This is a genomic window from Streptomyces phaeochromogenes (assembly GCF_001418655.1).
In the GTDB taxonomy this organism is placed as follows: Bacteria; Actinomycetota; Actinomycetes; order Streptomycetales; family Streptomycetaceae; genus Streptomyces; species Streptomyces phaeochromogenes.
Map to the genome: position 1 here is coordinate 1 of NZ_LIQZ01000064.1, position 46,605 is coordinate 46,605.

Genomic DNA, 46,605 nt, shown 5'->3' on the forward strand with positions numbered 1-46,605 from the left:
CTGGCGCCCGCCGAGGGCCTCGGCGTCCGCGACGAGGAGAAGCGCGCCCAACACGTCGACGCCATCAACCGCTTCCGCTTGAGCGGCAGGCCCACGGAGTGATCGTCGAGTCCGGCACGGATTTCTCTGGAAAGACATCCGCCGGGCCATCAGCCGCGGCATGTTCGCAAGCGTGAACATCCTGGTCAAAGGGATTCGCGATCACATCAACTCCTGGAACGAGTACGCGAAAACATTCACCCGGACCGGTATTGCCGACGAGATCCCCACCAAGGCCTGAGTGGTCCAGACCAGTGTGAAGAAAATCGTCGATAACAACTCGAAGCAACGTAATCAGGATCGCGAGACACCGGCGTATCTCCGTCCCGATCTATACCGGATACGCCCGCTTCGCTCGGTCGTGACTGGCTGGAATGCGCTGGCGTGATCGTGACCTGTTTTGCCTTGAGGTCGGCCTGTCTCCAGTGAGGTGTCCCACGCCTCCTTGACGGGCGAAGCATGGTGATCATCTAATCGTTCCTAGAGAAGGTCATGGGCATGTCTTTACCTACGGGGTTGTTCCGGTTGCTTGTTTTGGGACAAATGGTGTGACGCTTGATGCGGAGCATCCGTTAGTTCCTTTCGTGGGCTATCCACTTGAGTTGTGGAGTGGCAATTCCGGGATTGCAGGTCCAGGGCATCGGTCATCTCACCTAAGCGGGGGCTGGATGGGAGCGGAGAATTCACACGGCACGGCGGTAGCGCTTCGCTTTCTGGAACTCCTCAGTGCGGGCGCTCCGGCCTGGCGGTTCGAGGAGTTCGTACTGGAAGCACGTGCCAAGGGTGCCGACAGAGAGACCGTCGAATACCTGGGACGCGCCAAACGCCTCGCGCTTGAGGTCGGGGACCGTGTCAGCCGTGGCCGGCAGAGGGAAGCGGAACTCACCGGACTGGTCGATGTCGTCCGGGAGCTCAGCCGCTCACCACATCCGGGCGCCTCGCTGGACCAGATCGTCCGGCGGGCCAGGCTGTTGATGAATTCCGACGTGGTCTATGTCGCTCTGCTGGACGAGTCGGGTGAACAAGCCGTGATCAGTGCTGTCGACGGCGCCGTCACACCAGAACTCATCGGTCTCGAAGTGCCGCTCGGGAAAAGGCCCGGAGGAAGCGTCGCCAAGCATCAGGGGCCCTTTTCGGCGGCCGACTACCTCACCGAGTACGACCTCGACCATGACCCGGTCGTCTATGCCGCGGCGCGGGCCGAGGGAGTGCACGCCATTCTGTCGGTGCCGGTGTGGGCCGAGAACGAGCAACTGGGCGTGCTCGGTGTGGGCCACCGCCGCGTGCACGAGTTCCTGCCGGACGAGGTCACCCTGCTGCGGTCCCTCGCCGACATCGCCGCTGTCGCGGTCAAGTCGGGCAGGCTGCTCGCGAAGATGAGGGCAGGGGAGCCCCGGGGGGACCAGCGGCCGCCAGGGAGGTTTGTCGGGTCCGCCGAACCCCGTGCGGCCCGGATCCAGCGGCGCCTGCTGCAACTGGCCCTGGACGGTGCCGAGATGAACGATCTGCTGGACCACTGCGCACGTGAGCTGGGAGGCCCGCTGGCGGTGTACGACCGGTCCGGAGAGGTCGTCGCCTCGTCCGGGCCCGGGCAGCCGTCACACCCCGGAGACCTGGAGCGGTCCGTTGCGAACGGCAACGCCGGCGGACGGCCTGTCGCGTTGGCCGACGGCACATGGCTGATGACGCTGACGGCCCGCTCCGATCCGGGATGGCTGCTGCACCGCCCGGACGAGCCGATGAACCCCGGGCAGCTGGAACTGCTCCCTACGGTGGCCAACGTTGTCAGCATGCTCTTGGCGCTCTGGCAGGACGATTCCGCCGGTCAGCCGTGGCGGGACGACCTGTTGGAGGACCTGATAGGCATCGATGACCCGGCGGAAGCGGCGGTGGCCCGCGCCCGCAGGCTCAGCGTGCGGCTGGATCGGACCCACGTCGTGGTCGTGGCCCGACCGGACGGCCCGGTCGACGAGAAGGCCAAGGCATGGGCCGCTTCCTGGGTACAGCGTCACCAGGGACTGAAGATGGCACGTGACAACTGTCTCGTGCTGCTCCTGCCCGGAGACGATCCGGCGGCCATGGCGGACGAGGTGTCGGCCGGACTCAGTGCCGTGCTGGAGAAGACCGTGACGGTGGGTGCCGCGGGTCCCACGGAGGGGCCCGAGAGCGTTCAGCGCTTCCATCAGGAGGCGATGCGGTGCGTGGAGGCCCTCATCGCCATGGGAGGTGTCGGCCGGACGGCGTGCGCGCGGGACCTCGGCTTCCTCGGCCTGCTGTTCGCCGAGGACTACGACGTCACCGAATTCGTCAACAAAATCATCGGACCGGTGATCGAGTACGACACCCAGCGGTTCACCGTGCTCGTCGAGACGCTCGAGGCGTACTTCCAGGCGGCGTGCAGCCAGACCCGCGCGGCCGAGCTGCTGTACGTCCACCCGAACACCGTCTCGCGCCGCCTGGAACGCATCACTCAACTGCTGGGCCGCGACTGGCAGGAGCCCGACCACGCCCTGGAACTACAGCTTGCGCTGCGTTTGCACCGGACGCGATACGCCTCACAGACCCAAGCCCAAGAACAGGCCCCGGACGTCGGCCACCTCCCGTCCCGGGGCCGGTGATCCGTCATCCGGACTGCTCGGCCTCACCACGGTCCTGGCTCTCACGCCTCAGCACCCGCACGGCGTGCGCCAGGGACACCATCGTCATGTGCCGCTGCCAGCCCTCGTAGGACCTGCCCTCGAAGTCCTGGGCTCCGACGTCGAGACAGATACGCGCGAAGTCGGTGTCGGCCCGGCGGGTCAGCTTGCTCAGACGCAGAAGGGTGCCGCGGCTCGCCCGGGTCATGTTGGTGACCCACAGTTCCGCCACCCGGCGCCTGTTCGGCTGCCACTCGCCCATCAGCAGCAGGTCCGCTCCGCCGGACCGCATCGACTCGACCGGTGACACCCTGTCCGGGCGAGGCCGCCGCGGAACGCTGATCCCGGGCCACAGCACGGGCAGCAGCGCGACCATACCGGTGCGCAGGACCCGGGGCACGGCCGGATCGACCCATTCGACGGGCCGCTGCTGGGACCTGGCGAGCATGGTGAGGTGCTCCGCGGACGCTGACAGTACGCGGCGCTGTCCACCGGACAACTCCGGGGCCAGCAGGGGTGTGTGGCTGCCGACGCGCAGCAGGAACGGCAGATCGGCGGCGGTGAACGCCTCGATGAGAGGCGCCGGCGGCAGGTCGCGCGCGTCGATCACCACCGGCCGTGGCGCGAGCCCCCAGGAGGCGGCCTGCAGGACCACGGAGATCGCCGTGTCGTCGTACGTCCGGCTGCCGCTCGACACCTCGGGCACCGCGCCGCGCGCGCCGGGCGCCATGCCACTCGGCCTGTCCTCGTCCACGGAGAGCTGCCAGTTGACGGGAGCCGCGGAGTTCTGCCCCGCGAGCCACAGTCCGTGGCTGTGCTGACTGGTGACGGCCTGGCCCAGGTGGCGTATGAAACGCCGCTGGACCCCCACCGAATGGACACCCGTCTTCGGGGTCACCATGGGCTGCACCACCCAGGCATGCGGTGTCATGACTCGCTCCATCTGGCGGGCGAGCGAGGTGCGCACCTGGGACCAGTCCCAGGTGGAGACGCTGATGAAGTGATGGAGACTCTGCGCGGCGGCGGGCTCCTGCGTGCTGGTGGCGAGGTTCCGCATGGTCTTGCGGCCCTGTGCGGTCAGCAGGCCGTGCACGTACAGCCGTCCCTTGTGCCGCTGGTCGCGGCGGCGCAGTGAAGCCAGTACCGAGGCGCACACCTCCTGGGCGATGTGCCATTCCGCGGAGTTGGCCGGTTCGTGGTGCGTCTTCGGGGCAGTGGTCAGCGTCCCCATGCAGCTCCTCAGAGTTGGGTTCCCGCAGCGCTCGACGGCCGGGCTCGTCGTGCTCTCAGCCTCGTCGGCCACGTCCTCGCTCCCCAGGTCCGCAGGGGACCCACTTCGCGGAGGACTGCGGTGACGGGTTCACAACGGTGGGGCGAAGCGCCCCCATACAGGTACCGAGGTGGTTGCCCGGTCACCATCTCCGCCTCCACTCGTGCCTTTTGACACGGTGCGAGTGGTGGTTCCGGCACACCTGGGTCGTGGTAGGCGATGCGTTCGGGCCTCTCGCGAGCCTCGGCGAACGCGAGGGGGGCGACCTGACACACCTTCGTCAATTCGCCCTCGCAGAGCATGAATTGGCAGGTCAAACCTCGTGCGGGCGATCACCCCTCTGGTAGGTTCGGCGTACGAGGGATGGGCGAATGAGGAGGCATGTGAAGCTCGCTGCCGAGTTGCTCAACCAGTCGAAGGACACACGAAGGCCGCTGATCGTGGTGCTCGGTGCGTCCGGGTTCATGGGGTCCGCCGTCGTCGACCGACTCGCCGGCCTGCCGGTGACGGTGCGTGCGGTGGCGCGAGGCCTCAGCCCGGTACCGGCGGAGGCGGTGGCCGATGTCGAGACGCATCAGGTGGACCTCGCCCGGCCCGGCGCGCTCGCCGACGCGGTCGAGGGAGCCGACGCCGTCGTCCACCTCGTCGCTCAGGTGGGCGGCGACCGGTCCTGGCGCGCGGCCGACGAACGGACCGAGCGGGTGAACGTCGGCGTGATGCGCGACCTGGTCACGGCGTTCGAGGGCCGGGACGCCCCCGCGCCGGCCGTCGTCTTCGCCAGCACCGCACAGGCCGGGACGTCCGGAGAGCACCCCAGGGCCGCGTACGCCCAGCAGAAGATCGCCGCCGAGGAGGTGCTGCGCGAGGGCACCTCACGGGGTACGGTCCGAGGCGTCGTGCTGCGGCTGTCGACCGTGTACGGCCGTTCCCCGCTGTCCGGTTCGGCGGGACGCGGAGTACTCGCGGCCATGACCCGCCGAGCCCTCGACGGTGACCCGCTCACCATGTGGCACGACGGATCCGTCGAACGTGACTTCCTCCATGTGCGCGACGCGGCACACGCCTTCGTCACGGCGCTGGACCACGTACCGCGACTGGAGGGCGGCAACTGGGCCGTGGGCAGCGGCAGTCGGGTCCGCCTGGGCGAGGTGTTCACCTTCCTCGCGGACGCCGTCGCCGAGCAGACAGGGCGTCCACCCGTCCCGGTCCAGTCCGTGCAGCCGCCCGACTTCGCCGAAGCGGGCGATTTCCACACTCCGGAATCCGACCCCGCCGCCTTCAGCGCGGTGACGGGCTGGTCTCCCGCCCTGCCACTGCGCGAGGGACTGAAAGACCTGGTGGCCGCACTGACGGTCGCGGCAGCGAGCACGTCGCGCGAGCGGTGACCGGACACCGGCTCTGCGAGCCTTGATGGTCGAGTTGAAGGGATGAATCCGAGCGTGAGCGAGGATCGGAAGCGGACACCGTACACACGGCTCGGACGCAGCGCGACTCTGGTGAGCCGGCTCTGGCTGGGAACGGTGAACTTCAGCGGACGGGTCGAGGACGCCGACGCGTCGAGACTGATGAGCGAAGCGCTCGACCGCGGCATCAACTGCGTCGACATGGCGAACATCTATGGCTGGCGCGTCCACAAGGGACACACCGAGGAACTCGTCGGCCGCTGGCTGTCCAAGAGCGGTGTCCGCCGGGAGGACGTCATCCTCGCCACCAAGGTCGGCGAGGGCATGAGCGACCGCGTCAACGACGGAGGCCTGTCCGCCCGGCACATCGTCGCGGCCTGCGAGCAGTCGCTGCGGCGCCTCGACGTGGACCACATCGACCTCTACCAGATGCACCGGCTGGACCGCGCCGCGCCCTGGGACGAGATCTGGCAGGCCATGGACCGCCTCGTCACCAGCGGAAAGGTCTGTTACATCGGATCGTCCAACTTCGCGGGCTGGAACATCGCCGCCGCCCAGGAGACCGCCATGCGGCGGAACTCCATGGGGCTGGTGTCCGAGCAGAGCATCTACAACCTGGCCGTTCGCACGGCCGACGCGGAACTGATCCCCGCCGCCCAGGCCTACGGAGTCGGTGTGTTCGCCTGGTCGCCGCTGCACGGCGGACTGCTGAGCGGAGCCCTGCGCAAGCTGGCGCAGGGCACGGCCGTCAAGTCGGCCCAGGGCAGGGCACAGGAGCTGCTGCCCGAACTGCGCTCCAACATCGAGGCGTACGAGCGGTTCTGCGATCGCATCGGTGAGAACCCCGCGGAGGTCGGCCTGTCCTGGGTGCTGTCCCGGCCCGGGATCAGCGGCGCTGTGATCGGGCCGCGGACCATCGAGCAACTGGACTCCGCGCTACGCGCCCTCGACCTGGACCTCGGTGAGGCCGAACTGACCGAGCTGGACGCCCTCTTCCCCCTGCCCCGTCCCGGCCACGCCGCGCCGCCCCAGTGACCGGGGTCGAGGCCGGGGCCGAAGCCGGGTGACACGGCCGGGGCGGTGCATCGGCCGGCTCGCGCCGACCGATGCCGCCGTCATACGACGCTGAGTGCCGGCAGCGGAAAGACCAACTTGCCGCCGTCGGCCAGGAACCGCTGCTCCCTCTCGACGAAGCCCTCCCGGTAGATCCACGGCAGAACCAGCAGCTGGTCCGGCTTCCACGCCTTGGCGTCCTCCTCGGACACGATCGGGATGTTCGTCCCGGGCGTGAAACGACCGGCCTTCTCCGAGCTCACCTCACCGATGCACGACAGGTCCGACTCGGTCAGTCCGCAGTACTGCAGGATCACGTTCCCCTTGGTGGAGGCGCCGTACCCGACGGTCACCCTGCCGGATTCGCGGGACCGGGCGAGGAATTCGAGCAGGATCTGCCGCTGCCTCTCGACCCGTCGTGCGAACGCCTCGAACGGAGCGGTCGTGTCGAGCCCTGCCTCCGCCTCCCGCGCACGGATCCGCGCCAGACCGGCTTCGTCCCGGGGATACCGGTCGGGGCTCCTGGCCAGGGTGACGCACAGGCTGCCGCCGTAGACATCGGTCAACTCGGCCTTGATCACGGTCAGTCCGACCCGCTCCGCCATCCACTCGATCTGCCGCAGGGCGTAGTACTCCAGATGCTCGTGGCACACGACGTCGTACGCGTCGGCGTGCAGCATCGAGGGCATGTAGCTCTGTTCCATGACCCAGATGCCGTCGTCCGCGAGGACGTCGTGGACGTCTTGCATGAAGCGCATCGGATCCGGCAGGTCGTAGAACATGGCGATGGAGGTGACGACTTTCGCGCGCTCGGAGCCGAAGTGGCTCTCGTACGTCTCACGGGAGAAGTAGTCGACGACGAGTTCGGCGTTCGGCGGGTACTTGTCGCGGAACTTCCCGCCGGTCGGGTCGATGCCGACCAGCCGGGGGCCGTCCTCGGGATAGGCGCTCAGCAGGGTGGCGTCGTTGCTGCCGATGTCCACGACCAGGTCCTTCGGGCCCAGTTCGACCAGGTCCCGGATGGCCGCCACTTTGCCGTGGAGATGATTGACCATGAAGGGCCGGATGCCCGAGCGGTAGCCGTAGTCGTCGCCGTACATGAGGTCGGCGTCCGGGGTGTGGCGCAGCTGCACCAGCCCGCACCCCGCGGGGGAACAGACGAGCAGTTCCAGCGGGACCGAGGGGACTACCTGGTCACGGCTCGTCGGGAACACACCGGTCAGCGCCTGCTCCCCGAGGTCCAGCACCGGGAGCAGTTCGCGGTTTCCGCAAATGCGGCACGCAGTGATGATCATTACCGGATCTTCTCGTCGTCGCGGTCGAGCGATCGACGAATCGGTCGGCACTTTGTCACCTGGCACGGGCCGGGCGGATACCTTCGAGCCCGGCATGGCCGGAATGATTCCCCGGTGGCCGCAGGCCGGTCTTCTTCCCGGCAGAAAACGCGAACACCACTATGTCAGCTCGGTGTTGCCTCGGCCGGACCGCTCTCTTACCGTGTGGTGCCGTACTCCCGGAGATGCCTCTCTGCCGCTGATCCACGGTCAGGATTGCGTAACCAAAGACACCTAGTGAAGGGTTCCGCGTGGCTCACATCGCATTCTTCATCCTCCCTGTTCCCGGGCATGTGAATCCGACACTGGGAGTGGCCGAGGAACTTGTGGCCCGCGGTCACCGGGTGACCTACGCACTTCCCGAGGACATCGCCGAACGCGCGGTCCGTGTCGGCGCCAAAGTGGTCGAGTACCCCATGGACAAGGAGCGGTTCCGCACCCATATGGTGCCGCAGCAGAATTCCGACGAGTACACCGACAAGGATGAAATACTCCGAGTGCTGGAATGGCTGCTGGACATGACCCGCCGGACCGTGGCGCCACTGGAGAGGCATTTCACCGGCGACCGTCCCGATGTGATCGTGCACGACCCGTCCTCGTTCTGGGTGGGACGTATCCTCGCCGACCGGTGGGGGATACCAGCCATCCGGAGTACACCCACGTACGCCGCCAACGAGCACTGGTCGATGCAGCCCGACGCCGAGGCGGCCGGACCGCCCGACGAACCGGCCCTCCGGGAGCTGGTCGCCGGAATCGACCGGCTGCTGCGCGAGCAGGGGATCGAGGACGACGCGACCACCTTCACCGGGCACGTCCACAGCGGTCCGGCCCTGCTCTACATGCCGCGGTACTTCCAGTACGCCGGGGACACCTTCGACGACCAGCACCACTTCGTCGGACCCTGCGCACCCCGTGCCTCCATTCACGGCACATGGGAGCCACCTCGCGACGGCAGGCCGCTCGTCATGGTGAGCATGGGGACCCTCTACAACAAGCGGCCGGAGTTCTTCCACGCGTGCGTCGAGGCGTTCCGCGACGAACCCTGGAACATCCTCCTGGTCCTCGGCGGCGGGCTGGCTGCCGAGGACCTCGGCCCGCTGCCGGACAACGTCCTGGTGCGGGACTTCGTGCCGCTCGCGGACGTGTTCCCGCACACGGACCTGGTGGTGAACCACGGCGGGATGAGCACGGCCATGGAGGCCTTCTCCTACGGCGTCCCCGTACTGGCCGTACCGGTCATGACGGAGCCGAGGGCCACCGCGCGGCGGATCGCCGAACTCGGGCTGGGCGCCCAGCTGACCGGCACGCAGGTCACGGCGGCGAACCTGCGAGACACCGCACTGCGGGTCCTCGCGGACGACGGAACACGGGAGCGGCTGCGCCAGATGCGCACGCGGATCCAGACGGCCGGCGGCGCCACCGCGGCGGCCACCGTCATCGAGGAACTGCTGCCGACGAACCGCTGAACGTATCCGTCTGCGCGAAGAGCGCCCATCCTCCGACCAGTGGGAAACGGCACCATGCTCATCACCGAAACAGCCGTCCGCGACGCCTACCGCATCCAGCCGGAGCCCCACCGCGACCAACGTGGCCGGCTCTACGAGGCGCTGCGCCACGAGTCACTGCGAGCGGCCACCGGACACGCCTTCGAGGTCCGGCAGGTCAACTTCACGGTCTCCCACCGCAACGTCCTGCGCGGCATCCACGGCACCACGCTGCCGCCCGGGCAGGGCAAGATCGTGACCTGCGTGAGAGGCGCCGCACTCACCATGGTCGTCGACCTCAGGGTCGGCTCACCGACCTTCGGCCGCCACGACGTCCTCCGACAGGACCCGGACAGCGCCACCGCCGTGTACCTGCCCGACGGGCTGGGCCTGGCCTATGTCGCGCTGAGCGACGACACCTGTATGAACTACCTGTGCACGCGTGAGTACGTCCACGGCACCATCATCGATGTCGACGCCCTCGACCCCGCCCTGGGGCTTCCGTGGAATCTGGCCGAGCCCCCGATCAGATCCGCCCGGGACGCAGCGGCCAGGTCCCTCGCCGAGGCAGCCTCAGACGGATCGCTGCCGACGTACGAGGAATGCGTGCGTACGTATCAGGCCCTGCCCGTCCACAGCGAGTGAACGCGCGGTCAGGGGACATGACGGAGAGATCCCGGCAGGCGGTCGAGCTGGCGGCGGAAGGCGTCTGCCTGTGTGTGGAGGGGACGACCCGCGAACTCCAGCGCACCGGCCGTTTCGCGGAGTTGCTCCGTGAGCTGGGCGCGTGCGCCGTCGCCGCCCAGCCCGCCGCGGTGGCCGAGGCGGTACGCAACGGCGACGCCTACCAGGCCCACTTGTCCGACCTCGCGTCACGGCGGGTGTCGACCGGCGAAGCGGTGCACAGCCTGCTGTACGAGGACGCACGTGCCGCCTGCGACAAGCTGCTGCCGCACTACCGCAAGAGCGCCGGACTGTGTGCCTGTGTCTTCGTACCACTGGACCCGTACGCAGACGGCCGCAGGGCGGTCGCGGAGGCCTCGGCGTTGTGGTGGACGGTGGACCGGCCCAACGCGGTGGTGTCCGTGCACGTGGCGCACGGCGAGGGGCCGCTGGTCGGCGATCTGCTGGCGCGGGGCATCAGCGTCGATGTCCGGTCGCTGTTCACGCTCGAACAGTTCGATCGGCTCTTCGAGGAGTTCCTCAGCGGTCTGGAGCGGGCCCGCGACGCCGGGTGCGAGCTGTCGGGGATCCACTTCGCGGCCTCTGTCCCGCTACGGCTGCTGGACGAGTCGATCGCGGCCCGGCTCGGCCTCACGGCGCGGCGCGAGGACTGGGCGGTGGCGGTTGCCCGGCTGCTGCACCACCGCCGCGAGCAGCTGATGGACGGCGCCCGCTGGCGGTCGCTGGTCCGCGCGGGCGTCCGTCCCCCACACTTCGTCTGGTCCTCACACGCGGCGCCCGTGACGGAAGCGGTGCACTACTTGGAGGAGCTGGTGGCCTGGAACAGCGTCTTCTCGGCGGGGCCGGGGACGCTGCGCGCCGTGCGCAGCCGGGCCGAGCTGCGCGGCGACTCCGTCAGCGGTACGGAGACGTGTTCGCGGCAGGTGCTGTCCACCCTTCACCACCACGGAGTCGACCTGTACGACCTCGGCCTTGAGCTGCAGCAGACTCAGCTCAAGGCCGCACGCGCCGAGTGGACCGAACTGAGCGAGGCCGTCGAGGCCTTGCTCAGGCGGGCCTGACCGACATCACCGGGCTCCCGAGGAGCGGCCGTCGGGAGTCCCCGGGCAGCGTGTCCCGAAGGCGGCGACCCGCCCCTCGCGCAGCATCATCCGGGATCCGGCGAACCGGCGCTGCATCCGCCGGTCGTGCGTGACGACGACCACGGCACCCTGATAGTCCGTCAACGCCTGTTCCAGTTCCTCGACCAGGGCGGGCGACAGGTGATTGGTCGGCTCGTCAAGCAGCAGCAGGTCGATCGGGTCACTCACCAGCCGGGCGAGTTCGAGCCTGCGGCGTTGTCCGTAGGACAGCTCTCCCATCCGTTGCCGCAGATCGTCCGGGCCGAACAGTCCGAGGGAGAGCAGCGCCTCGACGTGATCGTCCGGGTGCCCGCTCCGCCCCTGGGCGAAGGCCTGAGGCACGGTCAGGCCCGGCGGCCAGGACGTGGGTTCCTGCCGCAGGTGTCCGACCCGCCCGCTCACCACCACCGAACCGTCGTCGGGCGGCAGTTCCCCGGCCAGCAGGCGCAGGAGAGTGGTCTTGCCCGCCCCGTTGGAACCGGTGACCAGCAGTCGCTCGCCGGGACGAATGCGCAGCGACTTGACCCGCAGGCGATCGCCGACCCGTACTTCTTCGAGCTCGGCCACCGTGTCCTTGGCCGTCTCCTGGTCCGCGGTGGCGATACGGGCGGTGAACGCGAGTGCGTCGGCAGGACGGGCGACGGGCGTCTCCGTCAGCCGGGCCACCCGTTCCTTGGCGTTGCGGATCCGGGACGTCGCGCCGTGCACGCGACCGCGTGACCGGAACTGGCCCGCCCCGAAGACGGCGAGGGGCAACTTGCGCGGTATGCCGTCCATCCGCTGTACCTGCGTGGCCACCAACTGCCGGTTGTGGTCGAGTTCGGTGCGCCACTGCTCGTACTCGCGCAGCCGCCGGCGGCGTTCCGCCGCCTTGGCGGACAGATAGCCGTCGTAGCCGTCCCCGAAGCGGGTGACCCGGCCTGAGCCGACCTCCAGGATGGTGGTGGTGAGCCGTTCCAGGAACACCCGGTCGTGGGTGACCGCGACAACGGTGCCCTGATAGCGGCGCAGATACTCCTCCAGCCATGTCACCGCCCGTTCGTCCAGGTCGTTGGTCGGCTCGTCCAGGAGCAGCAGTTCGGGTGCCGATGCGAGTGTCCCGGCCAGTGCCAGGCGAGAGCGCTCACCCCCGGAAAGGGTCGCGAGCGTCCTGTCCCGCTCCAGGTCCGGCAGGCCGACGTGGTGCAGCATGATGTCCACCCGCGAGTCGGCCTCGTACCCGCCGCGGCCCTGATAGCGCTCCATCAACTCTGCGTAGGCCTTGAGTTGCTTGGCGAGTTCTTCGTCCGACCGTGTCTGGTCGGCCAGTTCGGCCTCGGCCGCTCGCAACTGCCTCTCCAGCTCCCGCAGTTCGGCCAGCGCGAGATCGACGGCGTCCTGGACGACGGCGTTCTCCGGCAGATCCAGGGACTGCGGCAGATATCCCACACCGCCGGGCGCGACCACGGTCACCGTCCCGTTGTCGGGGGTGTCCCGCCCCGCCATCAGCCTGAGCAGCGTGGACTTGCCGGATCCGTTGTCACCGACGATGCCGATCTTCTCGCCGGGCTTGACGGTGCAGTCCACGTGGTCGAGTACTACACGGTCCTGGTACCGCTTGGTGATGTCATGCAGGGCGAATTGGGCGGAGCTCACGCAGGGGTCCTCCTGATCACAGTTGAGTGCGGGATGCCGTGCCCGCGTACACCACAACCGCCGGGGAAGCCCTCGACTAAAAAGCCCAAACGGCCGAACACCGGGGCGAGGCATTGTGGAGGTACACGGAAATACGTGACAGCGGAGTCGCGCTCGACGCCATCACGTATTTACTCAACTCTCACAGAGAACCCATAGCGAAAAACGTATCACAACCACGAAGGCTGCCTGCTGGAGTGCGGAAGATGTGCCACGACTTCAGTCGTACGACGCCGCGTTCGACCGGCGCCCGGGCTGCGAACAGCGCTCGAGTCGAACGAGAGTTGAAACGGACACGAAGACGACGGCCGGCGCGAGGCCGGCCGTCGTTGCGGGCATGCCGCCGGGACGACACCTCATGGGTGGTGCGCGGAGGGCGTACAGGGGACGCCGGAGCGGCCTGTCAGGGGGCTACGGCGCGGCCGGTCTGCGGCGAGATTCTGCCTGCGCACAGGCCCCGGGCGGTCAACCCCTGCGCGATACGGGGGATCGCGGCCCGCGTGTTGGCGGACCAGTCGTGCATGAGGATGACTTGACCGTTGCCGAGCCGTCCGGCGGCCTGCACGATGGCATCCGCGCCGGCGCCGTTCCAGTCCTGTGAGTCCACGTCCCAGATGATCTCGGTCAGGCCGTACTTGGCCTCGACTGCCTTCACCGTCGAGTTGGTCTCGCCGTAGGGCGGCCGGAACAGCTTCGGCGTACCGCCGCCTGCGGCCGCGATCGCCTGCTGGGTCCGGGATATCTCCGAGTCGATCTGTGACTGGCCGAGCTGGGGCAGGTGCGGGTGGGTGTAGCTGTGATTGCCGACCCACATACCGGCGTTGACCTGCGCCCGTACCTGGGACGGGTTGGCGGCGGCGTACTGGCCCTGGTTGAACATCGTGGCCCGTAGCCCGTTCTGCGTGAGCGCGTTGAGCAGGGCCGGTGTGTTGCCGGACGGGCCGTCGTCGAAGGTGAGCCCGACGTATCCGTTGCAGGCGGCGGCCTGCGCCGGGGCGGAGCTGACGGTGAGGCTGCCCGCGGCGACCAGCGCGACGGCGGCGAGCGTCGTCGGCAGGGGATGTAACGCGAGACGTGTCCGGGTGCTCATGCCGACACCGTGATGTTGGAGCTGCCGCTGCTCTGGTACCCCTCTGTCGCGAGGATCATGTAGTAGCTGAAGCTGCCGAGGCGCATTCCCGCTCGCGCCCAGGCGTCGAAGTGGTTGCCGGTGGTGATGGTGCCGCCGGTCCGCTTCGACTGGCGGACACTCCAGTACTGATTGAAGGTCTTCGTGCCTTCGACGGACGGGGCGTTGTACCGCGTCGTCTGATAGATGTCGTAAGTGCCGCCGTCACTGGTGACGGCGCCCTTGTACGTTCCCGTCGGCCGGTAGGTGCCCCAGTTGTCGACGACGTAGTACTCCACGAGCGGGTTGGACGTCCACCCGTAGAGGCACAGGTAGGCGTTGCCGGATGGGCTGAAGGAGCCCGAGTAGGACACGTTCCTGCGGCTGCCGTTGCTCCAGCCCTTGCCGGCGACGAAGTTCCCGGTGTTCCTCCAGGTGGTGCTGTAGCTCCCGCCGGAGCTGAGGTTCATGGAGACCGTGCCCTGTGCGTCGGTCCAGAACGAGTAGTAGTAGCCGTTGTTGGTGCCGGTCTGGTTCGTGGTGACGACCGTGTCGGCGCGGGCCGTGCCGGGCAGAGCCAGCGCGGTCGCGGCGCCCAGCATCATGGCGCAGGCCTGCCTGCGGCTCGGCTGTGCAGGTATGAGGTTCATGTGCGGGTTTCCTCCGTCTTCCACGGGCGGGGGTTTGGTCCGACAGTGTTGACCTGCACCCGTCAAGCGTCAATAGTTTCGCCCTCGATTGCGAAACATTCGTAGGGGATTCGATGTCCACGAAGGTGATAACACCTGTTCGTTGGCCTTTTCGGGTTTGTCGATGTGACCATGGGGGTGATGTCTGTTCACTGAAGATCAGATATATGGGTCGCGGCATCGAATGTTTCGAACTGCCTTACCTCGACAGAATCGCCCCGGCTGAACCTGGCGGAACGCTCGCTCGCAGAGGTCATCAAGAGCTCATTCGGCGAGGTGTCCACACCTCCGTGGATGGCCAGACCGAGGCCAGTGCGTTGGCAGCGACGATGCCCTTGACCCTCGGGGAGTTCCGCAGCCTGGGCTCGGGGTCGCTGAAGCCACTCCCGCAGGTCGAGGACCGTTGGACCTGTCATCCGTACGGCGAGTGCCGTCCTACGGGCTCTGCGGACGCCGACTCCGGCCGTGCCGCCGAGATCCCGCGCGGTCGCAAGGTTGTGCCGACCGTGCCCGCGTGGCGGGCCTTGTGTCATGTCGCGGCTCGGGTGATGCGCAGGCAGCGAAATGTTCGAACTGTGACCTCGGTGTCAACGCGCGCAGTTCACCTTGTGGACACCTCGAATACTCCTGGAATTACCCCGCAATTCTCAGTGGCTTCTCACGTACCACCGGTTTCGTGTCCTCTGTCGCCCGACCGGGCCGTACGACGAAGGAGGCGCATGGTGGCGCTACCGGTGACCACACGACGGAAGTCCCCTGGCCAGGAGGAGGATCAAGACCTGGCAGAGGAACAGCCGTTGCACGTGGCCAGCAGGCTGCACGCGTTCAACCGGTTCGAGCTGAAGTACCTCGTGCCGGTCGAGCAGGCGGCCGAGATCCGGGACGAGCTGGCCGAGCGGATGGACCGTGATCTGAACAGCCCGGCCGGCGGCTACGGCGTGTGGAGTCTGTACTACGACACCCCGCAGCTGCGGTTCTACTGGGAGAAGATCGAGGGCCTGAAGTTCAGGCGCAAGCTGCGCATCCGCCACTACGGGACCCCGGACGGTGTCACGGACGAGTCCCCGGTGTGTGTGGAGATCAAGCAGCGCGTCAACCGGGTCACGCAGAAGCGCCGCATCACCCTTCCGTACGGCGTCGCACGTCAGTTGTGCGACGGCCGCGAGATGATCGAACACTCGCCGAAGGAGAGCGCCTTCGTCCAAGAGGTCCTCGAACTCGTGGTTCGGCTGAATCTCCTGCCCACCGCGATCACCGGCTACCAGCGTGAGGCCCTGGTCGGCCGCGACGCGGACACGGGGCTGCGGGTGACCTTCGACCGGCGGATCCGCGGCCGGGACCGGGACTTCCACTTCGGCACGTCGAACCCGGAGAACCGGTTCACCATCCCGCCGCACCTGTCGGTGATGGAGATCAAGGTCAATGAGCGCACGCCGTACTGGATCACGGACCTGGCGGCGCGTCGGAACCTCAGCCTGATCCGGGTCTCCAAGTACGTGCAGTCCATCGAGGCGTTCGGCCTGGCGCCCCGGTCCGTCTTCCACGTCCACGAGGCGGACCACCCACAGCCCAGCACCCCCACCATCAACCCGCTGTCCGGACAGCGGCAGGCGCACGTCGCGCCCTTGAAAGCAGGAGCACAGTGAACTTCGATCTGCAGGAACTCAGCGGTACGTTCAGCGTCACCGACGTCGTCGTGGCCATGGCGCTGTCCTTCGTCCTGAGCACGATCATCGGCCATGTGTACCGGTACACGCACCGCAACGTTTCCTACAGCCAGTCCTACGTCCAGACCCTGGTCATCGTCGGCATGGTCGTCGCGTTGATCATGCTGGTGGTGGGGTCCAACCTCGCCCGGGCGTTCTCCCTGGTCGGAGCCCTGTCGGTGATCCGATTCCGGAACGCCATCAAGGAGACCAGGGACGTCGGCTTCGTCTTCATGGCGATGGCGATCGGCATGGCCTGCGGTGCCCGCTTCTACACCCTCGCGGCTGTCGGTGCCGTCGTGATCTGCGTGGTCGTCGTCGTGATGTTCAAGTTCAACTGGTTCGCCCTGAGCGTCCAGCGCCAGGTCGTCAAGGTCCAGGTACCCGCGGGCGAGGACTACTCGTCGGCCATCCGCGACGTCCTCATCCGGTACACCACCGAGTTCGAGTTGGTGAGCACCGAGACAATCCGTGGCGGCGCGCTGACCGAGGTGTTCTACACAGTACGGATGAAGAAGGGCACCGAGCCCAGTGATCTGGTGAACGCGCTCCAGGAGCGGACCTCGGGCCAGCGGGTGACAGTCCTGACCGGTTACGACTCGACCGACCTGTGATGTCCGGCAGCAACGAGGCGACCCCTCGGCGACAGCGACGGCGACTTCGGGATCGGATCCCCGTACGTCTGCGGCACCATTGGAAGCCGGCCGGAGCCCTGTGTGCGGGACTGGCGGTGATGGTCTACTTCTTCGGCGACGCCCGCGTCTCGCCGTACGTCACGTCCTCTTCCCGCGTGGAGGCCGACGCCATCACGGACGACGTGCACGGCACGGTCGACCTGTACGACACCTCTGTGTCCCACTCCATCCAACTGGAGTACGACCAGACCGACTTCACCAAGATGATGAAGGAGTTCCGCGAGGACGGAACCAAGGACTACATCGAAGCGGACCTCACCATCGACGGGGTCTACCTCGAAGACGTCGGGATCCGCCTCAAGGGCAACTCCACATTGATGTCCCTGCGTGGAAGCGGTCAGGGCGGGCCCGGTGGCGGCCGGACCATGCCCGAAGGAGCCGCGCAGGGCGCCCCGGACCTGCCACAGGATGGTGGGACCGGGAGCCGGGACCGCGGCCAGGGCAACGGCGGCGGTCCCGGCGGAGCCGGCGGTGCCATGGGCGGAATCACGCAGTACAACCTCTCCGAGAAGAAGCCCGAGGAACTGCCGTGGCTCGTCAAGGTGGACGAGTTCATCGAGGGCCGCGCCTACCAGGGCGAGCGCGAGATCTCGCTGCGCCCTGGCAGCAAGGGCCAGGTACCGGTGAACGAGGCTCTATCGCTGAGCCTGACGGACAGCACCGGCCAGAAGAACGAGCGGTACGCCTTCACGTCGATGCAGGTCAACAACCGTCCCGTCACTACCAGGTTGATGGTCGAGAGCCCGGACACGGAGTACGCCGAGTCCATCGGCGACGGTGACGGAGTCCTGTACAAGGCGCGGGCCGGCGGCAGTTTCGACTACCAGGGTGACGACCCGAGCGACTACGAGGACTCGTTCAAACAGCTCAACAAGGTCGGCAGCCAGGACCTGTCGCCGGTCATGAAGCTCATCAAGTGGGCGAACCAGGCATCGGACGAAGAGTTCGAGAAGGAGCTCGACCAGTACGTGGACGTCGAGTCGCTGGCCACGTACGTCGCCGCGCAGAACCTGCTGATGAACTTCGACGACATGGCCGGACCGGGCAAGAACTACCTGCTGTGGTACGACCTGGACACCAGGAAGTTCTCGGTCCTCGGGTGGGACCACAACCTCACCTTCAGCGGCGACGCGACGTCGGGCCCGGACGACGACATGGGCATGGGCGGCGCACTCGGTGGTGGCGGAGGCGCTGCCAACGGGCAGAGCGGCCAAGGCGACCAGGACACAGGTGGTCAGGGGGCGCAGAGCGCGCCCTCCGGGATGCCCGAGGGAATGCCGGAGGGAATGCCCGAAGGCCCTCCGGAGGGAATGCCGGAGGGAATGCCTTCAGGCATGCCGGGCGGTCAGGGCGGCCAAGGCGAAGGCGGCGGGCCCGGCGGCTCCATGGGTCACCCCTTGAAGGAACGCTTCCTGGACTCGGACACCTTGGATCCCGTTTACAAGACGGCGTACAAGGAGCTGTACGAGAAGTTCTACGGCTCCGGGAACGCTCTGAAGGCGCTGAATGACATCGCCGAGCAGGCGGGCAGGGCCGGTGCCGGCGGGAAGGAGCTGGACTCCGCCGTCGAAAAGCTGCGTACGACGGTCACCGAGCGCGCTGAGGCGCTGAGCAAGAACAAGGAGGTGACCGGCTGATCTCCGGCGCCCCGGACGGCAGTTCCCCGTGGGACGCCGTCCGGGGTGTTCGGCGAAATCCGAACCCCGCACCAGCGAAGGAAGCTCCATGCCCGTCGCGCCGTCAGCGCCCGCGCCGCCCAGACACAACGTGCTCGTGGTCGAGGACGACCCGAGCATCCGCACCTTGCTCACGTCAGCTCTGCACGCCGCCGGATACGCGGTGAACACCGCCGACACCGGCAGGACGGCCATGTTCGAGGCGGGCCGCAGCCAGCCCGATCTGATCCTGCTGGATGTGGGCCTTCCGGATATCGACGGCTTCGCGGTGACGCGTCATCTGCGCGCGGAGGGTGTCTACACACCCGTGCTGTTCCTGACGGCCCGCACCGACGTCGAGGACCGCATCATCGGCCTCAGCTCCGGCGGGGACGACTACGTCACCAAGCCCTTCCATGTGCAGGAGGTACTGCTGCGCATCCGTGCGATCCTGCGGCGCAGTGACATGCCGCCGGGTGGCGGGGCCAGGAGGCCGGCCCTGCGGTACGCCGATCTGGTGCTGGACGAGCAGACGCACGAGGTGTGGCGGGCGGGCCTGCCGATCCAGCTGTCGCCCACCGAGTTCCGGCTCCTGGTCTGTCTGCTGGCGCAGCCCGAACGTGTGGTGGGCAAGAAGGAGATTCTGTCCGAGGTCTGGCACTACGACTTCGCGGGAGACGCCCGCATCGTCGACACGTACGTACGCAATCTGCGGCGCAAGATGGACCGGTTCGAGCCCCAGCTCATCCAGACGATCCGCGGTGTCGGCTACTGTCTGCGAGCCGCCCGTCCCGGACCGGGAGCGGCGGCGTTGTGAGGCAGCGGCTGGGGCGGCTGAAACCGCGCTCTCTGCGAGCACGGCTGGTTCTTGGCGCCACTTTGCTGGCCACCTCGGCGGTTCTGCTCTGCCAGGCGGCGGGGCTCGCACTGCTCCACACCTGGCTCACGGACCAGGTCGACGGTCGGCTCAGCCGCTTCCAACCGGTGGCCCAGCTGGAACGGGACGTCGTCGACGGACGGACGACAGCAGGGGAGAGCGGCAGGAACAACGCCCTCCCCTCCGACTACCGGGTGTACTTCTACGACAGCGACGGACGCAGGCTGCCCAGGTCACTGAGTGGCGACGAGGGTGGTGCCGGGCCACGGTTGCCCTGGTCGGAGTCGGCACTCGGTCTGCGGAACGGCCGACCCGTCACGCTCGCCGCGACCGACGGGGAAAGCACCTGGCGGGTGATCGCCCGGCCCGGCGCCGACGGCACGAGGGTGGTGGTGGCGCTGCCTCTGAACGAGGTGGAGAACGCGACCGTCAGGATGCTGTGGTTCAGCCTCGCCGTGGGGGTGGCTGTCGCCGTCGGCGTCGTCCTCTTCGGCAGCCTCGTCGTGCGAGTGGGGCTACGTCCGCTGGCCGGGGTCGAGCGCACCGCACGGCGCATCGCCGACGGCGAGTTGGAGCTGTGCGTTCCGGACCAACACGTGGTCACCGAAGTCGGCCACCTCAGCCGTGCCTTGAACACCATGCTCGACCGGCTGCGCACCGCGTTGCACCGTGCAGAGGCGTCCGAGCAGCGATTGCGCCACTTTCTGGCGGACGCCGGTCATGAACTGCGCACGCCTCTCACCTCCTTGCAGGGCTTCGCCGAACTCCTCGTACAGGAGCCGGAGATGAGTCCGGAACGACGCCACGAGGCGCAGCAGCTGATCGTGCGGAACGCGGAACGGATGAGCCGCCTCGTCGACAGCCTGTCCCAGCTGGCCAAGCTGGGGGACGTACCCGCGATGCAGTGGCAGCCGGTCGACCTGCTGTCTCTGGCCGCGGACAGCATTGCTGCCGTCGCCGTGCAGTACCCCGACCGCAGTATCGGCTTGGGCGCCCTTGCCGACACCGAGGGCGATGCCCACGAAGCCGAGCTGGACGTCGTCGATGCTCTCGGTGATCCGCACCAGCTGACTCAGATCCTGTCCAATCTGCTCACCAACGCGTGCGTCCACACCCCGACCGGGACCCACGTCCGGGTGCGTGTCGGCACCCTCCGTATCCGCCCGAACGGCCAGGGCACGGACGGAGGGGGCCGCACCAGTGTCAATCCTCCACTTGCCGCCGGGACTCTTGCCTGTGCCGTCGAGGTGGCCGACGACGGGACCGGCCTCGCCGGGTCGGACGCGCGGAGAGTGTTCGAACGCTTCTACCGCGCCGGTTCCGCCCAGCGGGCTGCGGCCGGCTCCGGTCTGGGACTGGCGATCGCTTCCAGTGCCGCGGAGGCCAATGGCGGGCGTCTGGAGCTCGACACCTGGCCGGGGGAGGGCTGCACATTCCGCTTGCTTCTGCCGAACCGGCCCACTGCCGCATCCACGGCGCACCGCGATGGACGGACCCCTCCGTTGCTGTCCGCCACGGCTGCCGGCGTCAGTGGATGACCTTCACCTGACCAATTCCTCACCACTACCGAAGGAGTTTCAACGGTGAAACTCAGCACCGTACGACTGGGGCGGAACCGTACGGCCGCCGCGCGTGTGCACAAAAGGCACTGCGTGCTGCTGCCGTATCCGGACGTCGGGGCGCTGATCGCGTCCGGCGACGGCTGGCGGGACCGGGCCGGTGCCGATATCGGTGAGCGTCACAGGCTGGACGACGTCTCCTATGCCCCACTGATCGTCCGACCGGGCAAGATGGTTGCCGTCGGCCTCAACTATGCCGTCCGGGCACGGGAGTTGGGGTGTCCCGTCCCTGCCGCGCCGGAGTTCTCCGTGCGCAACGACGGCCGTGTGGTCGTCGGTGCCGACGACGACATCCGCCTGCCGGCCGAGGGACAGGATGTGCACTGCGGTGTGGAGCTCGGTGTGGTGATCGGGCGAAGGGCCCGGGATGTGACGGCCCGGTCGGCCCTGAGCCATGTCGCGGGTTACACCGTGGTCAACGACGTCGCGGTGCGGAACGGCCCGGAGCGCATCCCGTCCGCTGTTGTCGCCACTGTGGTGGGGCCCGCCCTGATCACCACTGATGATGCGCCGATCGGCGCTCGCGGCTTGACGATCAACTGTCTCGTGGACGGGCGCGTCACGCAGAAGGCGAACACCTCGGAACTGATCTTCGACGTCGCCACCGTCATCGCGCACGTCAGCAGCTCCGTCACCCTGTTGCCCGGCGATCTGATCACGACCGGAACGCCGGCCGGAACCGGTACCAGTCGTAAACACGAGGTACCCCCTCGGCCGGGAACACAGGTGATCAGTGTGATCAAAGGCGTCGGTGAACACCGCAACATCGTGATGCGGCCGAGTTCACAGTGAATCGTGGGAGCGCTTTCGGCCATTGATCTGACTCCCTGTCAGTTCTCGGTATCCTCCCCCCGCCCCCACAGGCGGGGCGGCAACAGTGAGGCCGCGGCCCTGGACCAGGGCCCGTGAGCCGCAGTCTGCCGTCCCCTCATGCCTGAGGAATCCATGACTCCCACCCCCCACCTCACCGAAATCGCCGCCCGCGTGGAGCGGCCGGCCCCATTCCAGCCGGTCGACCGTTCGCTTCTCCCGGAAGCCGGTACTGCGACAGTGGACATCGTCGTGCCGGTCTACAACGAGGAGCGTGCCCTGCCCGGGTGCCTGCACACCCTCCACGCCCGGCTGTCCGAGGGATTCCCCTTCCCCTGGCGGATCACGGTCGCCGACAACGCCAGCACCGACGACACCCTCGCCACCGCCCGCCGCCTCGCCGACGAACTGCCCGGGGTAGGCGTCGTCCACCTGGACCGGAAGGGGCGCGGGCTGGCCCTGCGTACCGTCTGGGGCGCCAGCGACGCGGACATCGTGGCGTACATGGACGTGGACCTGTCCACCGGCCTCGACGGGCTGCTCCCGCTGGTCGCCCCGCTGGCCAGCGGGCACTCGGACCTCGCGATCGGCTCCCGGCTGGCACCCGGAGCGCGCACGGTGCGCGGGCCGCGCCGCGAGTTCGTCTCCCGCTGCTACAACGGCATCATCCGGCTCACCCACGGTGTCCGTTTCACCGACGCCCAGTGCGGGTTCAAGGCGGCCCGTACGGACGTGCTCCGGCCGCTGCTGGAGGTGACCCGCGACGACGCGTGGTTCTTCGACACCGAGTTGCTCCTGCTCGCCGAGCACAACGGACTGCGCGTCCACGAGGTGCCGGTCGACTGGGTCGAGGACGTCGACACCCGGGTGGACGTGGTGAGCACCGCCACGGACGACCTGCGGGGTTTGTGGCGCATGGCGCGACTGAAGGCCTCCGGCGGCGCCCGCGTCGGCATTCGACCGCGTCCTGCCCCGTCCGCCGAGCACCCCGACGCAGTCCTCGCACCGGCCACGGGACGTGGAGTGCTGTCGTGGGAGGTCGGCTGCTTCATCGCGATCGGCGTCGTCTCCACGGTCGGGCAGGCCCTGCTGTACTGGCTGGCACGCGGCTGGTGGACCCCCGCCGTCGCCAACCTGGTCTCGCTGTTCGTCCTCACCGTCCTCAACACCGAGGCGAACCGGCGCCTCACCTTCCGGCACTCCTCCACCGCGCCCGCCCGCGCCCACCTCGGTGCCGGCGGCCTGTTCGTCCTCGGCTACCTGGTCACCTCCGGGGCGGTGCTGTGGTTCAAGTGGTTCGATCCCGGCGCCTCACCGGCAGCCGAGACCGCGGTCCTCGCCGCGGCGTCCGTCGCCGTCACCGGCGTGCGCTTCGCCACCCTGCGGCTGGCCGTCTTCGCCGGTCCCCGCAGCCGTACCAGTTGACGAGAGCGAAACGAGACATGAGCAACTACGCGCACATCACGTCCGTACCGGCGGCTTCGGAGCACGCCGGGACGCGTACGTCCGTCCGCTCACTGCCCACCTGGGCGGCACCCGCGGCACTCGGAGCCGTCCTGGTGCTCGCGGCGATCCTGTACGGATGGGCACTGGGTTCCCTGGGCTGGGGCAACAGCTACTACTCGGCGGCCGTGAAGTCGATGGGGAAGAGCTGGACGAACTTCCTTTTCGGCTCCTTCGACCCGATCGGCGTCGTCACGGTCGACAAGCCGCCGGCCGCGCTCTGGCCGCAGGTGATCAGCAGCAAGTTCTTCGGGTTGCACGGGTGGGCCCTGATGCTGCCGCAGGTGCTCGAAGGAGTGGCCGCGGTGCTGGTGCTGCACCGCACCGTTCGCCGTTGGGCGGGTGAGGGCGCGGCGCTGGTCGCCGCCCTGGTGCTCACGCTCACGCCCATCACCGTGGCCATCAACCGGGACAACAACCCGGACACGCTGCTGGTCCTGCTGCTGGTGTCGGCGGCGTACGCGCTCACCCGCGCGCTGCAGGCGGAGGGCAGGTCCGCGACCTGGTGGCTGTGCGCGAGCGGCTTCCTGATCGGGTGCGGATTCCTCACCAAAATGCTCGCCGCCTGGATGGTCGTCCCCGCGTTCGCCGTCGCCTGGCTCGTGGGAGGAAGCGGCGCCTGGATACCGCGAGTGCGGCGTCTGCTGGGCGCGGGAGCCATCCTGGCGGCGTCCTCCCTGTGGTGGGTCGCCATGGTCGCCCTGTGGCCGGGCGACCGCCCGTACATCGGCGGCAGTGAGGACGGCTCGGCCTGGGACCTCGTGATCGGCTACAACGGGCTGGGGCGGGTCTTCGGTTCCAGTGACGGCATGCCCCAGGGCATGGGCGGCGGGGGAGGCGGAGGCGGCGGCGGGTTCGCCGGCGGGTTCGGCGGCCAGTCCGGTCCGACCCGGATGTTCGACTCGCAGGTGGGCGGTCAGATCAGCTGGCTGCTGCCCCTCTGCGGACTGGCGCTGGCCGGCGCGGTCGTGGTGGTGGTGCTGCACCGACGCGGGAAGCTGCCCGCCTCCGCCCTGCTGCCGGCCTCCGGCTGGCTGCTGTGGGGAACCTGGCTGGTGGTCTGCGCCGCCGTGTTCTCGACCCAGAAGGGCATCTTCCACCCGTACTACACCACCCAACTCGCCCCGGCCATCGCCGCTCTGTGCGGTGGGCTGACGGCCGGCCTGGTCCGTGTGCACCGTGCGGGCTTCCGCTGGGCGCCCCTGGCCGGCGCGGCCGGGGTCCTGGTGAGCGTGGTCTGGGCGGTGGTGCTGGTCCGCCGTGTACCCGACTGGAACGGCTGGCTGGTGTGGCCGGTGCTGCTCGTGGGCTGCGCCGCCGTCGTCCTGCTGGTGCTGGCACGACGGAACGCCCGGTTGCTGACGGTCGCCGTGGGCGCGGCGGTGGCGTCGGTCCTCGTCGCCCCCGGAGCCTGGGCGGTGAGCGTGCCCGGCTCCACCGGTATGGGCGGCTCCAACCCGACGGCCGGGCCGACGACGATGGGCTTCGGCGGGGGCGGCGGAATGCCCCGGCAGGGTGGAAACGGCGGAGGCCTTCCGTCGGGCATGCCGTCCGGGATGCCGTCGAACATGCCGGGCCTCCCCGGCGCCGACGGCTCCTCGAGCGGGTCCGGTGCACCCCCGTCCGGCGAGATGCCGTCCGGGATGCCTTCCGGCATGCCCACGGCGGGAGCGGGGGGCGGTACGCCAGGAGCCGGCTCGGGAAGTGCCCCGGGCGGTCCCGGCGGTCCCGGCGGCGGTGGGGAACTCACCACTGACCAGCGCAAGATCCTCCAGTACGCCGTCAAGCAGGCACCCGACGCACGAATCAAGCTCGCCGTCGAGGGCGGCGCCCTGTCCGCCAGCTCCTTCATCCTGGGCACCGACGAGACCGTCATCGGCATGGGCGGCTTCACGAACAGCGACAACGCGCCGTCGGTGGCCCAGCTGAAGGAGTGGACCAAGAACGGCGAACTGCGCTACATCCTGGGTTCCGGCACCAACGGCGGCGGGCCCGGCGGCATGTCGGGCGGATACGCCAAGCAGCGCTCCGACTGGATCGCCGACAACTGCACGAAGGTGCCGGCGTCGTCCTACGGCGGCACGTCCTCCGAGGAGGACAGCGGAGCTGTGATGGGATTCGGGGGAGCCGGCGTGCTCTACGACTGCGCGGCCAAGTAACCCGGGCCGGAGCGGGCACCACCAGACGGCAGAACGGACCAGCAGACGTCATGACCGACAGGCCCCCAGCAGCGAGGCCGGGACATCGGCTCCTCGTGGTCGAGGACGAGCCCAGCATCCGTACGCTGCTGGAGGCGACGCTCCGTCTGACCGGATACGAGGTGAGCAGCACCGACACCGGGCAGTCGGCCCTCCTGGAGGTCGAACGCCTGGAACCGCACCTGGTCCTGCTCGACGTGATGCTGCCCGACCTGGACGGCTTCGAGGTGACCCGCAGACTGCGGGCGGCGGGGAACGACTGTCCGATCCTGTTCCTCACCGCCCGCACCGGCACCCACGACCGGGTCAGCGGCCTGCGCGCGGGCGGAGACGACTACGTCTCCAAACCGTTCAACATCGAGGAGGTCCTGCTGCGCATCGAGGCCATCCTGCGCCGAACGGCTCCGGCCATCACGGCACGGGTGATGCCGAGCGTCCTGAGCTACGCCGACCTGGAACTCGACGAGGGCGCCCACGAGGTGCACCGCGCGGGGGAGTACATCGCGCTGTCACCCACCGAGTTCAAGCTCCTGGCCTACCTCCTGGCGAACGCGGGCCAGGTGGTGACCAAGGTCCAGATCCTCGACCACGTCTGGAGCTACGACTTCGCCGGTGACGTACGGATCATCGAGACGTACGTCCGCTACCTCCGCAAGAAGATCGACTGCTTCGATCCACCCCTCATCCAGACCGTGCGCGGTGTCGGCTACAGCCTGCGTCTTCCCCGCGACCACGCAGGGACGTCGGAGCAGTGACCCACCTCCTGCCCCGGCCGCCCAGATCACTGAGACGACGCCTCGTCGTGGGTGTCACCGTGCTCGCCACCGCGGCGGTCCTGGCTTCCCAGGCCATCGGTTATGTAGTGCTTCGGTCCTGGCTGCTGGACCGCGTCGACGAGCAACTCGTCGAGTTCCACCCACCGGCACCGGCCTTCTACGACGCCCTGGACGGCACACTCCCGGCGCCGGGGAAACAACTGGACGTGCTGCCCTCGGATTTCCACGTCTACTTCTACGACGCCTCAGGCCACCGTCTGAACGGTTCCCTCGGCTCCGAATCAAAGCCGGGACCTCAGCTGGCCGATGAGGTGCAGGACCTCGGTCTGCGGGACGGACATCCGGAAACCATGCCCGCCACGAGCGGTGACGGCCGCTGGCGAGTGATGCTCAACCCCGGCCCGGACGGAATGAGCGCGGTGGTCACCCTGCCGCTCGACACCGTCGACGGCGCCGCCTCGAAGGTCTTGTGGCTGAACGCAGTCCTGCTTGCCGTCACGATCGTTGCCCTGCTCGCCCTGGGCCGGTGGGTGGTCAGGCTGGGCCTGTTGCCCTTGACCAGAATGGAAAGTACCGCCCAGGACATCACCGCGGGTCGGCTCGGCCTGCGGTTGCCCGACACCGATCCGCGCACCGAGATCGGACGGCTGGGCCGGGTCCTGAACTCCATGCTCGACCGCCTCCAGAAGGCGCTGCTGGCCCGCGAGGCCTCCGAGGCGCGGCTGCGTCGGTTCGTCGCCGACGCAGGGCACGAACTGCGCACCCCGCTCACCGCCATCCAGGGCTACGCCCAACTCGCACTGCGCCCGGAGCGGCGCCCGGCGCAGGAACTGCAGGAGGCCAACAGGTTCATCGCGCAGAACGCGGAACGCATGAGCCTGCTCGTCGACGACCTCCAGCTGCTTGCCACCCTGGACAAGGAACCCTCCTACCGGAGGGAACGGGTCGACCTGCTGTCCCTGGCAGCGGACGCCGTCAGTGCGACCGCCGTCCACCGTGCGTCCCATCCCGTCGACCTCGGCCCGCTGCACACGGCGGCCGATCCCACCGGAGCCGAGGAACTCGACGTCGCGGAGACCGTCGGCGACCGGCACCGGCTGCGGCAGATCCTCGAGAACCTGCTGTCCAACGCCCGCGTCCACACCCCGCCGGGCACATGCGTCCACGTCCGCGTCGGCACGGCGGAGGCGGGGCCCGGAACGGGCGGCACGGACCGACCCGGACGCTCCGCCGCTTCACCGCCCCTGCCGGAACGCCTGCCGATCAACGTGATCGAGGTGGCGGACGAAGGGCCGGGCCTCGAACCCGTCGACGCCGAGCTCGTCTTCGAACGCTTCTACCGCGCCGACCCCGCCCGTTCGCGCCTCCACGGCGGCAGCGGCCTCGGTCTCGCCATCGCCGCGGCCATCGCCGAGGGCCATGGCGGCCGCCTCGAACTCGACACGACTCCCGGCCATGGCTGCACCTTCCGCCTGGTCCTGCCCGCAGCCGACCCGGGCCGGGAACCTCGCTGATTGACGTGCAGGTTCTCCGAGGGCTTCTGAGAATGGAGATGATGCTCGTCAGCAGGTCAGCGGTGTGCATGATACCCGTGCTGCGATCTCCAGGAATCTGCGAGTAACTATGGGAAGTTCGCAGCAACTTCAGTGATCCATGTGCTTGTGTCAGATTCTGAAGGTCGCACTCTCACTCTCGTGCCGCCGCCACGTGCTGCGGAGGAGGGATCAGGTTCGATCGAGACCGGTTTGGCAGCTGTCGTCACGCTCCAGCGGCGCCGCCAGGCACGGATGTCCGCCCAGGACGAGCAGGGCTTCTTCGTCGACGCGCCCACCGAGTACCAGTGGGCACGGGACTCAGCCGGACTGGCCCCGTCGACGATCGACCAGCTGATCATGATGCGGTTCGGAGCGACGGTGGAACCTGTCGACCCGTTGAACAGGTCTGTGCACCGTGGGGACTTCGGGTTGCGGATCCCAACCTCACAAGCGGCGATGAGGGAGTTCTTCGCCCGCTGGCGGGAGCAGTTGCCGTACGCCCGGAAGTACGCCGTGGCCTGCCGCGACTACGTCATGACGAAGATCGCGTACCTCTCCGGAGCACGGGCTGCCGGGCTGTGCCCGGTGACGATCGGCGACATTCACTGGGAACACGGCCAGTGGGGCCGGTTCGTCGTCCAGGCAAGGGCGCTCGCGGCTCGGGACACGGCCCCGAGAGGCCTACATGTTCCGAGAGGGGCGCGAGCTGCTCTGGTGGTACATCGAGGAGGTCCGGGCGGAGTTCGGCGACGACGCTGATCACCCGTCCGCGCCCCTGTGGCCGTCCGAGCGCAAGCCCAGGGCGATAGCGGCGCTGAACCTGCCGATCGCCCCGGCGACCACACCCTCGACATTCCGCCGCCAGCTCCACGCGGCGGCCGCGAGCTACCTGACCGGCCCGATCACCGACCTCTTCCCGCACCTCTTCAACCCCGAGCATGCCAAAGGTGGCAGCGAGCTCGCGGGCGGCCCAGCGCCTGGTGATGGACAAGGGAAACCTTCAGTGAAGTGGAATCTGCGGATGGTGGCCGCTCAGCGGGACCTGTGGCGTCCCACCGAGTTGCTGGAGGTGTTCAAGACAGTTGGATTCACGCCGTCGCTGAGCACGGTCGCCGCGATGTGGAGCGGCACACCGGTCACGGTGCGGCTCGACGACCTTGACAAGATCTGTGCCGTGCTGAACTGCACGGTTGGAGACCTGCTCCAGGCCGAGCCCCTGGAGGCCGCTGCGGCAAAGACCGAAGCACTGCCGAAGGCTGTAGTCGCTGAAGGCTTCGACGGGGGCCAGTACGGCCGACGCCCCGTCGGCAGGGCAGCCGTCGCTCGCTGCCACCGAACTGACGAATGGCGACACGATCTCATCCCGCTCAGCGCCCGGACTGCCAGGGCTGGGGGGACTCACCCGGGACGACAAGCTGCGCGGACTGCGGCGAGTCCTGGCCTGGTCATGCAGTTGTCACCGAGCGGCCTCCCAGGCCGTCCACAACCCGGCGTACACACCACCGGCATCAACCAGCTCTCGGTGGGTGCCGGTCTCGATGATCCGACCGCGCTCCATCACCATGATCCGGTCGCAGGTCGCTGCTTGGGAGAGACGGTGCGCGACCACGACTGCGGTGCGCCCGGCGAGGACAGCATCGGCAGCGCGGTCGAGCTGTCCGGCGTAGGCGGAGCCGGCCTCGGCGGTCGCTTCGTCAAGGATCACCAGATCGGCGTCGGCGAGCAGCAGGCGGGCGAGGGCGAGTTGCTGCGCCTGTGCGTCGGTGAGCGGGTGTCCGCCGACACCCAGCAGAGTGTCCAACCGGTCGGGGAGAACATCGAGGACCGATGCCGCGCCGGTGGCTTCCAGCGCTGCATGGAGGTCGAGGTCGGTGGCCCCGGGCGCGGCGAGGGTGAGGTTGTCGCGCAGGGTGCCCGCGAAGACGTGGACCTCCTGGGTGATCATCGCGGTACGGCTGGGGCGAGTCACCCTCCCGGCCTCGGGCAGGTGGGTGCCGGCGACCACGCCGGCGAGCGTGGTCTTGCCCGCCCCGGACACGCCGACGACGGCCACGCGCTGACCTGACGGGATGTCGAGGGTGATGTCGTCGAGCACCCGTGGCCCCTCGCCGTAACGGAACGAGACCGCGTCGAGCCGTACGGCGGTGCTCGCGGCCTGCGCTGGGACATCCGACGAGCCGAACGCGATCGTGACGACCCCGATCATGCGGCTCAGCGAGGCGAGGGCTGACTGCAGGGTGTCGATGACCAGCAGCAGCTGGTTGACCGGTCCGAGCAGGCGCAGCACGAGCAGCATGGCGGTGGTGGCGGCGCCGACGGTCGATGCGTTGTGGTCGATGAGGACGAAGCCGACGACGAGTACGGCGGCCAGGCTCAGGCACTCCCCGAGGTTGAGCCGGGCATTGAGCATGCTCAGCACGGTGCGTGCACGGAGCGACTGCCCCGCGACGCGCCAGGAGTCCGTCATCACAGCCCGGTGTCGTTGTTCGGCGAGCCCGAAGCCGAGCACGGTGGCGTAGCCGCGCTGGGACTCGAGGATCTGCTGGGCACGCGCGCTCATCGCCGTGCGCTCGGCGCGATGGACCCCCAGTCCGATGCGCAGGTACCACCGCACGGCCAGCACGTAGACCGGCAGTACGACGGCGAAGGCGGCGGCGTAGGGCCATTCCAGTGCCGCGAGCCCGCCCAGCGAGACGACGATGGTGAAGGCGGTGACGGTGAGCACCGGGATCACGGCGGGGGCGGCGTCGGCGATGGCGGTGACGTCGTCGCTGGACCGCGAGATCAGGTCCCCGGTACCGGCGCGCTCGACGAGGTGCTGCGGGAGCGTCATGGCGCGGCTCACGAGCTCCTCGCGCAGCGCGGCGAGGATGGAGTGGTAGACGCGGGTGGCGAGCACGATCGTCAGCGCGGTGCCCGCAGCGCCGAGCACTGCCGAGAGTGCCATGACGACCGTGACCGTCAGCACTGTGGCGAGGTCCGCGGTGCCGGCCTGCACGCGGCCGACGAGGAATCCGATCGCCACGGGAACGATCAGGTCGACGCCGGTGCTGACGATCCCCAGCACCCCGGTCGCTGCGAGCCGGAGCCGGTACCCGTGGCTGAGCCGCCACACCTCCCTGGCCGTCTCGCGGCCGCTCGCGACCGGCAGCCCGGCATGGGAAGTCGCGGTCTCGGCCACGGCGGAGGTGCCGTTCACAGCGCCGTCCTTGAGAGTGCGGGTACGTCGTCAGGCAGTTCCACGACGCGGTCGCAGGCAGCGAGCAGTGCCGGGGCCGAGGCGATCAGCAGCGTCGAGCGGCCTGCCCGGACACCGCGCAGCCGGCCCGCGATCGTGTGCTCGGTGACCGAGTCGACCGCGGTGGTCGGGTCGTGCAGCACGAGCACCGGCGCGTCGCTCGCCAGCGCGCGGGCGAGCGCGACCCGCTGGCGCTGGCCGCCAGAGAGCCGGTTGCCGCCCTCGCCGACCGGGACGTCGAGGTCGGCCGCGAAGTCGTCGCAAGCGGCGGCCCGCATCGCGGCGTCCACCCGCTGGGGCGCGCCCGCGATCACGGCGACGTTGTCGCGGAGGGTGCCGCTGAACAGTGTGACGCGGTGGGGCGCGACGGTGACCCGTGCGCGGTACTCGACCGGGGACAGCTCCCGCGCCGCGATCCCGTCGAGCCGCGCCTCGACCCCTCCCTCGGGCCGCGGGTCCAGCAGCGCCTCGACGACACGGGCGGCGGTCCGGTCGTCTGCGCGTACGCCCACGAGCTCGCCGGGCTCGACCCGGATCGTCACCCCGGGCCCGGAGATGCTCGGCACGACCACGTCCAGCTCCGGCAGCGCGGTGACCTCCCGCCGGGTCGCGTCATCGGGCCCGGCCGTCGACGCGGCGTTGTCCCGCAGCACGTCGAGGACACGCACGGACGAGGCGCGGGCGCCGGCGAGATTGGGGACGGACGTGCTCGCGATCGCCTGGATCTGCGGCAGCAGCGCCTGGGCGAGGCCGACGGCGGTGATCAGCCCGCCGATGCTGAGCTGTCCGTCCACGGCGAACCAGCCCGCCAGCCCCACCACCGCGGCGACGAACGTGCCGCTGACCACGCCAGAGCCCACAAGGAACCTCCCCAGCAGGCCCGCGTTGCGCCTGGCGCCGACAAGGGTCTCCTGGCTTGCCTGCCGGTACCGGCTGGTCGCCTCGGCCTCGGCACGCATCCCCTTGATCACCCGGTAGCCGGCGACCAGGTCCGTGGCCTGTCCGACCGTGGAGGCCAGCAGCCCCTGGTACTCGCGGGTGTCCCGGGAGAGCCGCTCGCTGAGCACGCCCATCGACCAGACCGCGACCGGTGCCCCGAACAGCACCACGAGTCCGAGCAGCCAGTGCGTGGCCAGCAGCGATATCGCGATGAATCCGATGGCTGTGACCCTCGAGACCGGGATGATCGTCAGGATCACCGCGTTGGACAGGCGCGCGACGTCGCTCGTCATCACCGAGACCACGTTGCCGCCCGGCGCACGGGCGGTGCCGCCGACCGGGTGCAGCACGCCCGTGGAGAGGGTGCCGCGGAGTCGGTGCTGCAGTACCTGCACCGCGTGGGCGGTCAGCCGCAGCGAGAGCCTCGCCGCCGACGTCAGCGCGACGTAGAGGGCCACCAGCACGCCGAGCCACAGGACCAGCTGTCCCTCGTCCCCGGTCGCAACGGCCCGGTCGATCGCGAGTCCCATCACCAGCGGGACCGCGGACTCGCCCACCTGCCACACGATCGCCAGCAGCATCGCGGGAACGCTGATCCGCTTCACAGAGAAGATCACGCGCAGCAGGAACCGGCCCGGGGTGGTCCCCGGCCCGGACTCGAACGGCCGAGCGCCGAGCGGCTCGGCGGGAGCGAGCAGGAGCACTGGCAGCCGGCGGGTCAGCGGTCCTCGCCCCAGTCCTGCGGTGTCGGCGCCCGAGAAACGCAAGGAGTTCCTCATGCCTGGCTCCGATTCCTGCTCCGGAGCGGGAAGCACCAGAGCAGGGCATCGGCGAAGATTCCTCGCCACCATGCGTAGTCGTGTCCGCCGGCGAACTCTCTGTAGAGGGTGTCGTAGCCCTTCTCGGTGAGTACGTGGTCCAACCAGCGGCTGTGGGTGTTCGAGCTCTCCAGCTCACCGACGTCGTGGAAGATGCGGATCGGTGCCGTTTCTGCTGCCAGGTAGTCGGCGATCAGTGTCGGTACGGGGGTACGGCGCAGCAGCTCGCCCGATCGGGTGCCCCACCTGAGGTCAGGGTGGTACCCGCACGACGGGGACTGGAGGATGGCGTTGCCGAACGTCGTCGGGTGGTGGAGCGCTGTCCAGCCGGCGCACAGACCGCCGAAGCTCTCGCCAGCCAGCGCAACGTCACCGGGGTCCCGCGAGAGCGGATACCGGTGGTGGAGCCACGGCAGCAGTTCCTGGACCAGCATCCGGGAGAACGCCGGGTTGCAGAGCAGCTCTTTGTCGCGCTGCGGTGCGGGCTGACCGACGAGGACCACCGCGCAGGGTCGGACCAGTCCCGCCCGGACCAGGGCGTCACGAACGCTCGGCGCGCTGTGGTCCGGCGTCCCGTCCAGGTGGATCACGAAGGGCAGTGGGCTCTCGTCCGAGAACCCTCCCGGGGGCATCGAGACCCAGATGCGGCGTTCGTTTCCCAGGAGCTCGCTCGCCAGCACGGCAGCTTCCACGGCCGGGGCCGGCCGTGCTTCGGCCTGATCGAGCCAGGGCAACGGGACCGCGTCGGGCAGCACTGCCACCGAGGCCCCGGAGAACCGCTCCACCGAGCACTCCGAGAACCTCGGTGGCGGGTTGAACGGGTCCGGGAGCCGTGCGTCCTCACCCGTCGGCCCGCGTCGTGTGAACACGTACGAGAAGCGCAGGTCGGAACGCATCCGCAGGGTGAGTACGCGGAACGGCGTCCCCGCCACCGGGGCGAACTCCGTGTCGATCGGGTTGAAGCCGATTCTGGGGCCGATCACCACCGAGAGGGTGACCGTCGTGTCGTCTCCGGGCTCGTCGACGAACGTCACCTCCACCTCGTCCGCGGAGACCCGCTCGACCAGCGGTGCACCCGTCTCCTCGAGGTGTCGTCTGAACCTTTCCGGGCTCCACTCACCGGTCGACAGCTTCTCGACCAACGGATCAGCCATTTCTCGCACTCTCCACGTCGGTGTTGCCGGCGGACCACTGTCGGGTTCGTTCGCGGCCGAGCGGCACCACCTGGGGGCTGCCGGCCACCGGATCGGGCACCACCAGGCAGCGCAGGCCGAACACCTCCTCGACCAGCTCGGCCGTGACGACCTCGTCCGGAGTGCCCTCGGCGACCACGGCGCCGTCCTTCATGGCGATCAGGTGGGTGCCGTAGCGGGCGGCGTGGTTCAGGTCGTGCAGTACGGCGACCAGGGTGTGGCCGACGTGGTGCAGGTCGGTGAACAGCTCCATCAGCTCGATCTGGTGGGTGATGTCGAGGAAGGTGGTCGGTTCATCGAGCAGCACGATGTCGGTGTGCTGCGCGAGCGCCATCGCCACCCACACTCGCTGGCGCTGCCCGCCCGACAGCTCGTCCACCAGGCGCCCGGACAGGTCGGCGACCGAGGTCTGGTGCATCGCCCTGAGCACGGCCTGCTCGTCGTCCTCGGTCCACTGCCGGATGAACCCCTGGTGGGGGTACCGGCCCCGGGCCACGAGGTCGGCGACGGTGATCCCGTCCGGGGCGATCGAGGTCTGCGGCAGCAGTCCGACGCGCCGCGCCACCTCTTTGGCCCGGTAGGAGTTGATGTCGGCACCGTCGAGGACGACCTGTCCGGCCGACGGCCTCCGCAGTCGGGACAGGCTGCGCAGCAGGGTGGACTTGCCGCACGCGTTCGGCCCGACGATGACCGTGAACGACTCGTCGGGGATCGCCACCGAGAGGTGCTCGGAGATGATCCGCCTGTCGTAGCCGATCGTCGCCGACTCCACACGCAGGCGCGCGGTGTCGGGCGGGGTTGCGCTCACAGGCGTCTCCTGGCTTCGGTGAACAGCAGGTATCCGAGGTAGCCGCCGCCGAGCACGACGGTGATGATGCCGACCGGCAGCGGGGTGGGGGCGACGTGCTGGGCGAGGTAGTCCGACGCCAGACACATCAGCGCGCCGACGAAGGCGGCGGGGGCGAGGGTGATCCCGGCGGTGCGGGCGAGTCGGCGTCCGATCTGCGGCGCGACCAGCGAGATGAACGCGATCGGCCCCGACGCGGCCGTGACCGTCGCCGTCAGCGCCACTCCCACCAGGAGCAGGCCAAGGCGTGCGGGCGAGACCCGTACCCCTTGCGAGACGGCCGCGTCGTCACCCAGCTCCATCTGCCGCATCGGCCGGCTCAACATCCCGGCCAGCAGCAGGAGTACGGCGATGCAGGCGCCGCCGATGACGACCTGGTCCCAGGACACGCCGTTGAGCGACCCGGCACCCCACGCGGCCGCGGACATCGCCTGGTCCAGGTCGGCCTTGAGGATCAGCCAGGTGTTGAGCGACTCGAGCATCGCCGCGACGCCGATGCCGACGATGATCAGCCGGAACCCCTGCACCCCTCGTCGGTGGGCGAGTACGTACACGGCCACGGCGGTGGCCATACCGCCCAGCAACGCCCCGCCGACCAACTGCACGTAGGTGCCGTTGACGACCAGGATCACGATCAGCGCGCCGGTGTAGGAGCCTTGGGTGAACCCGACGATGCCGGGGTCGGCGAGCGGGTTGCGCAACAGTGACTGGAAGACCGCCCCGCTCACACCCAGGGCTGCGCCGAACACCAGCGCCGCCGTCACCCGGGGCAGCCGCCACTCGACCACGATGTCGTGGACGATGTCGGTCTCCCGGCCGGTCAGTGCGGAGAGCACCTGACCGGGGCTCAGCGAGTACGAGCCCGTCATCATCGCGAGGACCGCTGTACCGGCGATCGCGACCGCGAGCACCGTGCAGACGACGACCGAGCGCCACTGGAGCCGTACCGCGATCCGCCGGTGCCGCAGCACCAGCACCCGCCGCCCGAAGTCCACCCGCGGAATGTGCGTGTTCACAGTCCGCTCGATTTCTTCCGCCGCACCAGCGCGACGAGAACGGGGGCGCCGACGAAGGCGGTGACGATACCCACGGGGATCTCGCCGGGTCTCATCACGATGCGGCCGAGGATGTCGGAGACCAGGAGCAGGCTCGGGGCGAGGAGGATGCTGTAGGCGAAGATCCAGCGTTGGTGCGGGCCGACGATCCAGCGGGCCACGTGCGGCACCATGAGTCCGACGAATCCGATGGGTCCGGCGATCGCGGTGGCGCCACCGGCAAGGAGGGCGAGTGCGGTCACCGCGAGCACACGGGTGCGTACCAACCGGACCCCTTGGGCGACCGCCAGCTCGTCACCCAGAGCCAGAGCGTTGAGCGGGCCCGACACCGCGAAGGCCAGGATGAGTGCCACCGCGAAGAACGGCAGGATCGGCCACACGACCTCGAGCGGGCGACCCGCGATCGACCCGGCGTTCCAGTTCCGCATCGCGTCGAAGGCGTCCGGGTCGGTCAACTGGAGCGCCTCCCTGGCGCCGCCGAGCACGGCACCGACGCAGACCCCGGCGAGCACCATGACCAACGGCGAGTGGCCCTGCCGTGTCGATCCGAGGGCGAGCACCAGGAGCGTGACGATCAGTGCCCCCGCGAACGCGAACCACATGTAGCCCTGGATGTCGCGGACGCCGAGCAGACCCACGGCGACCGTCACCGCGAAGGACGCACCGGCATGGACGCCGAGGAGACCCGGATCGGCCAAGGGATTGCGGGTGAGCGCCTGGATCAACGCGCCCGACAGACCGAGGGCGACGCCGACGACCAGACCCACGATCGTGCGCGGCAGCCGGAAGTCGCGGATCGCGAACTGGTCGACGTCGGCCGAGGAGTGGAACAGCGCGTCCCACACAACTGACGGCGCGATCGCCGTCGACCCGATCATGACACTCAGCACCAGCAGGACCACCAGTACCACCAGTGCGACGACCAGGCCGAGCAGACGACGACGCGGTCCGGGCACCGCCTCGGTGCCCGGACCGTCCTGCCGCAGGGCGAGGGCTGTCACTGCTTGCCGGGGAGGGTCGCCAGTGCGCTGTCGAGCGAGTCCAGGTACCGGATGACGGGCCCGTAGGAGTTGTTGCCGGGGCAGAAGACCCCCAGCGCTCGATCGGAGCCCACGGCAGGCAGCGCCTTCCAGGTGTTGGTCGCGACCACCGACTTGAAGGGCTCCGTCGGCTTGCCGTCGGCGTCGACGGGGTAGGTGATCACGTCGTACTTGGACAGCTCACTGATCTGCTCGAACGGCAGGGACTCGTAGGCCAGGGGGTCCTTGCCCTCGGCTGCCTCGGGGAGGTCCAGGCCGATGTCGTCCCGGGCGATCTCGGAGCAGCCGATGTCCGCGATGTAGAACGTCCCGGGATCGCTCCAGTCTCCGCGGGAGACGTCGACGAACGAGGTGTCGTTGATGATCTTGCCGTAGGTCTTCTGGATCTTGGCGACCTTTTCCTTGAACTCCGCCTTCTGCCGGCTGAGCGCATCCGCGGTGTTGCCGGCCTCCGCGATCGCGTCGGCGAAGGCCTTCCACTCGGTGTCGAGCCCCCAGGACACGGTCGGGGCGATTGCCTCAAGCTGCTTGCCGACCTTGTCCCAGTCATCCGAGGAGAACTGGACCAGGATGAGGTCCGGCTTGAGGGCGGCGAGCTTCTCGAGGTCCACCTCACCACCGCTGTTGCCGATGATCTCGGCTGCCTCGTACGCGGTCCTCTGTTCCTCCGGCAGCACGTTGAGCTCGGACTCGGACGCCTCGGTGACGCCCACCGGCTTGCCGCCCAGATCGATGAAGGGGAGGTTCGTGTTGCCGATGGTGACGATTCGCTTGGGGTCGGCGGGAACCTCGATGGTGCCGTTCTCGGCCTTGACGCTGTGGGGCTCGCCGGCCTTGTCGCTTCGGGTCCCGGCGGCCTTGTCGCCGGTGTCGTCGCCGTCACCGCCGCAGGCGGTGAGGACGAGCGAGGCGCTCATCAGTGCGGCAGCAAGGGCTGCGCCGCGTCTCATCAGGGGGGTGTTGCTCATGGGTGGTCTTCTTTTCTCTTGTTCTGGGTCTGGAGGGGTTCAGTCGGCGGTGGAGCGGAGGAGCTCATGGACGGTGGCTCCCAGGCCGACGGTGTGCGCCGACCTGCGCGTGAGGCCGGCCCGGGCGATGACGGCGTCCAGCTCCGCTGCGGTGCGAAGGCCGGAACCGTGGCAGACCAGGCCGATCAGGTCCGCCTCGCCGTCGTGCTCGTCGAGGTCGTCGGTGTCGAAGACCTCCTCGATCAGCAGCACCCGTCCGCCGGGGACGAGGTTCTCGGCTGCCCGGCGCAGTGCGTGAGCAGCGTCGGCGTCGGGCAGGGTCTTGAAGGCGCGGCTGATGAGAACGGCGTCGGCTTTTGGGCTGGGCTCGAAGACGGACTGCTCCAGCACGCCGACCCGCGTGCGTTGCTGGTCCTCGGGAATCGTGGCGGGCAGGTCGCGGCGCAGCCAGTCGGCCTGGGCGGGCAGGGCGCAGATCGTCACGCGCAGGGTTTCGTGGGCTGCGACGTACTCACGGGCGTGGGCGCCGGCACCTCCGGAGTGGATCACCAGGTGCTGGACTCCGGCAAGCAGGTCGGACGTGGCGATCGGTTCGGCCAGAGCGGGCTGGAACTTCGCCAGGCGCTCCAGGTGACGGTCCTCGTAGTCCTGCTCGGCTCGCACGTCGTCAAAGGTCTGGCCGGTGACCGAGGCGTAGGCGGGCCGGCCGGTGCGGACCGACTCCGTGAGGCCGTGGATCCCGAGCATCTCGCGACCGACCACCCCGGCGGAGTGGAGCCGGTCGGCGATGAACTCGAGAGTGAGGACGTCGCCTACCGGCGTCAGGGCGTAGTGACACGGTTCTGTCTCGGTCACCACGTCCAGGGTGTGCAGGTAACGCAGCAGCTTGCCCAGAGCGCGCTCGTCGGCGCCGACCTTGGCGGCCAACTCGGTCACGCTGGTCACGCCGCGGGAGACCAGATCGGGAACGCCCAGCTCGACGGCGGTGCGGATCGCGATCGGCGCGACGAGCTCGGTCAGGTCGTGGAGCTTCTGGAACGGGGTGACCGTCCTCTCGGGGTCGGGTACCGCCCCGTCGGTCTCCAGTGCGACGACCTCGGAGCGACGCCAGTAGCCGGCGAAGTCGATGTCCTCCTTGGGCACGCCCCGGTCCTCGACCAGGTGCCGGCGGATGTCCCGGACGGCCGTGTGCTCGCCGGCCAGCCACGCGAACGCCTGGCCCGACCACCACTCCGCGCTGCGGACGGTCTCGGTGAGCAGCGACACGGTCCCGGCCGTTTCGCCGGGGCGGACCAGCCACGTCACGTCGACCCCGGGCAGCTCGCGCAGCTCCTGGCGGTGGGCGTCCTCGGCGATCTCGATGAACACCTGTGCCCGGGCGTCGGGCGGGAGCTCGTCGAGCAGGCGGCCGATCGCGGGGAGTGCGGTGTCGTCGCCTGCCACGAGAAACCAGTCGGCGCCGGTCGGGAACGCCTTGGACGTGCTCGGGCCGCTGAGGTGGATCCGGTCACCCGGCCGGGTGCGATAGGCCCACGTCGTTCCCGCGCCCACCCCGTGCCTGACGAAGTCCACGTCCAGCTCGCCGGCCTCGGGGTCCCAGCGGCGGACCGTGTAGACCCTCGACAGCGGTCGAGGATCCTTGGGCACGATCAACTTGGCCTCGCCCTGGACCGGGAGCACCGGATCGCGCTGACCTGGGTACGGGAAGTAGAACCCGAGGTCGTCGTCGAAGCCCGCGGACTCGAAGGGCGGCCGCACGAGGCCGTCCGCTGTGGTGAACGCACGCAACTGTTCGCCGCTCAGCGTGACCCGTCGCATCCCCGGGGTGATGTCGACAGTCCGGACCACCTCGACCTCACGCAGGGTCGGCGAGTGCACGGTGAGTCGGCGCGAGGTTCTGGGCATGCGGGGAACTGACCTTTCCGGTCGCTTCGAGGGCAGGAGTCGCGCACCGGCATCGGGAGGGCGTGCACTGCTAAAGTTAGGTGAACCTTACCTACGATGGTGTGCGCAAACTGCCGTAGAGTTAGGACATGGTGGTCCCCTCCTCGTTCGCCACAGGCGCCGGCGACCCGCCGCCGATTCCGACCGCGCGGTTGGGTTCGGCAGATGTGCCCGCTCGACCGCTGCTGCTCTGGGTTCGCACCGGCGTGGCGCAGGTGCGCCTCGACGGCGGGCCGGTGCACCACCTCAAAGCCGGCGAAGGCGCCTGGATTCCCGCAGATGGCTGGACAGAGCGGGCGATCATCACTGAGCCGGGCACTGTCGCCTTCCCGCTGTGGCCCCAAGCCGGCGTCGGCGCTTGGGGGCCCTCGGAACTGACGCGGTTCGACGTTCCCAGTGGCTGGCAGGACTGGTTGATCCAGCTCTTCAACCTGCAGGTCACTCCTTTCAGAGGCCGCGGGTATTCCCCCGAGGCGATCGAGGAGCTCCTTCGGCGTCCTGGCTCGCGCTCGCCGACGCCCGTCGGGGTCGGGCGAAATCCGAGCTCAGAGGGGTTCGCCTCGCCGGCAATGCCGCGAGCCCTCGGCGCCAGAGCAGTCGCCGAGGAACTGATTCGCGACCCCGCGCTCGACCTCACGGTCGAGCAATGGGCTGCGCGGGTGCTCTCCAGCGCGCGCACCCTTCGCCGTGACTTCCTCGCCGACACCGGGCTCACGTTCGAGCAGTGGCGGCTGCTCTGCCGACTCGGCGCTGCCGTGGAGTTCCTCGCTGCCGGTTACGACGTGGACCAGGTGGCCGCTCGAGTGGGCTTCGCCAGCCGCAACGGCCTCACGCGAGCCTTCAAGGGACGGTTCGGACTGACCCCCCACGAGTTCGGACGGGAGCTCTCCGCCCGACCCGGCGCCGGCGGACTGACGCAACGGGCAGCGGCGGCACGGCAGACCGACGACCTGATCCGGATGATGCGCAGGACGGACACTCCCGCTGCGCCCGCGATGCTGCCCCCGGCCAGCACGCCGTCGCACACCAACGACATCCACGTCCTCAGCTGGATGTATCGAGGCAGCGGGTACCTGGACATCGGCGACCAACGCTACGAGCGGGAGCGAGGGGTGGCGACCTGGATCCCCGCAGAAGTGGAGCATGTCACCGGCCTCCGCGAGAACTCCGTCTCCCTGCCGCTGGGCAACGCGAGCCCCGGCGACCTCCAACTGACAGTGCCGCTGCATGTGCGGTTCTCGCCTGCGTGGGACGACTACTTGATGTTCTGCTCGATCAGCGCCCGGTCCGGACTGCGTCCTGACGACCACAACCCCCGCCACATCCTCGACCTGTTCGCGGAACAGGTTGCCGCGCAGCGAGCGCTGTCGGTGCCGATGCCCACGAATCCGCGCGCGCGTGCTGTCGCGATGGAGTGCTTGCGCCGTATCGGCGAGCCTGGCGGGACGCACAATGTTGATGTCGCTGCTGAGATCCACCGTGCCTTCCGTGACGAGACAGGTATGACACTGGGTCGCTGGCGCTATGCCGCCCGCATGCGCATCGCTCGCGACCTGCTCGCCGGGGGCGCGCCGCCCAGCGCCGTCGCGCGCCGGATCGGGTACGCCCACCTACCCACGTTCAGCGCCGCCTTCTCCCGCTTCCACGGACTGTCTCCGCGCGACTACCAGCAGCGCGAGCCCGAGCGGAGCCGGTAGCAAGCTTGCTGTCCTGCGTTTCGCGAGGTTGGGGATCATCGTGAGGCGGGTCATGCTCTCGGAGTGCGCAGGTCTGGTCTCGCCCGGCAGCTCGAATCGGCCTCGGGGAAACCGGCCGTACTGCGTATAGAACTTCCGCAACACGGCGTAGCCGAGTCGCGCCGCGCTTGCCGGACACGAGTCCCTGCTCGTCCATCAGCAGCGTCCAGTGCTCGACCATGTCGTCCAGGTCCAAAGTGTTACCCGCGCGCGTTTCGAACTTTGCCATGCGCAAGTCCAGTTGGCGTGGTCACCCGTCGGCGTTCTGTGGGGTCCCGATCCTGCCGGTGCGCGGCAGGTTCACGACGATTCGCGCACCACGAGTTCGGTGGGAAGAACGACGTGCTGACGCGGCTCTTCGGGATTGCTGATCTCTTCCAGGAGGATGCGGGCGATCGTGTTGCCGATCTCCTCGATGGGCTGACGCACGCTGGTGAGGGGCGGGTTGCTGTGCCGGGCGATGATGGAGTCGTCGAATCCGACCACCGCCACATCGCCGGGGACGCTGCGCCCCTGCCTGCGCAACTCCGCCAGCGCCCCTGCCGCCATGACGTCCGAGGCGACGAACACGGCGTCGAGCGTGGGGAGTTGTTCAAGGAGTGAACGCATCGCTGTCTCGCCGCCCTCCTCGGTGAAGTCGGCCGAGACCACGAGGTGCTCCGTGGCTTCGCGGCCCGCCTCCTCAAGGGCCTCGCGCCACCCCTGGAGTCGGCTGCGAGCCACGTCCATGTCGAGGGGGCCGCTGATCGTCGTGATGGTTCGCCGCCCGCGAGCGAGGAGGTGCCTGACGGCCGCGGCGGCTCCGCCCGCGTTGTCGGAGTGCACATGGCTGAGCGACTCGGCGGGGGAGCGGCGCCCGGCGAGCACCGTGGGCAGACCCATGTCCTCCAGCAGGCCGGGCAGCGGGTCGTGCTCGTGCACCGAGACCAGGAGTACTCCGTCGACGCGCCGTTCCGCCACCGACTCGGTGAGCTGGTCCCGCTCGGCCTGGTCGCGTACGAGGACCAGTTGGAGCTGTGTCCGGGTCTTGGCGAGCGCGGTGCTGACCCCGCGGATGACTGCTGAGAAGTAGGGCTCGGAGCCCAGTCTGCTTTCGGACTCGGGAATCACCAGGGCCACGGAGTTCGTCCGGTTCGTCACGAGCCCCCGGGCAACGGAGTTCGGGACGTAGTTCAGCTCGGCGATGGCGGCGAGCACGGCGGCCTTGGCCTTGTCGCTGACGAGCTCCGAGCCGTTGATGACTCGTGAAACCGTGGTACGTCCGACACCGGCGCGCGCGGCCACGGTCTTGATGGTCGGGCGTTGCCTGCCCTCCATGTCGCCTCCTCGCTTGCGCGGTGCCCGAACGGCTTCCACCAGCGCATTGTGCCAGACCGGTCACGAGTGCCCGGCGGGTCCGGGTGCGGGAGTGCGACATCTTCCGGCAACGAAGTTGCTTCAACTTCTTGACAGGAGCCTTTTGCGGCGGCCACGCTTCGGGCTTCCGAGTGGGCACGTTCCCATCGTTATTTGGGAACGTACCCACTTGGACAAATCGGGACCTACGAAGCGGACCGTGGGGCCCGAACTCCGGTGCGTCAGCGCCGCCGCTAGGAGGACTGAATGGGCAAGGCCCGAAGGAAGTTGCGTACACGAGCCGTGGCCGCCATATCGGCTGTGTCGGCTCTCGGCCTGGTCGTGGGCTGCGGAAGCAGTGACAGCGGGGGGACCGGTGGGGGCAAGAAGGACGGCAAGGTCACCATCACCATGGGGCTGTTCGGCGTCATGGGCTTCAAGGAGACCGGCCTGCTCGACAAGTACATGAAGGAGCACCCGAACGTCGTCATCAAGGCGGACGTCGCAGGTGACGAGCAGACCTACTACACCGCCCTGCAGACCCACTTGGCCGCCGGCAGCGGGCTGAAGGACATCCAGGGCATAGAGATTGGTCGGGCCAAGGAACTGTCGGACACGCAGAAGGACAAGTTCGTCGATCTGGCCGGCGTGGCCGGGACGGACCACTTCCTGCCGTGGAAGCAGAGCCAAGTCACCACAGAGGACAAGAAGGTCATCGGCCTGGGGACCGACATCGGCCCGATGGCGGTCTGCTATCGCAAGGACCTTTTCAAGCAGGCCGGCCTGCCCACCGACCGCGACGAGGTCGCCAAGCTGTGGGAGGGCGACTGGTCGAAGTACGTCGATGCGGGCAAGGAGTTCAAGCAGAAGTCGAAGGACGACAAGGTCGCCTTCATGGACAGCTCCAGCGGGCTGTTCAACGCCATGATCTACGGCAACTCCCAGCAGTTCTACGACAAGGACGGCGAGCTCATCTACGCCACCAACCCTGTCGTGAAGGACGCGTGGAAGCTGGCCTCCGAGGCGGCCACGTCCGATCTGACCGCCAAGCTCCGCCAGTTCCAGCCCGGCTGGGACCCCGGCCTGGCCAACAGCACCTTCGCCAGCACCGTCTGCCCGGCGTGGATGCTCGCGCACATCAGCGAGAAGGCGGGCCCCGAGAACAAGGGCAAGTGGGACGTCGCCAAAGCGCCGAAGGGCGCCAACTGGGGTGGAGCGTTCCTCGGCGTGATGGAGAAGAGCCCTGTGAAGAAGGAGGCGCAGGACCTCGTCGCCTGGCTCACCGCCCCTGAGCAGCAGGCCTACCTCTTCAAGGAGATCGGCAACTTCCCCTCGTCGCAGACCGCGCTCGGGATGCCCGAAGTGGTGGACGCCAAGTCCGACTACTTCAGTGGCGCGCCCATCGGGAAGATCTTCAGCGCCGCGGCCCAGGAGATCCCGGACGAGCAGGTGCTCGGCCGCAAGGACGGCACCATCAAGGACATCTTCTCGCAGGGCCTGACCTTGATCGAGGCGCAGAACAAGAGCCCGAACGAGGCATGGAAGACCACGGACAAGCGCATCGAGAAGGCCGCCGGCTGACCTCGGGCCCCCTCGCCCACCTCCGCAGCAGTCCGGCGTCCCACGCACGGCCCCAAGTGGGCCGCCGGGCCCCTGCCCTCCCCGTCACCCTCCAGGAAGGACGCCTTCCGGTGGCCATCTCCACCCCGACAACCCCAGACGGAGCGCCCGGTGCCGCCCCGCCCGCCGGGTCCGGCACCGGCGCGGAGCATCAGCGGCGCAGCACGCTGCTGCACCGTCTCGACGTGCGCGGCGCGCCGTACGCCTTCATCGCCCCGTTCTTCGTCGTCTTCGCCGCCTTCAGCTTCTACCCGCTCGTCTACACCTCGTGGATCTCCCTGCACCGCGTCGAACTGTCCACCCTGAACCTCATGGAGTGGGTCGGTTTCGACAACTACACGGCCCTGTGGGACGACGACCGTTTCTGGAACGCACTGCTCAACACGTTCACCATCGGCGTCCTGTCGACCGTGCCACAGCTGTTGATGGCGCTCGGTCTCGCGCACCTGCTCAACTACCAACTGCGCGGCTCGACGTTCTTCCGGGTGGCCGCTCTGACGCCCTACGCCACGTCTGTGGGCGCCGCGGCCCTGGTCTTCACGATGCTCTTCGAACGCGACTTCGGCATGATCAACTGGATGCTGAGCCTGGTCGGCATCGACAACATCGACTTCGAGAACAACAAGTGGGCAGCGCAGACGGCCATTTCAACGATCGTCATCTGGCGCTGGACCGGCTACAACGCCCTGCTCTACCTCGCGGCGATGCAGGCGATCCCACGCGACCGCTACGAAGCGGCGGCCATCGACGGCGCCTCGCGGTGGCAACAGTTCCTGACGGTCACCATCCCCGGCATCCGCTCCACCATCGTGTTCACCATCGTCCTGTCCACGATCGGCGCCACCCAGCTCTTCGGCGAGCCCTTGATCTTCGGCCAGGGTCCGAACGGCATCACCGGGGGAGCGGACAACCAGTACCAGACGCTGGGACTGCTGCTGTACGAGGAGGGCTGGAAGAACTATCAGATGGGCCGGGCCGCCACGGTCGCCTGGGCGATGTTCCTGCTGCTCATCGTGGTGTTCGTCGTCCAACGACTTGTCGCGCGCGTCATCGCGCGCAAGGGCTGACCGGGAGATCTCCATGACCACTGACAGCATCCCGGTCCAGGTGCCGGACGCACGCTCCGGCACCGCGCGAAAGGACACCCCGCCCGCCCGGCGGAGCCGACAACTGTTCCGGCACCCGGGTGCCGGANNGCTGTTCTCGCTCTTCCCGCTCTACTGGACGATGGTGGCGGCGTCGACCGACAACACGCGCGTCACCCAGACGCCTCCGCCGTTCCTGCCGGGACCCCATCTTCTGGAGAACCTGGGCAAGGCCTGGCAGGACGCCGCGCTGGGCAAGGCCATGCTCAACAGCCTGATCGTGGCCGGCGTGATCGCCCTGTCCACGGTGCTGTTCGCCACCCTGGCCGGCTTCGCCTTCGCGAAACTCCGCTTCAAGGGCCGCAACATCCTGCTCATGCTCGTGATCGGCACGATGCTGGTGCCGCCTCAACTCGGCGTCGTACCGCTGTTCATGATGATGACGGAACTGGGCTGGGGCCAGCAGTTGCCCGCCGTCATCTTCCCCACGCTCGTCAGCGCCGTCGGGGTGTTCTTCATGAGGCAGTACCTCAGCGAGGCGCTGCCCGACGAACTCGTCGAGGCCGGCCGCGTGGACGGTGCGCACTCCCTGCGCATCTTCTGGAGCATCGTGCTGCCGATCGCCCGGCCGCCCATGGCCGTCCTGTTCATGATCACGTTCGTGCACGCCTGGAACGACTTCTTCTGGCCGTTCATCGTCCTCGACATGTCCAACCCGACGGTGCCCGTCGCACTCACCCAGCTGAGCGCGGGATACATACGCGACCAGTCGCTGATCATGGCGGGCGCCCTGCTCGGCACGCTCCCCCTGCTCGCCATGTTCATCGTCTTCGGCCGTCAGATCGTCGGCGGAATCATGCAGGGAGCGGTCAAGGGATGAGCGCCCCGCCGGCCCCCTGCTGCCGCGCCCCTCCGGTA

34 protein-coding genes and 2 pseudogenes are annotated in these 46,605 nt (G+C 68.7%); 22 read left to right on the forward strand and 14 right to left on the reverse strand.

Annotated features, from left to right (window positions below; genetic code table 11):
* Positions 1 to 707 precede the first annotated feature (707 nt).
* Positions 708 to 2,657, forward strand: coding sequence for a helix-turn-helix domain-containing protein (locus tag AOK17_RS09135; protein ID WP_055611846.1), 1,950 nt, complete (start codon positions 708 to 710; stop codon positions 2,655 to 2,657).
* Between the two features lie 4 nt (positions 2,658 to 2,661).
* Here the strand turns inward: AOK17_RS09135 and AOK17_RS09140 are convergent, their stop codons facing one another.
* Positions 2,662 to 3,906, reverse strand: a complete 1,245-nt coding sequence (locus AOK17_RS09140; RefSeq protein ID WP_055611847.1) for an IS701 family transposase — start codon at positions 3,904 to 3,906, stop codon at positions 2,662 to 2,664.
* 422 nt (positions 3,907 to 4,328) lie between these two features.
* On the opposite strand from AOK17_RS09140, the gene AOK17_RS09145 reads away from it, so the two are divergent.
* On the forward strand, positions 4,329 to 5,330 hold the full coding sequence (locus AOK17_RS09145; RefSeq protein WP_245697066.1) for an NAD-dependent epimerase/dehydratase family protein: 1,002 nt from the start codon (positions 4,329 to 4,331) through the stop codon (positions 5,328 to 5,330).
* Between the two features lie 42 nt (positions 5,331 to 5,372).
* Positions 5,373 to 6,383, forward strand: coding sequence for an aldo/keto reductase (locus tag AOK17_RS09150; RefSeq protein ID WP_055611849.1), 1,011 nt, complete (start codon positions 5,373 to 5,375; stop codon positions 6,381 to 6,383).
* 80 nt (positions 6,384 to 6,463) lie between these two features.
* Here the strand turns inward: AOK17_RS09150 and AOK17_RS09155 are convergent, their stop codons facing one another.
* Positions 6,464 to 7,696, reverse strand: coding sequence for a class I SAM-dependent methyltransferase (locus AOK17_RS09155; protein WP_055611850.1), 1,233 nt, complete (start codon positions 7,694 to 7,696; stop codon positions 6,464 to 6,466).
* Between the two features lie 290 nt (positions 7,697 to 7,986).
* On the opposite strand from AOK17_RS09155, the gene AOK17_RS09160 reads away from it, so the two are divergent.
* The 3 genes from AOK17_RS09160 to AOK17_RS09170 are packed head-to-tail and all read left to right on the forward strand — an operon-like array spanning position 7,987 to position 10,964.
* Positions 7,987 to 9,201 carry a macrolide family glycosyltransferase gene (locus tag AOK17_RS09160; protein WP_063997191.1) on the forward strand — a complete coding sequence of 405 codons (1,215 nt, stop codon included), beginning with the start codon at positions 7,987 to 7,989 and terminating at the stop codon, positions 9,199 to 9,201.
* Positions 9,202 to 9,240: 39 nt separating this feature from the next.
* The gene (locus AOK17_RS09165; RefSeq protein ID WP_342671493.1) at positions 9,241 to 9,864 is read left to right on the forward strand and encodes a dTDP-4-dehydrorhamnose 3,5-epimerase family protein; all 624 of its coding nucleotides are present in this window, start codon (positions 9,241 to 9,243) and stop codon (positions 9,862 to 9,864) included.
* A gap of 17 nt (positions 9,865 to 9,881) precedes the next feature.
* Positions 9,882 to 10,964, forward strand: coding sequence for a transaldolase family protein (locus AOK17_RS09170; RefSeq protein WP_055611852.1), 1,083 nt, complete (start codon positions 9,882 to 9,884; stop codon positions 10,962 to 10,964).
* A gap of 6 nt (positions 10,965 to 10,970) precedes the next feature.
* Here the strand turns inward: AOK17_RS09170 and AOK17_RS09175 are convergent, their stop codons facing one another.
* The 3 genes from AOK17_RS09175 to AOK17_RS09185 all read right to left on the reverse strand — a co-directional run bounded on the left by AOK17_RS09175 (position 10,971) and on the right by AOK17_RS09185 (position 14,456).
* Complete coding sequence (locus AOK17_RS09175) at positions 10,971 to 12,659, reverse strand: TlrC/CarA/OleB/SrmB family ABC-F type ribosomal protection protein (RefSeq protein ID WP_055611853.1); 1,689 nt, start codon at positions 12,657 to 12,659, stop codon at positions 10,971 to 10,973.
* A gap of 442 nt (positions 12,660 to 13,101) precedes the next feature.
* A complete protein-coding gene (locus AOK17_RS09180; RefSeq protein WP_055611854.1) occupies positions 13,102 to 13,788 on the reverse strand; it encodes a polysaccharide deacetylase family protein in 687 nt (228 codons plus the stop codon).
* A complete protein-coding gene (locus tag AOK17_RS09185; RefSeq protein WP_055611855.1) occupies positions 13,785 to 14,456 on the reverse strand; it encodes a glycoside hydrolase family 11 protein in 672 nt (223 codons plus the stop codon). The genes AOK17_RS09180 and AOK17_RS09185 overlap by 4 nt, the downstream gene beginning before the upstream one ends.
* A gap of 842 nt (positions 14,457 to 15,298) precedes the next feature.
* On the opposite strand from AOK17_RS09185, the gene AOK17_RS09190 reads away from it, so the two are divergent.
* The 12 genes and pseudogenes from AOK17_RS09190 (at position 15,299) to AOK17_RS48190 (ending at position 29,210) form a co-directional block, all read left to right on the forward strand.
* Positions 15,299 to 16,141 carry a polyphosphate polymerase domain-containing protein gene (locus tag AOK17_RS09190; protein WP_055611856.1) on the forward strand — a complete coding sequence of 281 codons (843 nt, stop codon included), beginning with the start codon at positions 15,299 to 15,301 and terminating at the stop codon, positions 16,139 to 16,141.
* On the forward strand, positions 16,138 to 16,815 hold the full coding sequence (locus tag AOK17_RS09195) for a DUF4956 domain-containing protein (RefSeq protein WP_055611857.1): 678 nt from the start codon (positions 16,138 to 16,140) through the stop codon (positions 16,813 to 16,815). The genes AOK17_RS09190 and AOK17_RS09195 overlap by 4 nt, the downstream gene beginning before the upstream one ends.
* On the forward strand, positions 16,815 to 18,533 hold the full coding sequence (locus tag AOK17_RS09200) for a CotH kinase family protein (protein WP_055611858.1): 1,719 nt from the start codon (positions 16,815 to 16,817) through the stop codon (positions 18,531 to 18,533). The genes AOK17_RS09195 and AOK17_RS09200 overlap by 1 nt, the downstream gene beginning before the upstream one ends.
* An 88-nt stretch (positions 18,534 to 18,621) precedes the next feature.
* On the forward strand, positions 18,622 to 19,368 hold the full coding sequence (locus AOK17_RS09205; protein ID WP_055611859.1) for a response regulator transcription factor: 747 nt from the start codon (positions 18,622 to 18,624) through the stop codon (positions 19,366 to 19,368).
* Complete coding sequence (locus AOK17_RS09210; RefSeq protein ID WP_063997192.1) at positions 19,365 to 20,966, forward strand: sensor histidine kinase; 1,602 nt, start codon at positions 19,365 to 19,367, stop codon at positions 20,964 to 20,966. The genes AOK17_RS09205 and AOK17_RS09210 overlap by 4 nt, the downstream gene beginning before the upstream one ends.
* Before the next feature lie 45 nt (positions 20,967 to 21,011).
* Positions 21,012 to 21,839, forward strand: a complete 828-nt coding sequence (locus AOK17_RS09215) for a fumarylacetoacetate hydrolase family protein (protein ID WP_055611860.1) — start codon at positions 21,012 to 21,014, stop codon at positions 21,837 to 21,839.
* Between the two features lie 153 nt (positions 21,840 to 21,992).
* A complete protein-coding gene (locus AOK17_RS09220) occupies positions 21,993 to 23,282 on the forward strand; it encodes a bifunctional glycosyltransferase family 2/GtrA family protein (RefSeq protein ID WP_055611861.1) in 1,290 nt (429 codons plus the stop codon).
* Between the two features lie 17 nt (positions 23,283 to 23,299).
* Positions 23,300 to 25,519, forward strand: coding sequence for an ArnT family glycosyltransferase (locus AOK17_RS09225; protein WP_055611862.1), 2,220 nt, complete (start codon positions 23,300 to 23,302; stop codon positions 25,517 to 25,519).
* Between the two features lie 50 nt (positions 25,520 to 25,569).
* Positions 25,570 to 26,313, forward strand: a complete 744-nt coding sequence (locus AOK17_RS09230; RefSeq protein ID WP_055611863.1) for a response regulator transcription factor — start codon at positions 25,570 to 25,572, stop codon at positions 26,311 to 26,313.
* The gene (locus AOK17_RS09235; protein WP_055611864.1) at positions 26,310 to 27,848 is read left to right on the forward strand and encodes a sensor histidine kinase; all 1,539 of its coding nucleotides are present in this window, start codon (positions 26,310 to 26,312) and stop codon (positions 27,846 to 27,848) included. The genes AOK17_RS09230 and AOK17_RS09235 overlap by 4 nt, the downstream gene beginning before the upstream one ends.
* A 231-nt stretch (positions 27,849 to 28,079) precedes the next feature.
* Positions 28,080 to 28,628, forward strand: a complete 549-nt coding sequence (locus AOK17_RS52090; RefSeq protein WP_245697068.1) for a site-specific integrase — start codon at positions 28,080 to 28,082, stop codon at positions 28,626 to 28,628.
* Positions 28,629 to 28,872: 244 nt separating this feature from the next.
* A pseudogene (locus AOK17_RS48190) lies at positions 28,873 to 29,210 on the forward strand (helix-turn-helix domain-containing protein).
* Positions 29,211 to 29,325: 115 nt separating this feature from the next.
* Here the strand turns inward: AOK17_RS48190 and AOK17_RS09245 are convergent.
* From AOK17_RS09245 to AOK17_RS09280, 8 genes are read right to left on the reverse strand one after another with little or no spacing between them, the layout of a single operon-like run.
* The gene (locus AOK17_RS09245; protein WP_055611865.1) at positions 29,326 to 31,068 is read right to left on the reverse strand and encodes an ABC transporter ATP-binding protein; all 1,743 of its coding nucleotides are present in this window, start codon (positions 31,066 to 31,068) and stop codon (positions 29,326 to 29,328) included.
* The gene (locus tag AOK17_RS09250) at positions 31,065 to 32,825 is read right to left on the reverse strand and encodes an ABC transporter transmembrane domain-containing protein (RefSeq protein ID WP_245697069.1); all 1,761 of its coding nucleotides are present in this window, start codon (positions 32,823 to 32,825) and stop codon (positions 31,065 to 31,067) included. Before AOK17_RS09250 ends, AOK17_RS09245 begins: the two co-directional genes overlap by 4 nt.
* A complete protein-coding gene (locus AOK17_RS09255) occupies positions 32,822 to 34,018 on the reverse strand; it encodes an alpha/beta hydrolase (protein ID WP_055611866.1) in 1,197 nt (398 codons plus the stop codon). The genes AOK17_RS09250 and AOK17_RS09255 overlap by 4 nt, the downstream gene beginning before the upstream one ends.
* Entirely contained in the window at positions 34,011 to 34,865 is an 855-nt protein-coding gene (locus AOK17_RS09260) for an ABC transporter ATP-binding protein (protein ID WP_206190713.1), read from the reverse strand. The genes AOK17_RS09255 and AOK17_RS09260 overlap by 8 nt, the downstream gene beginning before the upstream one ends.
* Entirely contained in the window at positions 34,862 to 35,920 is a 1,059-nt protein-coding gene (locus AOK17_RS09265) for a FecCD family ABC transporter permease (RefSeq protein WP_055611867.1), read from the reverse strand. Before AOK17_RS09265 ends, AOK17_RS09260 begins: the two co-directional genes overlap by 4 nt.
* A complete protein-coding gene (locus AOK17_RS09270; RefSeq protein ID WP_206190714.1) occupies positions 35,917 to 36,960 on the reverse strand; it encodes a FecCD family ABC transporter permease in 1,044 nt (347 codons plus the stop codon). The genes AOK17_RS09265 and AOK17_RS09270 overlap by 4 nt, the downstream gene beginning before the upstream one ends.
* Positions 36,957 to 37,967, reverse strand: coding sequence for an ABC transporter substrate-binding protein (locus AOK17_RS09275; protein ID WP_055611868.1), 1,011 nt, complete (start codon positions 37,965 to 37,967; stop codon positions 36,957 to 36,959). Before AOK17_RS09275 ends, AOK17_RS09270 begins: the two co-directional genes overlap by 4 nt.
* A gap of 39 nt (positions 37,968 to 38,006) precedes the next feature.
* Positions 38,007 to 39,872 carry a siderophore-interacting protein gene (locus AOK17_RS09280; protein ID WP_055611869.1) on the reverse strand — a complete coding sequence of 622 codons (1,866 nt, stop codon included), beginning with the start codon at positions 39,870 to 39,872 and terminating at the stop codon, positions 38,007 to 38,009.
* A gap of 128 nt (positions 39,873 to 40,000) precedes the next feature.
* Between AOK17_RS09280 and AOK17_RS09285 the strand changes: the two genes are divergently transcribed.
* Positions 40,001 to 41,608: an AraC family transcriptional regulator gene (locus tag AOK17_RS09285; RefSeq protein WP_079052895.1), complete on the forward strand. Its 1,608-nt coding sequence runs from the start codon at positions 40,001 to 40,003 to the stop codon at positions 41,606 to 41,608.
* A 339-nt stretch (positions 41,609 to 41,947) separates the two neighbouring features.
* On the opposite strand, the gene AOK17_RS09290 is transcribed toward AOK17_RS09285, so the two are convergent.
* Positions 41,948 to 42,964 (reverse strand): LacI family DNA-binding transcriptional regulator, encoded by a 1,017-nt coding sequence (locus AOK17_RS09290; protein WP_055611870.1) that lies wholly within the window; start codon positions 42,962 to 42,964, stop codon positions 41,948 to 41,950.
* Between the two features lie 285 nt (positions 42,965 to 43,249).
* On the opposite strand from AOK17_RS09290, the gene AOK17_RS09295 reads away from it, so the two are divergent.
* The 3 genes and pseudogenes from AOK17_RS09295 to AOK17_RS09305 form a co-directional block, all read left to right on the forward strand.
* Entirely contained in the window at positions 43,250 to 44,563 is a 1,314-nt protein-coding gene (locus AOK17_RS09295) for an extracellular solute-binding protein (RefSeq protein ID WP_055611871.1), read from the forward strand.
* 110 nt (positions 44,564 to 44,673) lie between these two features.
* Complete coding sequence (locus AOK17_RS09300) at positions 44,674 to 45,669, forward strand: carbohydrate ABC transporter permease (RefSeq protein ID WP_107102337.1); 996 nt, start codon at positions 44,674 to 44,676, stop codon at positions 45,667 to 45,669.
* A gap of 129 nt (positions 45,670 to 45,798) precedes the next feature.
* Positions 45,799 to 46,567: pseudogene (locus AOK17_RS09305) on the forward strand (carbohydrate ABC transporter permease); the annotation flags it as partial.
* Positions 46,568 to 46,605: the final 38 nt, after the last annotated feature.

Coding starts and splice junctions, on each gene's coding strand:
- AOK17_RS09250 (WP_245697069.1), bottom strand. CDS start 32,825: ATGAGGAACTCCTTGCGTTTCTCGGGCGCCGACACCGCAGGACTGGGG.
- AOK17_RS09255 (WP_055611866.1), bottom strand. CDS start 34,018: ATGGCTGATCCGTTGGTCGAGAAGCTGTCGACCGGTGAGTGGAGCCCG.
- AOK17_RS09180 (WP_055611854.1), bottom strand. CDS start 13,788: ATGAGCACCCGGACACGTCTCGCGTTACATCCCCTGCCGACGACGCTC.
- AOK17_RS09285 (WP_079052895.1), top strand. CDS start 40,001: ATGGTGGTCCCCTCCTCGTTCGCCACAGGCGCCGGCGACCCGCCGCCG.
- AOK17_RS09170 (WP_055611852.1), top strand. CDS start 9,882: ATGACGGAGAGATCCCGGCAGGCGGTCGAGCTGGCGGCGGAAGGCGTC.
- AOK17_RS09290 (WP_055611870.1), bottom strand. CDS start 42,964: ATGGAGGGCAGGCAACGCCCGACCATCAAGACCGTGGCCGCGCGCGCC.
- AOK17_RS09275 (WP_055611868.1), bottom strand. CDS start 37,967: ATGAGCAACACCCCCCTGATGAGACGCGGCGCAGCCCTTGCTGCCGCA.
- AOK17_RS09150 (WP_055611849.1), top strand. CDS start 5,373: ATGAATCCGAGCGTGAGCGAGGATCGGAAGCGGACACCGTACACACGG.
- AOK17_RS09135 (WP_055611846.1), top strand. CDS start 708: ATGGGAGCGGAGAATTCACACGGCACGGCGGTAGCGCTTCGCTTTCTG.
- AOK17_RS09295 (WP_055611871.1), top strand. CDS start 43,250: ATGGGCAAGGCCCGAAGGAAGTTGCGTACACGAGCCGTGGCCGCCATA.
- AOK17_RS09205 (WP_055611859.1), top strand. CDS start 18,622: ATGCCCGTCGCGCCGTCAGCGCCCGCGCCGCCCAGACACAACGTGCTC.
- AOK17_RS09220 (WP_055611861.1), top strand. CDS start 21,993: ATGACTCCCACCCCCCACCTCACCGAAATCGCCGCCCGCGTGGAGCGG.
- AOK17_RS09280 (WP_055611869.1), bottom strand. CDS start 39,872: ATGCCCAGAACCTCGCGCCGACTCACCGTGCACTCGCCGACCCTGCGT.
- AOK17_RS09200 (WP_055611858.1), top strand. CDS start 16,815: ATGTCCGGCAGCAACGAGGCGACCCCTCGGCGACAGCGACGGCGACTT.
- AOK17_RS09155 (WP_055611850.1), bottom strand. CDS start 7,696: ATGATCATCACTGCGTGCCGCATTTGCGGAAACCGCGAACTGCTCCCG.
- AOK17_RS09230 (WP_055611863.1), top strand. CDS start 25,570: ATGACCGACAGGCCCCCAGCAGCGAGGCCGGGACATCGGCTCCTCGTG.
- AOK17_RS09185 (WP_055611855.1), bottom strand. CDS start 14,456: ATGAACCTCATACCTGCACAGCCGAGCCGCAGGCAGGCCTGCGCCATG.
- AOK17_RS09225 (WP_055611862.1), top strand. CDS start 23,300: ATGAGCAACTACGCGCACATCACGTCCGTACCGGCGGCTTCGGAGCAC.
- AOK17_RS09140 (WP_055611847.1), bottom strand. CDS start 3,906: ATGGGGACGCTGACCACTGCCCCGAAGACGCACCACGAACCGGCCAAC.